This window comes from Acidithiobacillus ferrivorans (genome assembly GCF_016250455.1).
GTDB classification, from domain to species: domain Bacteria; phylum Pseudomonadota; class Gammaproteobacteria; order Acidithiobacillales; family Acidithiobacillaceae; genus Acidithiobacillus; species Acidithiobacillus ferrivorans.
This window is the reverse complement of the sequence record NZ_CP059488.1, coordinates 1,403,827-1,461,497: the sequence shown is the minus strand read 5'-3', so window position 1 is coordinate 1,461,497 and position 57,671 is coordinate 1,403,827. Positions and strand designations below refer to the sequence as shown.

Here is a 57,671-nt window from a genome sequence, read left to right as displayed (position 1 = left end):
CGATGCTTCTCAATCGCCTACGCGGCGATAAACGAAAATGAACTACCACTATATGTGGTACACCTCTTCTCAATCGCCTACGCGGCGATAAACTTCACATGCTGCATTGACGGCATGAACGCACTCTTCTCAATCGCCTACGCGGCGATAAACTGCAGCGGGCAAAAGCTCTGGAAGACCACCAGCTTCTCAATCGCCTACGCGGCGATAAACTTAATCGTTATCTTCGGTATTCTCTGCGGAATCTTCTCAATCGCCTACGCGGCGATAAACTAACTGACCCTCTTAGCGCCCTTGTTTCCGCTCTTCTCAATCGCCTACGCGGCGATAAACTTTTGTTGTCTTTGGTGGTCTTGTTGCTTGCTCTTCTCAATCGCCTACGCGGCGATAAACAGTTCGGAACAACCACCACATTAGGGGCATAACTTCTCAATCGCCTACGCGGCGATAAACATGTTGCTGCTTTGGAGACTCATAGACATTTACTTCTCAATCGCCTACGCGGCGATAAACGAATGACCGAGATCCGGACGATCAAGGTGAATCTTCTCAATCGCCTACGCGGCGATAAACGGGGTGCATGAAATCCACGGCGTGCGGATCTTCTTCTCAATCGCCTACGCGGCGATAAACCCTGCATCCCATTGTCAGTTGCTGGATGGTTTCTTCTCAATCGCCTACGCGGCGATAAACTTTTTCATAACGGGGTCAGTGCCCTTCACGTACTTCTCAATCGCCTACGCGGCGATAAACATCGCGGTCAGTCGGTCGCACTCCGCGTGAAGCTTCTCAATCGCCTACGCGGCGATAAACGGGTTGGTGACTTTCGACAAGAAAAAGGGGCTCTTCTCAATCGCCTACGCGGCGATAAACATACGCGATGGGGGATTCACCGGGCTGGGACTCTTCTCAATCGCCTACGCGGCGATAAACTGTACCTGCTTAATTAACTCTCGTGTGTTCATCTTCTCAATCGCCTACGCGGCGATAAACAAGAACCATCGGGAACAATAAAAGTACCAGAACTTCTCAATCGCCTACGCGGCGATAAACAAGTATCGGGGTTCGCGCTCGATGCCGGTAAACTTCTCAATCGCCTACGCGGCGATAAACGGTTAATTTTGTCCTTTTATAGGGGGCTTTATCTTCTCAATCGCCTACGCGGCGATAAACGGTGTCCATGACCGCAGCTCACCGTCGGCAACCTTCTCAATCGCCTACGCGGCGATAAACGTGCCTACCAGCACTATCCAGGCGGCGATTGTCTTCTCAATCGCCTACGCGGCGATAAACGCACGAATCCACCGCCAGCGCCCCATGAACATCTTCTCAATCGCCTACGCGGCGATAAACCGGTCCATTGTTCGCCTTTTTGGTTATCAAAACTTCTCAATCGCCTACGCGGCGATAAACTTTTGTTGGCTTTGGTGGTCTTGTTGCTTGCTCTTCTCAATCGCCTACGCGGCGATAAACGCAGTTGCTGCGGGAACGTATCAGGCCGCGACCTTCTCAATCGCCTACGCGGCGATAAACTCGCACCACCCTCCCCACGCGCTCCACGATATCTTCTCAATCGCCTACGCGGCGATAAACTACCAGCAAGCGAACCACCAGCAGGCCCGGAACTTCTCAATCGCCTACGCGGCGATAAACGCGAAAAGGGGCACGGCGACCCCTTTTCTACACTTCTCAATCGCCTACGCGGCGATAAACTGGTGAGTGCTGTTGTTCATGCGGTTGCTTATCTTCTCAATCGCCTACGCGGCGATAAACTAAAAGCAATCCAAAAGCCAATAAAGAACCAACTTCTCAATCGCCTACGCGGCGATAAACGGGGTCGCCGACTTGGTCGGATGTACTCCCAACTTCTCAATCGCCTACGCGGCGATAAACTTTCACTTGCTTATTTACTTGATTCTCTTGGTCTTCTCAATCGCCTACGCGGCGATAAACTAGACTTTCAAAGTGCAAAGTCTATAATAATCATATCATTGGTTGTCTTTTTGACGTAAACACATCGAATTCCGCGATAAATCATAACTTACTGATTTCATGTTACTTTATCTGGAAGACTAGAAATGAAGCCCATCACATCATCCAACACCTCATGCTTCAGGGCATGCTCGATTACTTCAGCTCTGAACCGGTTATTTTTTGCTTTTTCAGATGCACATCGAAACGCCAGCGGCATCACCAGCCAATCCTTGAAAAGATCTGCTACGTCGAACACCAATGCACCCCTTCTGGTCTTACCGTGAAGCACTGGCAGGAAATAGGGTACACCCATTCCATGCAACGCCACTGCGGCATATCCATAGGCGAGATAGTTGCCGTGATCCAGAAAGCTATTCACCCTCTGTTCAGGATTGTCTTTCTTCTTGGCTCCGGCATCTCTTATGAATTTCGGTATAGAATAGACAGACGCTAGAGCCGCGTATAGCGCCTTTGCGAACCTCCCCTCGGCCGCCAGCAAGTCCGTTATCGTTTCGCAGTGCGTAATATTCTCATCAAATGTATCGAAAATAAGTTCAGGAACTTCTATTTTCAGCTTCTTGTACATCCGCTTATCATAGGTAACACGGTATCTGAGGAATTCCCTGCCCATTTCTATGCGGGTGCGATCATTGGCCCATAAAGCAAACCACTTTTGCGCGTGTGATGTAGGCCTGTACTCATCCTGTGGCAGAAGAAAAGCAACATCTATTACACCAAATAAAGGTGATCCGCCAGATCCGCAAAAGCCCACAAGCACATTGGATTCAGCCAACTTGCGTGCGGCCGCATCGGTAATGGACGTGCCCTTACCCAAAAGAATGAAAGCCGTATTTTTATCCGGGATGGCCACAAACTGATCTATGCCATGATTGCCCTCGGTCAGATACACCACGCGCTCATCCTTTTGCATAAGCCTTACATGCTCCAGGTAAAATACGTTGACCCGCTTGGATATCATGACCGCCTGTGGTCGTCTTTCCTTGTACTCAGCCATCACACCACCGGAAGACCTACGATCTGGGTGGATCTGGACAGCCCATACCCGTTGGGGCGTCCTGATGCATCCCCATCAACCGCCACACGCTCCACCACTAGCTTGAATTGATTTCCAGTGGAAGAGCGCATCCAGACAAAGGGCAAACCCCGTTGTTCTGCCATGCGCCGCACGCGGGCATGCTCTTGAAGTTCTCTCGCGTGCTCAAGGGCTACGGTTTTCCGGTTCTTGGAAACCCCAGAAGGCAATCGCCGCATCAGGAAGGCTTCGCGCCAGACCACATCGCCCGGCACCCCATACACTATGGTTTCATCCGCAAGATCACGATGACCTGGGACACGCCCAATGGCATCGAGGATCTTTTCTGCGCTCGGTTTATCCTCTGCAAAAACCCGAATACGATTCCCCATGGTGAAGCCCTTGCTCATCCAGTCCGGAAAGGCGACTGCAAAAGGGGTTGCCACCCCTACCGCAGCCTTGTGAACATGAAGCCAGGCAGCCCCTAGGAGGACAGCTTGGGGCATATCCTGGGCATCTGGGTTTACGCTGACGTTAAAGTACGCCATATATGCAGTGGCCATATCTAAACCCCTTATTTCTTCTCGGAGAAAACGCCGCCACGGATCAGGATGGCGATAAGAAAGGCAGCACCCGGATTAAATGTCGTTTCAGGATGCATTTCGTCCATATTGCTCAGCAACGCGCTGGCATTCTGGTTGCCTTTGCGGAACACGGTGTTTGCATCAAGGCTGGCGCCGTTAGGTTCAACAGGGATGGGCGTTCCTGAAAAATCCAGGTACCAGGTATCGATAGTCCGAATGGCGTTCCCGATTTTCTGGTCGCGCAGAGCAGCCCGCCCCATATCAATCATGTCTGCGGCGAAGTCACCAGCACTTGCCTCGTTCTTGTTGGCGCTGCCCATGATGGAAATTAGATCCCGTCGGGAAATCATGTCCACTTTATAAAGAGACCGCGCGAAACCATCGGGCTTGTTGCCTACCATATTCTGTGAAGGGAAGACTTCCACTTCACCCGTGAAGCCAAACAGCACCCGGCCCTCTACCTTGATAGCCGGAGAAGCATTGTCTGAAGACAACAGGCCTGTAGCAATGGCGCGTGCCAATCCTTGCTCATCTTCCGTGTAGACATCAAAATCGCGCAACCGTGATCCATTGGAAAGGTATTTCTTGTCTCCGACGCTGGCGGTCACCTGGGTTTCACCCAGGATACGATTCCGCCACAGCCACCGCCCATTCAGGATGTTGCGGGCATAGCGATGGCATACTTCATCAAATTCTGGTACCCCGCGCACAAAAAAACGATCAATGAATCCGTCCGTGATACTGCGAAAGGTGGGGTCAGAACAGCCGAACATCAGGCTGCCAGCGGGGATGGTCTTGAAACTGAAAATTACAGAAAGACCGATAGATTCAGGGTGCGTTTTGGCAGTTTCTGTCCGCTGAATGTTGGAGACGTTGTCACCCTTCGGGTAACTGTTCGCACCCCGGATGCCGTGGCGAATTACTTTCACCGGAACGGTTTTATTTTCCCCATTTTTGTTCAGAATGATGCTGGACATCAAACCATCGGTGATAATGGTACCGCGCTGAAAAGAAAGAACGTCGGGTATTTTATGGCTCATTACGGTTACTCCTTTAAAAACTACTGGATAAAATAAGGAGAGAGTTCTACTCCGCTCCGGTTTGTCACAAGAAAATGGTCGCGGTCCCATCCATAGCGCCAAAGGTTCCCCCTGGTGATATGCGCACGCTGGATGCTGATTGGGGTGTATCGGACGAGGCCCATCAGATGCTCCGCAAAGGCGTGATCGCACCCGTCACGGGCGCCTCTCCTGGCTTCTGGAGCGGCGAACAGGACATAACCGAGATTCACCGGGATGGTCCATACAGCGTCCCTGGTCGCCCGCAACAATTTCTCAACAGGATTGACAGGTTCCTGCACAAAATCATCCTGCATCAAGGTATTCGTTACATCATCGACCCAAAATCCAGAGCGCAGGCTACGTATCGCGTCATCCATTTTTTCATGGATATGCACATGGGCACTGGTGATTTCGCCACCGGCAAAACGCATGCTGGATAGCATATTTTCGACTTGGGCCCGATCTCTTGGAGGGTGATCGCATTCGAGCAGCAAGGCCCATTCCAGATCGGCGAGTGCCATTGGTTGCATGGAGTTCTGTGTAGGATTTGCTTTGCTGCTGAATGGGTATGCCCCCCGCTTCTGCACTATCTCCTGGAGCAGATACCCCTTCATGGTTGGCATTTGCTCGATCCATGGTTTTGCGTCTTTATGGATAATGCCCACACCCTGTACAGATAAGGTACTCCCCAGTTTTTTGTCCAGGGCGTGCATGGCCATCACGGCTGCAAACACCGGAGCAGGTGAAATGACTGAGAGGCTTTGCAGCATGCTGGCTTTATGCACTTTCAAATCTATCGTCAGATATGTTTTCACAGGATGCCCTCCAGTATTTTTTTTGCAGCAACCGTTATTCGGTCACGATCCGTTTGATGCATGGGTCGCTTTTCCTTACCGATCAATACGGATGCGTACAGCCGCATGGCGATGGTCTCAGCCAAATTTTTGGCATAGCTCCGGTCAAAATGGCCGTGGACCACAGCAAGATCCAGAGAGGTCGGCGGATTTGCGCGTTTCTCGGACAGCAATGCCTCATCTATCGGACGCTTTTCATCGCCATCCGGGAATTCTATCTCCTGGATATGGACGGACAACTCCATCACTTGTTGATGCTGCCCGATAGCGATTTCCCTGATCGGTCCTGCACATTCAACCTTTATGGCGGTTGCAGCAGATGATTTTCGAATGCTATCAGGCAACCCCTCTATGTACCGAAGGAAGGAATCAATTTGATCCCGGTTGATAAATAACCTCAACGGCTTATACACAAAGGCCCATGCGCGCCGATCAGGGTGTCGGATGGGCACATCGAAAAAGATAGGACGCTGAATGACGCCTTTCGGATGAATGCTCACATTGCGGACAATGGCACCGCCAACAGGGAAGTTCAGCCGTGTGTAGAGGCGTCGTGAAGCAACCGGTTTTTTGCTGTCATCGTCCTCTTCGGTGCTGTTCGCCTCCTGCTCTACGGCATCTGTCGTTACCTGTTCAATATTGGCAATGGCGCGATCAAACAGCACGCAGATGCCACCGGACGCAAGGGGACTCACCGCGATGTAATGCTCTCCAGACGGCAACAGAATCTGGCGTAGCCGATGATCCACAACGGGCGTTTGTTTCCCCCCATGACTGGCAAAAGCGGCCTTGACACCCGCTTCCACAGTGGCCAAGATGGTGCCATCCACCTCGGCCTCATGAATGATGGGGTCTTTTTCCAGTACCTTGATGATGCGTTGATAAACTCCGGTATTGTCCAGTTTGGCTTGATCAAGCGGAACGCTATACCCGCCAGCGATGATGGTTCTGCTGGAAACGTGTGGCTGGCCATGATATCCGCCAGCGCAGACGGCAAATGCATCTGCGGCATCGGAGTTGATCATCTTGCCGGAGAAGTGGGTTCCACAATCAATGACTTTATCTCGAACGGCATCCTGAAATTGCTCCAGGTTCACTTGGGATGCGAGTTCTTTAACCGTTCCCAGGCACTTGTCGATATATTCCTGCGCATAGACCTCCGCATCCAAACCTGCATGAGGTAGCGGCAGTGACGTACTGAAAACCTCCTGCAAACCGAGTAGTTTGAGATAAAAGTCGATCCTTGGCTCATTGGTTACACAGGCCAGTATAAAGCCCTGCTCATCTTCCACCGTTTTGAGCTTGTCTTCGGAGATGGGTACATTCCTTGACGCGCCGCCTTTACAGAGCTTGAGCAGAGCGCTGTGCCTGGTTTTCAAGTCAGCAAGATCTTCCTTGTTCATTGATACCCCCTTTGGGTTAGCCTGACTCGACATTAGCCACATAAGCGAAGTATGTCAACAATATAAATATGTATCAAATAAATCATTATTTGAGGTTTATTGTGTAGTATGTACTTTTTTATCTGGTTCTTTTGTTGTAGTCTATTTACCATGCATACCGACATGGATCATCTGCTTTTTGTCTTGCGCCGCGCGTTGTGGATAGGCCAGTGCCGCCGAGCGGATGTGGATCGCGCTTTTGGTACGCGTAAGTCGCCCAACCGAGGCACGGCCATCCTTCATGCTGCATGCACCCAGTGGTTCCATCTCCTGTACAAAGATGGAAAAAAAGGCGTATTTCCACGTGTGGGAGTGACATATCCTCCTGAAGCCAGCGCGCAAGCACTGATGAAGCTGATTTCCGAGCGGGTCGGCCCCGACACAACGGGAATTTTTCCGGAGGAAAGCGTGCCATTCCTACTACCGCCCGATAAGGCCGCATCGACGATCAACCCCAACGCAATGGACGTCCTGTTTTCATCCACCATTCATCAGAATCCAATTCGGATACTGTATGTTGGTCTGCGACACGGAGAAAATGCGCGCTGGCGAAACGTGTGGCCCCGCGCCATGGAGTTTAATGGCCTGCAATGGCGGTTGCGCGCGCAGGATATGGATGCCGGGGAACAGCACTATCCCATTAAGGCGTATTCCGTACCGAGAATTTTCGATGCACAACCACTGGATACCCGGAGAAGCACTTCCAAAGACTTCCGGCCAAGAAATCTGGTTAAAACACAACGCGCCATGCGGGTTCACCTGTCAGAGTCATTGACGCGGGATCAGGTACGAGCGATCGAAAATGAGTGGGGAATCCGTGATGGCATCATGCTATTGCCGGATTATAGCTGGTTTGAATTTCGCAAACAGTTTGCCAGTGAACCAGTCAATCCGGATATTGTTTGGCCGGTGATCACCAGAATAGACCCGCTAGAGGAGAGATAGGCATGCACTGTGTAGTCATTTCCAATTGCGATCACAAGGCGCTACCCAGAGCCCGGGCAATCATAGACCGATATGCACAGAGAATTGGTGAACGCGCCTGGGCTACACGAATTACAGAGGACGCACTGGAAGAATTGCATTGCGCCCTGCGCAGACAAGCCACGCGACAAACTTCTGTGGCCTGTTATCGAAGTGATGCGACGTTCGGGTTGCGCTTGATTTGGGTGGTCGGCAACCAAAGCTCCTACGACAAACGGGGTTGGTTTGCAGTGGCTACAAGGCAAAGAAAGAGGCTATTTCCAATGGCCTTTCGGCATGCTGCGTTGATCGCGCATCTTGCCGGATACGCGCACGATCTCGGCAAGGCCAGCCGCCATTTTCAGGATAAACTGCGTCAGAGCGCCGCAGAATCACCCGGCAAAGATTCATCAAATCGGCATGGGGATTACATTCGGCATGAATGGTTGTCTGCCTGGCTGTTACACCACCTGGACGAAATCGGCGCCGATTTCTCCCTGGAGGGCTTGAATAACGCATGGACCGTCATGCAATGCAAGGAAGGGAAAGCCAGCGGACCTACTCTCCCCAACCATCTTTCCGTGGGTACCCTTGAGAGCGCCCTATCTGCCGTACTTTTCGGGGTCTGCACCCATCATGGCGCATTCGGCGGCGACTTTGGTGCCCTGAATGGAGACGCGCATATTGATGTCTATGGGCGGCGCAACTCCGACCGCAGCAAGACACCAGATTTGTTGGCGATTGCCACCAAAATAGATCCGTCAGGAGAAGACGGCAAACGCTGGCAACAGGTTATGCAGGGAATGGATCAACTCCGCAAAAGGGTTTCCTCTATCGAAAGGCCCAGGGCGTATTGGGAGGGCGTCATGCTGGTGGCGCGCGCCGCTCTCATCTTTGCCGACCACAAAATATCCTCACAGATTTTCCCTGGATCCCGCGAAGACGGAGTATTATTTGCTAACACTAAGAAGAACGTTATGGAAACAGGTATCCAATCAAAAAAGAGGAAGGCATCCAGAAAAAAGAAAGAACCAGAGCGATATCTCGATCAGCCGCTATCCTGGCATCTGTTGCAGGTAGGCGATCTGGCCGCGCAAAACGTCCGCATGTTCACCGGCGATGGCATGCCCACATTGAGTCCTGAAATCTGCGAACAACTGATGCATACCCGCGCCGCACCAGATTCCCGCTTTGCCTGGCAGGATAATGCTTCCGATGCGATGCGCGTGGAAGGTGGAAAGCTCGTTTTCAATGTGGCATCTACAGGCGCAGGAAAAACTCTGGCTAACCTCAAAATGGCAGTCGCCGCGCGCCATAGTCGTGATGTGCGTGTGGCTGTGGCATTCAATCTGCGTAGCCTCACCACACAAACGTTCTCAGCGTTTCAGGAACATATCGGTGCACTGGACACGGCACTGTTTCAGCGGGACTTTGCTTGCCTGATTGGAGACCGTGGTGCCTCCAGGGTGGACTTTTCACTAGAAGATGAGGATGACATAGACGAAGTTGCACCGATAGACCTTATAGGAGCCGATGCACTGGAGATACCAGAATGGTTAAATCACATCGCCGGAACAGGACCGGAAGATAAAAGCATGGTACACCTCTTGGCTTCTCCTGTTCTGGTCTCCACAATGGACTGGATTGTCGCCAGTGGGGAACCGGGACAACAGGACAGGCACGCCAAGGCCATGATTCGGGTATGCACCAGCGATCTCATTCTTGATGAGGTGGATTCTTACGATGTAAAAGCTGCTGTTGCAGTAATGCGGGTAGTGGAAACAGCGGCATCCTTTGGTCGCAATGTGATTGTATCTAGCGCCACGCTCAATCCTGCGCTTGCAGAAGGTATTGCCGCAGCCTTTGCTGCGGGGCGCAAAACCTATGAGGCGATGTTCGGGGTTGAGTCATGGGCCATACTAGTAGTCTCGGATTTACTGCCGCCCCAAAGCATTGCCGCACCGGGCAGGAAAAATGCGGCTCAATTTTATGGTGATACCTTGCGGGCCATGACCAAGGCAATAGCGCAGAAGCCCGTTACGAAACGTTACCAGATTGCTGAAATTCATGAAGAGGGTTTAGCGGAAGAACGGTTTTCCAACACCATCATTCAATCGGCCTGGTCTTTGCACCAGCAGCATGCAATGCATTATCCGGGGCTTCATCAAGACTGCCGGTTGTCCATAGGGCTGGTACGCGTAGCGAATGTTAAACCGTGCATGGATGTTTCCGATCTGCTTCAGAAAGATGGCCGATTTGTGGTCTCCGCGTATCACGCAAGGGATGTTATCGAGCGCAGGGCCTGGAAAGAAGCGCATCTGGACAGGGTGCTTTCCCGCAAGCCGGGTAACGACAAATGGCTGACTGCATTGCTGAACTTGGAACCGTGGCTCCGTGATGCAGCGGGTGATGTTTGCCTGGTCATGGTAGCCACACCCGTTGAGGAAGTTGGCAGGGATCACGACTTCGACTGGGCGATCATCGAGCCTTCCAGTATGCACTCCATCGTTCAGACTGCGGGGCGAGTCAACAGGCACCGACGAAATGCGTTGCCTGAAGGAAGGATCAATGTCGTTATTCTCGACCGGAACCTAAAATCCATACAAGATGACCAGAGAGAGGTTTTTGACCGCCCTGGGCTGGAATTCCGTGACGCTGCAGGCGGTGCCTTTACCCATCCGCACCACGACATGCAAAATCTGCTGACCCCAGAAGGGGGCGATCCACAGGATGTGCTGGATGCAGGAATGGTGTTTGACGTAGGATCCCGTAAGACTCTTTTCGCCTCTTGCGACGAGGACGCCGTTAAAATGAAGATAGAAACCATCCTGTCGTCCATTGAGCGGGATGCTGGCCATGAAACAGACTTCATGCTCAAGAAGTACGCTACAGATTATCCGCTCCGATCAGGCGATCAGGATAGGATCATTTCCATTGATCTGCACCAAAAAGCCTTCAGTTGGGATCCCGATAAAAATAAGGCCGGGAATTTTTATGCACTTAGCCGACCGGACAGAACTTGGGCGACCGTTGACCTTGAAGATATTCAATTTTTGAAAGACGATCCCATAGACTTGAGAGCTCCAATAGAATCTGGTGTAAGCCCTACTCAGGTTCACGCTTATTGGAACGGTTTGGTGTTTGATGAGAGGTAATAGTGACCCGCAAAAAAATCAGACATTCTGGACATGATTGTGGTTCCTCGTCATTTTAAGTGGGTTAGCCTGAGCTCCAGCTTGCCCGGAATGAGATAAGTCATGTTGGTTGCCAAGCCTTCCCGCCATTTGTCCTGGGCTCGCTCTTGGGAAAAGCCCCGGTAGTCGTGATTTCCCAGCACCGCCACGATGTATGGGTGCCCCCAAACTCAGCATTACTGCCCCCAGTTGGGTGGAGAGGGCCTCGCGATATCGATCATTACGTCATGCGGCCACCATGCGCACTAAGCACTTCGCACAACGGTAGTAAGGCTAGCCGTTCTTGGTAGAAAACTTGCCAGTAGGCTGTTTGCATTTCTTGCACTGCGGGCCTTCGGCTTCTGGCGTCGCCTTTGGGCGGTCGGCAAAGGGCTGGCCGGGGCGGCCAGAATTGCGCGGATCGTGTCGAATACCGCATTGACCACCACCAGGCCATCCCTGCCGGTCAGGTCCACGGCTTCCACGATGAGATAGGTTAAATCCTGTTTTGTGACGGCCATGTGTTCCTCGTTGAAATATCAGACGGCCAGACGATGAACGGCAACAGCGACATCATGAGGAAGCGCTATGGGGAGGAAGAGGGACACAGGAAACAGGTAGTCCTCGCCAGATTCATCAATGACACGAATCATGCCCATCTTTTGCGCTTCTGGATCCGGCATTCCCTCATAAACCTTGCGGGTCTCAAGGGAGACCTCATAATCGACATTGGAGACGCAGAGCCAGAATGCCAGATCATTCGTCATGGATATTGTGGAAATCGTCATACTGGACGCCAAAGCGTCCGGCGCTTGACCTGTACCGCAGCACGCGGCATAAGTTTCACCGCCATGCCATAGGGTAGCTCCCGAAAGGCCGGAACCTTCACCGGCTTGGGCATGGCACCTATTCCCGAAGGAAGCGCAAAGAAGGAGCGCATGATTATGGCCGTACAGTTACCGAAGCCGGATTATTACACCTTGGCGGAAGTGCTTAAGTGCGTATTCCGGGGCATCGTGGGCACCCATTCCGTTTGATCGTGGGCAGTGATTCTGATTGATGGTGGGCACCCGTTACGATTGATCGTGGGCACTTTTGTGGACTTTCCGGAATCGGTGCCCACGATGCCGGAACGGTGTCCCGGTTTCCCCTTGGCGAAAAGAAAACATTTTGGTCATTCATTGGCTTAAACAGCATCCTTGGCTCTTTTTACAGGAGATCCAGGATGCCCACACCGAGGATGACCATGAAGGCGATTCAAGAAGTAATCCGTTTACATGCTGCAGGCCTCAGCCAGCGGCAAATTGCGCAGGCCTGCCGTCTTTCTAAGGGAGCGGTTGGCAAATATTTGCAGAAGGCCGAACAGGCCAGTGTCTCTTGGCCTTTGCCCCCCGAAATGGACCCGGCAAAACTGGAAGCACTGCTTTTTCCCAGCCATCGGTCCGCCACCGTGACGGCGCCGGTGATGCCGGATTTTGCGACCATCCACACGGAAATGCGGCGCAAGGGCATGACTCTGCAACTTTTATGGGAAGAGTATATGGCCGCGCATGACGAACAGCGCGTCTATCAGTATTCCCAGTTCTGCACCCACTATCGGGCCTGGAAAGGCTGCCTCAAACGCAGCATGCGCCAGAACCATTTGGCCGGTGACAAACTCTTTATTGATTACGCCGGCCCCACGGTGCCGATCATTGACCCCGGCACCGGCGAGATTCGCCGGGCGCAGATCTTTGTAGCCGTGTTGGGGGCTTCCAGCTATACCTATTGCGAGGCCACCTGGAGCCAGAGCCTCAGCGACTTCCTGGGGTCCCATGTGCGTGCCCTGCGGTACTTTGGCGGAGTACCCGTCCTGCTGGTCCCCGACAACCTCAAGGCGGCGGTCACCAATGCCTCCCGATACGAACCCGAGATCAATCGCAGTTATCAGGATCTGGCCACCCATTACGGGGCCGTAGTGCTTCCGACACGCCCCTATAAACCCAAAGACAAGGCGAAGGTCGAGGTCGGCGTGCAAGTGGTGGAGCGCTGGATTCTGGCGCGTCTACGCCACTTCCAGTTCTTCTCGCTGATGGATCTCAACAGGGATATCCGCCGCCTGCTGGAGGATCTGAATCAGCGCCCCTTCAAGCAGCTACCCGGCAGCCGTAAAAGCACCTTCGAGGCTTTGGATCGGCCCGCCCTAAAACCCCTGCCGGCGCAGGATTATGTCTTTGCCGTCTGGAAAACCGCCAAGGTCAGCATCGACTACCACGTAGAGTATAACCGGCATCGTTACTCGGTCCCTTACCGTCTGGCCCATGAGCGGGTCGATCTGCTGGTCAGTGCCCGAACCGTAGAAATATTCCATCAGCAACAACGGGTGGCCAGCCACCTGCGCGAGGACAGTCAGGGCCGCTACAGCACGCTCACGGAGCACATGCCCAAGGCCCATCAGCGGCATAGCGAATGGACCCCTGGACGGCTGTTGAACTGGGCACTCTCCATCGGCCCTGCGACCCGGGATGTAGTGCGCTGGCAGCTGGAGAGCAAACCCCATCCCGAGCAGGGATATCGTTCCTGCCTGGGCTTGCTCAGTCTTTCCCGCAGCTATGACAAAACCCGCCTGAATGCGGCTTGTCTCCGGGCGATGAAGGTGGGGTCCCCCACCACCAACAGCGTCAAATCTATCCTGCAACAGCGACTGGACCAGATACCGGAGACACCTCAAAAGGCGGCTCCATTGCCCGCTCACGACAACATCCGCGGACCCCGCTACTACCATTGAACAGGAAGAAAAATAGCATGTTACAACAACCCACTCTGAACGCGCTGCGGCAACTCAATCTTCACGCCATGGCCGACGCGCTCGACGAACAATCCCGCCTCCCCCAGATCCAGGATCTCTCCTTCGAGGAGCGTCTGGGACTGCTCCTGGACCGAGAACTCTGTGCCCGGGATCAACGCCGTCTGACGCGCCTGCTGAAGCTCGCCCATCTCAAGCAGAATGCCTGTGTGGAGGATATCGACTATCGCGGCTCCCGTGGACTGGACCGATCCAAGGTGATGGCACTGATCCAGAACACCTGGATTCGGCAAGGCCATAATCTGCTGATTACTGGCGCCACCGGCACCGGCAAAACCTGGCTGGGCTGTGCCCTGGGTCATCAGGCCTGCCGTCAGGGATTGAGCGTGCGGTATCTGCGCTTGCCCGCCTGTTTGAAGAACTCCGCATTCGTCATGGTGACGGCAGCTTCGGGCGTTATCTGAATACGCTCGCCAAGGTGGATTTGATTATCTTAGACGACTGGGGGCTTGCCCCCATGAACGGGGAAGACGTTCGAGATTTATTGGAGATCATTGATGACCGGGTGAACCAACGAGCCACCCTGATTACCAGCCAACTCCCGGTGAATCATTGGCACGAATATCTGGGCGAGCCCACCGTGGCCGATGCGGTACTGGACCGGCTGCTGCAAAGTGCCCACCGATTGGACTTGAAGGGAGACTCCCTGCGTCGTCATCGTGACGCTCACGAAATACCAAAAGTTGACCCATCGTGACCACCTGAGCATAAAATGGCGGTGACCAGAATGTATGCTTTTCGGGGGTGCCCACGATCAGCGGAATCGCTGCCCACGATCGCCGGAATGCGCACTTAAGCGTTGGGGTATTTCCGAAGTAATTCTTTTTAGGCATGCCAGAGAGGGGAAGATAGGAATAGGTTTCGATCCTCCTTATCCATTGCCATTATCTGTTTTTGGAAGCTGGGTAGATGATGAGGGGGTTGGGCATGATGAAGAAATCCCGCCAGAATTGCTGTCAATGGAAACGCTTTACTAAGGGAGGCAAATTGGCTTTATCCGATTGATAGCTGCAAGATGCCAGCAGCTATCTTGCGGATCACATCGCGAACCGTGCACTGTTCACTTAGCCGCACGTCCACCAGTTCTCTAAAGGCAGATCGCAGAACAGACTAAAATCTTGAACATTTCTGGTAGCCAGTACTAAGCCATGCACTTGAGCAATAGCGGCGATTTGTCCATCGGCAAAGGCTGGTGTTTTTCCCATCTGTTCCAGTCGAGATCGTTCGGCCCCATGCTTGGCCGCTGCCACCTCGTCATAAGGGAGCACACTCATGCTGGAGGCCTCCAGACGAAGCAAGTACTCCTGAATGGCATCCTTTTTTCTGGATGGTGCCATACGGTGCATTCCGTACCAGAGCTCATGCCACACCACTGATGCTGTCGCAATCTCTGCGGAGTGGGTGCGTATCCGCTCTAAGACAGTCATCTGGGGGTTTTGCTTGAGCGGTTCAGATAACACATTGGTGTCGAGCAGATATTTTATTGCCACGCAGCATCTCGTCCTGTGCTGCGGTCCCTGAGGTCTTCAAGGTCGAAGTCCATAAATTCAGTCATATCGGCTTGATGTCTTTCTTGAAAAGATTGGATTACCTCCCACACTCCGGGGCGTAATCCATCTGCCAAGTGGTTATATGCCTCTCCAGAGAGAATCACCGCCACTGGCCGTCCGCGCCGGGTAATACGCACCACTTCACCCCGCTCTGCCATATGAACAAGGGCCGGCAAGCGGTTCTTGGCGTCTGCTATTGAATATTCTGTGGTCATCTGCGTTTCCATGATGTGGCCATTTATATAGCCATCATAAAGGAGACTGATTGATCTGGCAATTGCGGCTTCTTGCTACCAATTCCGCTACCGGAGTAGACGGCATTATCCATAAACGATATTTAAAGCCCGTCCAAGGTGCTCCCCCCGGAACCCAGCGATAGAGGGTCGGCAAGGGGTTGGCACCCGGCAAGGAGACACCAAGATGGTCCAACGTCAGCCATTCACGCAACTCGTTGATACCAGATAGTTGCGGTATTGGTTAGAGCTTTTGGCAGAAAATCGGCATCACCCCTGTAATACACCCACAGGAGATTGCTCATCATGGATTTGACCCGAACCGGATACCGACCCAGCCCTGAAACCATCCAGGCGTTAAAATCTTTGATGGCACAGAAGAGCAGTGGGGGTTGCACCCCGGCAGAGGGTTGCACCTCGGCAGGGGCGCGGGCGCTGTTGGTAACAGGGGAGGCGGGTACAGGCAAGACGGCACTCGCGGAAGCCATTGCCGACGCGCTGGAGGCCCGCGATCGCTATTACTACGTTCAGTTGCACTCGTGGACGGGCGGCAAGCGATTCTTCGACTACCAGACCGGCCCCGCGCAGAGCGAGGAAAAAGGCTTTTTGACCAAGGTGGCCGAAGCCAGCCAAACCGAGGGATGGACGGTGGTTTGTCTCGATGAAATGGATAAAGCCCCGGAGTCCTTCGAGGCACTTTTCCAGGATTGGCTCCAGACAGGCCGGGTTCCCGGCAAACCCGGAGAACACCTGTACACCAATCTCGACCGATTGCTGGTGCTGGTGACCAGTAACGGGATGCGCGAGTCTGGTCTGGCTGTTCCGGTGTCACAGCAGCAGGGCGCCGGTGAGTAAGCCATGGATAATTGAACAGAGGCCAAAAGTTACCAAGACGAAAACAGGCGCTTAGCAATATTCGCTAAGCGCCTGTTTTATTTGGTTGGTTGTGAGGGGATCGAACCCACGACCCGCTGATTCTACGTCAGTGGGTCCAACCGCCATATCTGAGGTCCGGCGGAACGGACTGCCGTCGCAGCTTGTTTTAGTAAATGGAAGCATATATGCTGTCATCCATGGTTCGACTCGTCATTGACACGAATGTTTTTGTTGCCGCCATGCGGTCGGAAGGGGGCGCCTCTCGCGCTGTCTTGAAACACGCATTGACTGGGCGTTACACCCCTTTGTTCGGGAATGCGCTGTGGCTGGAATACGAGGCTATGCTGGGTAGGCCAATATGGACCGGGGAGACCACAGGCGACGAGCGTAAAACCGTCATGGCCGCACTGGCGAAGCAGGGGAAGTGGATCTCTATCTACTACGGGTGGCGTCCAAATCTCCCCGATGAAGGGGACAACCACCTGGTCGAATTAGCCGTGGCGGGAAACGCTGAAGCCATCATCACGCACAACATCTCGGATTTGAAGGGCGGGGAACTGGCCTGGCCGGGGTTGCGCATCCTTAAACCATCGGAATGCCTGGAGGTGTTCAAATGAGTACATTGACGATTCGACTCCCAGACGACAAGGCGGACAAAATCCGGGATATGGCCCGCATGAAGGGGATCAGCGTAAATAAGCTCTTTGACGAGTGGACGGCGCAAATGCTCACTGAAATGGATGTCGAACGCAGGTTCCGCGTGATGGCTGCTCAGGGAGACCCGCAAGCAGCGTTACGCATTCTGGAAAAAATTGACCAAACGCATTAACACCACGCTGTAACCTGTTACGCAGTAACGAGGCGGAACCTAATCTGGCGTTCCCTCTTATCAGATAGATATAAAATAGAAATATAGCTTTTCATGGTTTGTATGGCCGTACTTGCCGGACCCGGATCGGCACCGTCGCCACCCGAATAAGCCCCTGGAACCGATCCTACCGGCGCGGTGGTAAGGGTACACCCATCTGCCGCAAAGGACCTTGTAGGGCGAATATGGGCGTTCTTCTTTGCCACCCTGCCCGACGGCGGCATGGGCGATCAACAGGCTTCCCTTATCAGGCCGCCGAGATGCTGTCACAGGTGCGTCACAGGCTAGGCTGTGTTGCTTGTGACACTGCATCTGTATGATTACAAAACTAAAAAGCAGATTGTCCCAGGTGTCACTGGTATCACAGGAAAAATATGTTTATATAACATTATGTTAAGGTGTCACAGGCAGATTTTTTTGCCTGTGACGCACCTGGGCAACACTAGGAGCATCGGCATGCTCTGCTGCAGCGACGTGAACGGCGCGGGGCACCCATTGCGACCATCGCCACCCTACTAAGCGGGGGTGGTGATATGGACAGGATACGCGGGCAGTTCGTGGCATGTGTGGACAACCATGCGATAAAAATAAATGGATATTATGACTTATAACTGAGCAGCCCGGCATGTCCGGGCTTTCTTGCGTATGGACAGGGAAGAGGCGACCTTGGGGAGGCCAAAAGTTACCCAGACGAAAAAAGGAGCTTAGCAATATTCGCTAAGTGCCTGTTTTATTTGGTGGGTTGTGAGGGGATCGAACCCACGACCCGCTGATTAAGAGTCAGCTGCTCTACCAACTGAGCTAACAACCCGAAGGATCCGTATTATAGGAATTTTTGCCAAGAAGGCAAGAGCGGGCCGGTGGTTTAGTGGGTCGCGCGTTGTCGCAGCCGGATCACCACCTCGACTCTTTCCACTTCAGTCTCCAGCGGCAGGTCGGGGAGCGTGTTGATTTGCAGGGCAGACGCAGGAATATCCAGCAACTCTCCCGAATCTACATAATAAAAATGATGATGAAGAGAAACATTCGGGTCATAGAACACCTTGCCGGGCTCCACAATCACTTCGCGCACCAATGAATGGTCGGCGAACAGGCCAAGAGTGTTATAGACCGTTGCCTTAGACACCACGGGATAATCTGCATTGACGCGCTGCATGATCTCTTCCGCGGAAAGATGCGCGCAAGAGGAGAAGAGTGCGTAGCCAATCTCTACCCTTTGACTGGTGGGATTTACCCCCGCGTCGCGAAGTACTTCCAACACACGTTGTTTGTTCCAGTCGTTATTTCCCACGGGCGGTCTCGCTTTAATTTTAAACTCGTTATAATTGTAGCGCCAATGCACAGCCAGGAAAAGGCCTTACTGTGCCGGCCTCGGTGTCAGAACTGCATAAGGGTCAATATCCAACGGCGGTGGCGTCTTCATTAATAAGGATACCAGGATGTCGGCAGTCGCGGGCGCGTTGGTAAGTCCGTAGCGGAAATGCCCAGCGGCGACAAAGAGCCCCTCCCAGCCGGGAACAGGACCAATATACGGAATACTATCCTGGCTTCCCGGGCGCAATCCAGACCATTGCTTGAGGATCGGTACCCGCTCCAGATCTGGATAGACCTGAGTGGCAAAGTCCAAAAGTTCGTTTCGTGCTTCATCCGTGGTCGATTTGTCAAACCCCGCAAGCTCGCTCGTGCTGCCCGCCAGAATCAGACCATCCCGTCGCGGTATCAGATAATGATTGTCGCGCATCAATATTGTATCGAGGGTTCCGGGTTTGCTCTGAAGCAGGAGCATTTGACCTCGTACCGGAATGACATCCAGGTGACTGCCTGTTTCGTCGAGTAATTTTCTGCTCCAGGCTCCAGCGGTTACGATGACCAGCTCTGCGGGGATAAAGCCGGTGGTGGTCTCTACACCTTGCAGTCGTTCGTCCCGTTTACGAAAACCGGTGACCGCAGTGTTTTCATGCAAAACGATGTCCAGTTGACGACAGCGTGCGGCCATTGCCGCCAGCAAGCGGGGGTTCCGTACTTGTGCGACTTCCGGGCACCAGAGTGTTTGAGCCCCTTCTGAATGTCCCAGGCGCCAATTCAGTCCCCACGCTACTCCCCAAGCCAACACATCATACGGGATTTTCTCCTGCTCACCCTCCATAATAAGCAAGCCGGAGGGTATCCACTCAGGATCAATGCCAGTTTGCTCCAGCAATGTGGCAGTCAGGGAAAAATATCGCTGCATACTGTACAGCGCTAGGCGCAACAGGGCAGGGGGGTAATGCCACGGATACAATGGGCTCAAGATGCCGCCACCGGCCCATGATGCCTCCTGACCGATATGACCTTGATCGAGCACAGTAACCCGCAGACCAGCCTCCGCAAGCTTAATCGCACTGAGTAAGCCGATCGCGCCACCGCCAATCAGGAGCACATCTGTTTGCGCCGAGGTTTCACCAGGCATCTAGGTCACCACTATCTTAAAAATCAATTCGGTAAAATATATTGGCACCATTCTGGGTACCGCTCTCCGTCTGTAGTTCGATATGGCGGGAAAGCCGGTAGCGCAGGCGTGCCACGGTACCGCTGCCCAGCACGGATTGTCCGACACTGAGATAAAGATTGGGGGTAAGATAATGGCCCAGGGTGACCATAGCACCCGCCAAGCCTGTCGCACTACCGTTCGAGCTTACGCCAACATCAATACCGCTGCTACTCAGGCTGTCGCCGAAGACGGCGGCGCGACTGGCAGAAAAGAGCGTACTGGCGGCGGCGGAAAGCAGTGCATCCTGACTGGTGAGACCGCTACTCGGGGTGCCCAGCACGAGATAGGAGAGAATATCAGTCTGCGACATGGCTGGCTTGGAGTAGAGCGCTACTTGCGGCACTTGCAGTGTACCAGTGACTTGTACGCCAGCCTCCACGGGTGTGTTGTCCACGGCGAAGCTAGAGGAGCTTTTGATGGTGCGTACCGCCAGCACGTCCAGGTTGGCTTGGTTTGCGGCACCATGAAAAAGGATGGAACCACGCTGGAAGTTGAGAGTGTGCCCATAAATCGCATAATGGCCATCCACCATGTGCAGCGTACCGTCCACTTGTGGACTTTGGCCATCGCGCATTTCTATTGCGAGGTCACCTACCAGCCGGGCACGCAGCCCGCTGATGACGGCGCGCGCATCGTCCCCGAGGGTTACATGCACATTTACACCCAGGGCAGGGCCACTGCTTTTGTGCACATTCTTCACAAAAACGACATCGCCAGAGGGCTTTGGTCCGCTGAAGTCCGTACCCAGTATCCGCAGGCGATCTGTGTGTATATTGCCCTGCACATCGATTTTCTTCAGATTACCGGAAATGCTCAGGTCGGGGCTGACCGCAGCCTGCACCTGCGGCAGATTGAGCGCTGTGAAGTTCCTCCCGGTGACATGGAGCGTAAAGTCATTCGCCTGCTGCAGTTGGACGATGCCAGTCCCGGATATTTGGCCCGCGCCGGAGCTGGCTTGCAGTTGACTGATTCGCAACTCTTTTCCATCTCCCACGAGTTGGGCACCGACATCACGAATATCCAAACCCGCCTGCGGGACAAAAAAGCCCAGACCCTGGAGTTGTGCCGTACCCGTCCACTGCGGATGCGCCCAGGTACCCAGAATCTGAGCGTCTATAGTCCCTTGACCTTGCGACCGAATCCGCAACCCCCCGACGGGGAGGGCGGCAAAAAGTGGTGCGCCTAAATGCGCCTTTATAACCCCTTGTAGCGGGGCATTGGCATCCCAGTGCCAGGGCAGGGCGAGTGTCGCTGGGCTGTGGATGGTCACCTGGGCATTACCCCAGTCATTGGCAAGACTAAGGTCAGCAGCAAGCGAGAGGTCTTTTGGCAACCAACGGAGTTGACCGGTAAACCGCTGCAGAGAGAGCATATGCGGCGTGCCCGCCTGCCGCCATTGCAATTCGGTTTTCTGAAAATCCCAATGCCCTTCCGCTTGGCAAACTCCGTGGCACTGCGCTTGCAGATGCGCATTCAAAAAACCATGAAGCGATGCATCCTGCGCCTGCGCGAAAAAATCCAGAGGTAAGGATTGCAAATCAAGTCCCAAATCGGCCTGTTTGGTGGCGGGACTGTAGCGACCTTGCGCGCTAATCCGGGCCGCATGCGCATCGGCAAATGCCATTTTGCCAAGCGAGGCAGCCCCGTTGGCCCATTGCAGGGCGGCAGGGTGGAGTAACCGCCAGTTTCCCAGAGAGATGCTGGTCAGTGTGGCCTTCTCCAATTGCAGCCCCCACGCATCAACCCGATGAGACACCAGACCGGCGACGGACAGACGGCTTTGCGGCCATTGTGCATCCAGTCCCAGCGTAAAACGTGTTAATGGTCCTTGCGCATGGGCCTGCAGATCAATGCTGTGGCCAGCGTATGCCAGTCCCTTTACCTTGATCGTAGCCTGCAAGGCATTCGTGGCGCGAAGTTCTGCCTGTGTTTGCAGCGCTTTGATCTGTACACCATGATAGGCAAGCCCTTGTCCGGTGCCCTGGATTTTTCCAGTCCACTGCGCCTGGGGCCGCGCTACCCAACCCTGGATCGTACTCGTACCCTTGGCACCGGGGACTAAACCTCGCCACTGTGCTACTTCGATGGCAAAATGAAGCCGTTGTTGTAAATTACCCTGAGCCTTCAGACTGACACCGGGCCCAAGAAACCGGGCCTTTTGCAGATCCCACGCACGCCCAGCGAAATGCACCAACGCCTCGCCCTGCAAGGTTTGGCGGTATAGCTGGCTAGGCAGCAATTGCAGTCGCACGTCGCCAGCGATCACTTTGGAATTTTGGCTGGCGTTGACGGTCAGATCCCCGGAAAAAGTGCCCGGTACCTGGGCCATAATACGCTGTGTTTGCAGGCCCCTGACCCGAACTTGTCCGGTGACGGTGAGTTGCGGACGCCACCGGACGGCCAACACTGAAGGCAGCAGATCGGCGCCCAGCAGCTTGCCTGCATAATGGTATTGCAGATTTTGGCGATTGCCGTTCACGTTGCCTTGAATCCCGCCAAATTCAGGATCACCGTGCAGCGCCAGCCGTCCTTGATAGTGCTGGGTGTTCCCCTGCAAATTCAAACTGATGGCCAACGCGCCCACCGGTAACGTGCTGGGTAGCGCTTTAGCCAGGACCTGCTCGAAGCCGCCACTAATCTGGTAATTGCCTGCGGTATTGCGGGGCAAATCAAAGCGCCAATGCCCTTGTGCGGGTTTTTTAAGCGCAGGATTGGTGAGTTGTAGTGACTGGAGCAAAATCTGCTGTGGGGAGATCTGCGTCATACCGCTCAAAGTCGTCAGTTGCTTGTTTTCTTCTATCTGAATGTTCAGGGGGCCGCCAAAAGTCTGGGCCGAAATGCCGTGCCAGTGTGTTTCCCATTTTACTGTCAACGGGATGGTGGCGCTGTCTTGTCTCCATACACCCAGGCTTTGCAGCCCGCGCGTCCCCATTTGCAGGTCTGCCGTAAGCTGGAGTCTGCCCTGGGGCATCAGCGCCGACAGGTTTTTGATGCGCAGATTGCCACGCTGCCAGGCCAGATCGGAAAATGTCGCCTGGGAGAGGACGAAGGATTCCTGCGTTCCTTGCCATATACGCAGGTCCGCACAAGTAACCGAGCTCAGTTTCAGGTCGATGAGACGGGTCCACAGAGGCAATGCGGGCCAGCGCAAATGAATAGGACTAGGTTTATCAGAGGGCACCGGCAGGTGCAAATCGGCCTGGTGAAGCCGGAGATCGGCAATGTCGATTTCTCCCCAGAGCAAATGGGCAGGATACAAATGCCACTGCAAAGATTGCGCGCGAAAGTGTATGTCCGCACTATGCCAAGAAATGCCGGAAAGCCGCATCTTGCCAGTAAGCGAGCCTTTTACCTCTTTGACCTGTAAGTTTGGGACTTGCGCTAACACCCACTGTGCACCGTGGCTGGTAGTGAGCAGCCAGACCAGGACGGTGGCCAGCGTGACCAGGACCAGCAGCACGCCGGCAATAATGCCGTGGCGAATACGGATCACAGGCTAAAACCTACCGAGAAGGCGATGCGGACTGCGGGCGTTTGTGGGGCAACCAAGGGATGCGCCAAGTCAAAACGTATGGGTCCGACGGGGGAATACCAGCGCACGCCTAGCCCAACATCTTGAAGCACATGGAAACTGGACCAACTGTTGAAAGCATTACCCACATCATAAAATGCGACGACAGCCCAGTCTTGAGTGACAAAGCGCTGAATATCGAAGCCACCAACGGCGAGGAGACGCCCCCCTTCCACTGCACCATCCACAGCCAATGGTCCCTGCGATTGATAGGCATAACCGGGCAGGCTATTTTGACCACCCGCGAAAAATCGCAGATTCGGTGGCAATTCGCTGATGGGTCCGGTTAACCACATTGCCCCCAGCTTGGCACGGGTGCCAAGGACCCAGTTCCGACTCAAGCGCTTACGCCATTCTCCCTGAGCACTAAAGCGGATGAAATTCGCGTTGCTACCCCATACCTTGCTGGCACCCTCAACCCTGGCAGTCAGGCTGTAGCCGGCTATGGGGCGCAAAACATTGCGAAAATCCTGTACGCTGTATTGTACGGAAGGATATATATAAAAGCTGTTATTAAATTGTCCAGCCACATTATAGTTAGCTTTCTCAGAATTAATCAATGCTTCTACCGTTGCATTTTTACTACGACTATTTTCGCTGCTCAATGACCACTGCCGACCAGCACTGGCGAGGATTTCGTTACTGTTATAGGCGGTCAGATTTTGATTTTGATAACTGGCTTGGGCAATATATTCAGATCCCAGGTGCGCACCAACCGGCCAGCTGTATGTGACACCGGCATTGCGATTCAGCTGCGCCGCCAAAATGGAAACACGAACATGCTGCGCTTGATCAAAAGCATTATAATTATCATATATAAGTGCCGCATTTGGCCCAATATTGGTACTGTAACCTGCGCCTATTTTAAAATGCTGTGCCGACATGCTTTTCAAGTCGACGGTAACGGGTATGGCGTCGTTTTTTGCTTTATCCAGATCGCTAGTTACCGAGATATCGGAGAATCGATCGGCATTGTGCAAATTACTCTGCGTGATTGCCATGGCCTTAGGCGAATACCAGTCTCCAGCCTTGAAAGAAAGATATCGCTGAATGAACCAACGCGGATAGTGTTCTGCGCCGGTTATTTTAATATCCCCAAAGCGGAAGCGGGTGCCGGTATTGAGCCACAAGTAAATATCAGCCCAAAATTGATCGCGATCCATACGAATTTCGTGACGCGAATAATCGGCGCGTGCGTAGCCGCGCGCATTGAGGAACGATAGGACTCTGCCTTTCCATTCCTCATAGGCAATCTGATCAAGAATATCTTTTTTATGTAGCGGGAATTGGGTAAATAGCTTTTGTAAAGCGGGCAGATCGTGGCCTGCGCCCACTGCTTTCAGGTCGATTTGGCGAACCAGAATGGGCCGCCCGAGCGTCACGGAGAAAATGATGAGATATTTCCCCTGCGCGCCCTTTTCACTGTGCTCCGTCCAACGCGCGCTATAGTAGCCGTAGGCTTCGAGCGCATTCTTGAGGCGCAAACTCGCTGACATCTCCGCTTCTTCCAAACGGTCGGTCTGCGACCCGATGACCACGGAGGGGAGGGCATGGGCGAGCTTCTCAGCCAAAGGCCCCGAAACGCCATCCACAATGAAGTGCACATCGTTAGCGCTTACCGTCCCGCAGTACAGTAGCGATGCGCCCAGGCCAGCCAGCCATAAGCTACGGCGCAAGTTGCTCAGGCGATGTTGCCTCGCCTTACCATCCTGATTGACTGTGCCCAGAAGACCTCCTGCCTTAGCTGCCGACCACTTATGGCTCTCACGTCACAAGGATGCCGTCGAAGCAAGGCAAACAGGACCACTCATAGCGTGATAGTTTGCTGAGTTTAGCATGGTTCCGAGAAAGGCAGGCGCCAAGTGAGGAATGCGCGGCATGGCATATCAACCAATTGATAAATATCAGGAAGCGTTTTTGACGGATTGTAAGCTAATCAACGGCGGGTGTTGTCAAAAGGCGGACGCGGGGGATGGATTTCCCGGTAGTCAGTAACCACGATATCCGTATGCATCCCTTTGCGCATTTTTCGCCGCTGCCACCAGAGGAAAAGCATCCCGCTGGCGCCGATGAGGGCAACCGCGATGACCGCAAAAATAGCGAAGAAGAACAGGCCAACCAGCAGGATCATGCTTACCATCACCGCGAGCAGTCGCACCCACCAAGGACCTCGACTACTGAAGGATTGAAAGTAGCTCATTCTGCCTCCTTTGAAATTACTTCATGTCTGTTCGATACCATTGCGCATGTTGCCGCGCTGCGGAAAAGTACGTAGGCTGCTCTCACAGTAAGTAGCTGACGACATTAGGATTATAAATCCTACTCCACTCAGTCGAAGGCGTCCAGCGAGGAGAGACGACCCTTGCGGCCGCATGCTGGCGGGCGGCGAATTCTTTTGCCTCGGCAAGTACTGCCTTGCGCTGTCTGCTGCCTTCCTTACCGAATTGCTTGATGCGGATAGGGGCGTTGCGATCTTTCATTTTTACGAACCAAGTATAAAACTTTACATAATAAGTATTATGCGAACCAATGAGCGCGCATCTCTCAATGGAGCTACAGGTCCGCAGAGTCCAGAGCTGGTATCGATTTCTGATGATCTTTAAACAGGACTATGGGCATACGCAGCGCTAACCACAAACTGGGTAGTGCCGCAGCAAATGCCAGTAGAAAAAATTCTACAAATCCTACCCGTGCCGCAAGAAAGCCGCTAAACCCACCGACGACGGTGGCTGCCACAGACATCAGGGCGGAGCCAATAGCGAAGTGCATCGCCTGATAGCTGCCCTGGCAGCGCTGCATGAGAAAGACCATCAAAACGGCAGTGCCAAGACCCGCTGCCAACTGCTCAAAGGCCACCGTAATGCCGACCCACCAAACAGAAGGCGTTGCCCAAGCTAGCCACGCATAGGCGAGTATTGCCAGAGACTGTATAAACGTCAGCGGAAACAGTGCATTGTGCAACCCCCTGCGAGATATAATGAAGCCCCCCAGCAATGCACCCCCAATACCTGTCACAGTGCCTACCGTGCCGGTGAGAATGCCGCGCGTCACCAGGCCATAGCCCAGGTGGCTAAGGAATGGTGTCACCATCGCAAACATCATGGCGTCACCGGCACGAAAAAGCAGGATAAAGGCCAAGGCCCACACTATTCCCGGTTGCTGTATGTATGTCGAGAAGGCTTCGCGCACCGCACGCCATCGTTGCCCTTGATGACTCGTGGCTGCGGGCGGTGCGGGAAGTATGTGCTTATGAAAAGCTGCCAACCCCCACATCATCGCCGCTGCCGTTAAAAAACAAGCCGTCCAAGACGCCCATCCAGCAAGAATAACGAGGGCACCATTCCCCACCAGCATGGCCACCCGATAGGCGGCGACCCGCATTCCGGAAAATGCTGCCTGATCAGACGGGTTAAGTATCTGAATATAATAGCCATCTACAGACATGTCATGGGTGGCAGACATGAAGGCCATTAACACGAATATTTTAGTGGCGAGATCCAGATTCAGATGCTGCGCGGGCCAGACCAGCAAGGCTGTTACAGCACCCAGAATAATTTCCATCACTATCAGCCAACGCTTTTTATTGGCAAAAAGATCGATTAACGGACTCCAGAATAATTTGAGGTTCCAGGGCAGACCGAAAAAAGAGAGCAGTCCAATAATCTGCAAACTGGCTCCGGCAGAGGTAAAAAACTGCACAGATACCTGCTGCACCAGCGAATAAGGCAGCCCTTCTGCGTAATAGGTGCTGACAATCCAGCTGAATGTTTTGAACTTTTTTCGCAAGACTCATCCGGATCGGCGTATGATGCGGCCATTGTAGCACGCGCCTCTGCCCACCACCCGGGGCATGCGGGCCTGCCAGGACTGACCCTGCAGGAGCGCGCCCATGCTGCTCTTGGCACAGCTATAAAAACCCCCCGCATGCGGGGGGTTTTTAACCTGGCTCAAAACGTAGCCGCCCAAGCAAAAAGCAGGACGAACCACTTTGGCAACGACTTAATGGCAGGCAGAACAGCCCTTGACCTTTGCCAGGGACTTCGCTTTGGCCATCATCACTCTGGGTATATATCCAGAGCCCTAGTCACTGCGCATAGCCGAACCATCACTCGGCGCGGTTTAGCCCGCAGAAGAAGAATCGCTGCTGGTGGTGGCACTCGCGTCAGGTGCCGCAGATTCCATCGGCATAGTAGCACTGCCGCTGTCCGTGGTGGTGGTCGCCGGGGCAGCAGATTCGGTGGTGGTGGTGGCACTGCTGTCAGAAGCAGCGGTGGTGTCTTCCTTTTTGGCACACGCCGAGGCAAGCGCGATGGCACTGGCGACAAGGATGATCCGGGCAACAGGCTTAATCTTAGCAATATCCAACATGTTTTAAACTCTCCTTACGTAGGTTACACGAGATGACAGCGTCAGTAGCTAAATGGTATAGCGCAAATGACCTCAGCATGGTAGCACTAATTTCTCCTGTGCCAAATACCGTCGATCGCAGCATAAGCAAACGCTCGCAGACCAAATGTGCTACAACCGCCACGTGATCAGCGTTGTGAACCCATCTGATATCCGACTGCAGTAGAGCAAAATAATCCGAACCAGCCCTTGCGTTCAGCGGGGCGACCCCTTGTCCGTCGCGGTGTGCGGCAACCCACGGTACGGGGCGAGCGATGGCGTAGCCCTCTGCACCGCTGTACTTTCAATGTCCGCTTCACCAGCAAGATAGGCAGGTCTTTCACACCCCCTCCCCCTTCCACCATTAGATAGATTCAAGGCTCGCAGGCTTCTAGTAGCCACATTATATACGATCGCAGATCATGTGCTTGCACCCCGCGCGTGGCCAGGGGGCTACCTGACTACTTAATACCTATTAAGATCCTGTCGCAACTGGCCGAACAGCACCTTACGTCGGCACTTTGGGATTATATTCGCCCCCAAAACTTACCCTTATCCTCCAAGGCGACACAAATACCGAGGTCACGAATAAACTGGAGGATATTTACGGTACTACTGGCCGAACTGCCGCTGCAAAATCATCTCGGTTGCATCACGCAGAGAACCGTTTTCTGCGGCACATAATTCATGTAGCACGTGGAACGGGATTCCCGCATCCCAGAGGGAGAACGCACAAGCCATAATACAGGCCCCTGTCCTGCTGCCGACCAGTCCCCATTCATCGACATCAAATTCGCGAAGCGCGGTGATTGCGGTCTGGTCCAGCCCGTATCCAGGCTTGTCTACGATCAGGGAATGTCCCACATCGATGATCGCTCCGCCGTCATGGCCATCCCCCAACCGGAGCCGAAAGAGGCTGTCGGGCAGGCTGCAAAACCGGGTGGCTACAACGACTGCATAATCCCGTGCGACATCCCGAATACTTTCAACAAGGTCGGTATCGGGAGAAAACCCAAATTGAAGATCAATGACCACTAATCCATTACGTTGTGACATAAATAAGCCCTTATGAAAGCGATTTGGAAATCAAGCGATGATGTTCTGCGACGGCTCATTGACGATTATACAATGACAGATAGGCCGCCAGTACTCCTAACATTAGACCGGCCAGCACATCCACCGCCACATGCTGGCGTAAGGCCAGGGTGGAATATGCGATACCGATACACCATACCCAATTGAAGAGGAGGATCCACAGCGGTGCCCCAAAGCGGCGTAGCAAGTGGTGTAACCAGATGCCCGAAAAAGTGGCGGTGGCGACATGCAGTGAGGGGCAGGCATTGCCAGAGGCATCCATGCTTTTAAGGAAATCCACGTCGGGATAATGGGCCCAGTCGATATGGGCTGCGGGCACTGCTGTAGGCCAGAGGTAGAAGATGATCAGCCCAACAAGGCACGTCCCAGCCATGGCCATGCCATAGCCATACAGCTCGCGCCGCGTCGCCAGCAACGCCGGGGGAAGAGAGACATAGACCCACAGTGAAATGTATATAGGCAACGCCAGAGGCTGAAAGCCAATCAGATGATCCAGAAACGTCCTTGGCATCACCGTTGGCGGATAGGCCGGGTCTTTGAGCAAATAAAAGTAAGCACCGAAAAATAGGCTAATAAAAAGCGTTGTGCCGATACTTTTGAGATACACATGCCTGGGTATTATCGCAGCCGCCTGACGGTACCAAGGCGGCGGCTGGCTATTATTTTCATTGAAGTAGCGAAGACCACCCTGCAGCAGTAGTGAATCCTGTTCGGCTCGGCGCTTGAGGTCCTCGATCTGTTTCTGCATCGCAGTAATGATTTGCCCTTTCTCCACGCTCATGAGTTTTTGTTCGTCCTCAGCTTCGTGCTTTTCCATGACGGCGTCCTTATTCATTGTCACGAGATCAGTCGCTCTCACCCCGGGTTCAAGTGTAATCATGTGCAGCGGTGGAAAGCTTATTAACCACTTTATAGGACTAGCTATCGAGATAGGTTGTTCAGTCTTTTCTGACGCGCAGTAGAGCCAGTGTCCCGACCACCATCATCCCTGCGGCCAAGGCAAAACCCAGCACGGGTGAAACAGTCGTCCACACAACGCCAACGATTGCGCTGGATATGAACTGCGTAGCGCCATTTACGGTGCCCAGCGCGCCATAGCTTATCGTCAAGGTCTCCGGTTGCACCATTTCCGCCGTTTCCGTCGCCTCCAGCGCCTCTTGCACCGCCACATAAAGCCCGACGATAAAGAAGATATCTGCCAGCAACGCAAAATATTGTCAATACCGAACCAGAATGCCAGCGCCGTGAGAACAGCCGTCAATGCACCCAATACATAACCGGCAATCAGTATGCTCAGATGGCCTATACGATCAGCCACCACCCCGACAGGATATGACACCGCAACCTGAACCAGGTTACGCCAGACGTAGAGTAATCCGGCGACTTGCGCAGCATGTACGATGCCCATCGAAGTGGTCAGCAAGGTGGTGGCCGCGAGAATCAGCAGGCTGTGCGAAAAATCACCGATACTGAAGATGCCGACTGCTCCCAGGTAGCGCTTGAAGCGTGCCGGTAATCCGCGCAGGGAGCTGAAAAACTTCAGCGCCGGATTGGGCGAGTGTTGTGGGTCTTTGACCAGCGTCAGAAAAGCCAGCACCGCGAGTGCGCCCGGAATGACCGAAAGCCATAGAACGAAGCGAAATGGCCCGACGGCATCGTCCCAATGCCAGCCATGCGCCCCAACAACAGCAAAGGCCAGCCTGCAGACAGGGCGATCAACACTTGCCCGACTGGCGTCAGCCCATATCCAATCAAAACCAAGGTCTTGCGATGACCCAACTTGTCGGCTATATAACCTGAAATCATTTTGGTGAAGCTGGCTACGGCGTCAGCAATTCCCTCTATGAGGCCAAGTGCCGCCGCTGGAAGACCAAGCACAGCTAGGAAACCGGGCAGGATGACCGTAGTGGTTTCGTAGCAGAAATCCCCCAGTGCACTGGTGATGCCGGCACCTGCTACGGTGCGGTTGAGCCAGCCCTTCGCTTTGTCTGATTCGATGCTCTCAGTAGATTCGTTTAATATTTTTACTTTTAGCCACCATGAAAATGCAAGAACACATTTGATTTGATGCCTCCACGCGGGGCCCATTAGCATTAATAATTAAGTACTTTATCAGACATTGGAACTTTCGTTAAGGATTTCTTGAATGTAACCGTCTAAGCAACAAAAGGCTGATGGTCGCCGCGAGCGTGGACGGTAAGAACTGCGGCAGGAACTTAGCCAACAACAAATAAAGCCCCTAAATATCAGGGGCTTTATGACGGTCATTGGTGGAGGCGGCGGGAATTGAACCCGCGTCCGCAGTACCTAGACCACCGGATCTACATGCGTAGTTTGTCTATTGGCTTTAACCGCGCCATCCTCCGACAAACAGGATGATGCTACGGCGATTCTGCTTTAATTTAGCACACATCCCACAGACTAGAATATGCACGATTCCGTGTTTTATGACCCTCCGCGCGCCTTTCGGCTCCGGATCCACAGACAAATCCGGGCAGAGGGCTCACTGCTTAAGCAGCGAGGGCGTAATTGCTGTCGTTGGCAATTATGAATCTGCGACCAGTTTTAAGAGCGAACCGCAGCTCTGCATGCACCGAAGGCTTCGCGACCTGCGTCGAAGCCGGTCGCCCCCTACTTACTTCTGTAAGACAAGAAGACGGCCCAAAAGTTGCTCAAGCCATTTCTCCTACTGGTCGATAGTACAGGAGAATCGTCCGCCTGACTATGCCACAAGCCACTAGTGCAGGGGGTTGCCCGACGCAAACAGCAGTGCGATATCCGTATCCGCAAAACGATACACGTCGTGACAGTACTCACAGGTGACGATGACTGCACCTTCTACGGCCAACGTCTCTTCCGCTTCTGCTTGCCCCAGTGACGCCAACATGCGCTCTACCCTCTTACGGGAACAGGAACAGGAAAAGGTTAAAGGCTGCTCGGTATGCAAACGCACCGCCTTCTCCGGGAAAATCTCCGGAAGAAACTGCTCAGGCTGCGCCTTCAGCAGAGACTGATCCGAGCCGATGGCGATAAACTGGGTAGCCACCTGCCAATCCTCGGTACGGAGTACGCCGGGCAGCCGCTGCAAGAAATAGCCTCCGGCCTGTTGCGCCGCCACGTCTACCGCCAGCCGGAAATAGGCGGGCGATTGCACCGACTCGGTAAAATAGGCATTCAGGGATGCCGCCAGCGTTTCCCGCAAGGCCACCAGACCCTGATAGCGATCCCGATCCATCCCTATATCCACGGTGATAGCGAGTAGCGCACCGGGCAGATTCGAGAAATCAACCCTAACCCCCTCCTCCCAGCGACCGTAAGCCCGCATGCCACCCGTCGCCGTCATCTCCGCCACCAGCAGTTTCAACGGTCCCTTGCTCTGCGCCTGCATGATCAAGCGTTCATAGTTTTTCTGGGTGGTGGCCAACAACGCCAGGCCCACCAGCACCTCGCCCAGAAGTTTAGCCATGTCCTCCGGTCCGGAAAAATCCCGCAGCACCCGGGCGTAGATGCCGTCCAGGCGACAGCGTGCACCCCGCAAGGGCAGCGTCTCCCAATAAAAACTCTGCGAAAAATCAGTCATGCATTTCCTCAAATTCCAGGCCTTCCAGTCCCTGCCCCATCAGCGGCAGCAAAGCACGCTGGAGTTGTTTAAACAAACGGGGATCGTATGCTTCCTGTGCGGCAAGAAGTTCTTTCATGTGCTGGCGCTCGGTGGGCATTCCAAAACACGCCGGACAATTTTCGTGAATCACTGGCAGGGCTTGCTCCGTGGCAAACTGGCGCGTTTGCCTTTCCCGACAGTACACCAGGGGGCGGATCACCCGCAAATCGCCTTCCCGCACTCGGTAATGGGCCTTCATGGTGCGCAACTCACCATTATAAAACATAGACATGAAGAAACTTTCCGCGAAATCGTCGAGATGCTGACCAAGCGCCAGGACCTGATAACCTTCGCGTCGAGCACAGCGATATAACACCCCCCGCCGCATTCGCGCACAAAAACTGCAATAAGAGGGCCGTAGCAGGTGTTTGTGTGCCCGCTCGTAAATATTCTGTCGCTCCAGAAAATATGGGATACCCAGCTCCCGCAGATAAGGTACCAGCGGCTGTGGGTCATAATCCGGGCTCATGGGGTCGACGGTGGCCACGCCCAATTCAAAGGGCACCGGGGATTGCCGCTGCATGGCCCGCAGCAGGTGCAGCAGGGTCAGCGAATCTTTTCCACCGGACAGGCCGAGCAGGATGCGATCCCCCGGCTGAATCATGCGGAAATCGGCAATCGCCCGACCGATCCGGCGTTGTAAAAGCTTCGGCACGGGCAGCCGGGGCAGTGCCCTCACCATCTCAGCCTTCACGCATGGATTCCGTCGCGGCCAATTCTTCCAGCGTCACGACTGCCGCCCCCAGTTTGCCCACGACAATACCTGCTGCGCGGTTGGCCAACTCCACAGCGCGGTCCATCGCCCAGCCCGCCGCGAGTGCCGTCGCCAGGGTTGCGATGACCGTGTCTCCGGCACCGGTCACATCAAAGACTTCCCGGGCCTGAGCCGGGTGGTGATAGATGGCATCCTGCATAAAAAGGGTCATCCCTTCTTCGCCGCGTGTCACCAGCAGCGCTTCCAATTGCAGGGACTCCCGCCACTGTTCGCCCAGTGCGCGGAATTGCGCCTCATTCGCCCAGGTGCCCGCCACTGCCTGAAACTCGCTGAGATTGGGGGTAATAATGGTCGCACCCCGGTAGGGGCGATAATCCCTGCCCTTGGGATCAATCAGTACTGGAATACCCAGACTGCGCCCCAATGCCACCAGATGCTCCACTTCCCGCAAGGCGCCCTTGCCGTAATCGGACAGCAGCAGTGACTTGGCATTGATCAACAAGGCCGGTGCCTGCTGACGCAAGGCATCACTGTGGGCTTGACTGGGCTGTGCTTCAAAATCCATGCGCAGGAGCTGTTGTTGGTGACCGATGACGCGCAACTTCACCGTCGTTGGACAGGCCTTATCAGGAATCAGCACAGCCTTGACCCCGGCCTCCGTCAGCAGTATACCCAAACGCTCACCCGCTCCGTCATCCCCGACCGGGGCCAGCAAACGCGCGTGCGCACCCAAGGCCAATACATTCAGGGCGACGTTGGCGGCACCACCGGGACGCTCTTCTTCCCGCCGCACCTGCACCACCGGCACCGGTGCTTCCGGGGAGATACGTTCGACTTTGCCAAACCAGTAACGGTCAAGCATCACATCGCCGACAATGGCCACCTGCGCCTGCGCCAGGCTGTGCAAGTCCGTGCTCATATCATGGGCGTCCAATAGCATGGTAAGTAAAACCTTCGGCACGCACAGTCGCCAAGTCATAAATATTGCGCCCGTCGACAATCAGGGGCTGGCGGAGGAGGCTGCGCATCCGTGCAAAATCGGGGCTGCGGAATTGCTGCCACTCGGTACAGATCACCAGCGCATCTGCATTTTCACAGGCCGTATAAGGGTCCAGGCAAAGCTGTAACGCGCACGGCTCAGCATAAAGCCGCCGTGCCTCATCCATGGCCGCAGGATCAAATGCCTGCACCCGGGCACCGCGCCGCCATAAGGCTTCCATGAGCACCCGGCTGGGAGCCTCGCGCATATCATCGGTATTGGGTTTGAAGGCCAGGCCCCAAACGGCAATGGTCTTACCCGTAAGATCCGCACCTAAAGCCTGCACGACTTTCTGCTCCAGGAGCCGCTTCTGGCGATTATTCACCTTCTCCACTGCAGCCAGAAGGGGCGCATCAAAATCATGTTGCCGTGCACTATACTCCAGTGCCCGCACATCCTTCGGGAAGCAAGATCCGCCATAGCCGCAACCTGGATAAATAAAGGCGTGGCCGATGCGGGGGTCAGCGCCGATGCCGCGGCGCACCTGTTCAATATCCGCTCCCATCCGCTCCGCCAAACCCGCCAGTTCATTCATCAGCGAAATTCTGGTGGCGAGCATGACATTGGCCGCATATTTGGTGAGCTCCGCTGAGGGTGGGTCCATAACGATAAAACGGTCATGATTGCGGTTGAACGGCGCATAGAGGGTGCGCATCTGCTCCGCTGCCGCCCCGTTATCCGTGCCGATGATAATTCGGTCCGGCTTCATGAAGTCTGCCACGGCAGCGCCTTCTTTCAGGAACTCGGGATTGGCAATCACATCGAAGGCGATATCCGCCGTCCGCTCCTGCAAAGCCAGGGCAATGCGCGTACGGACTTTTTGCGCCGTGCCTACCGGCACCGTGGATTTATTGATAACGATGACCGGACGTTGCAAATATTTGCCAATATCGCCAGCCACTGCCAGCACATGGCGCAAGTTGGCAGAGCCATCTGCATCGGGCGGCGTTCCCACGGCAATAAAGAGGAAATCCCCATGAATCACCCCCTCCGCAATGTCCGTCGTGAAGCACAAGCGCCCGCTGGCAAGGCCGCCCTGCACGATGGCGGGCAAATCAGGCTCGTGGATGGGCAGATCGCCGGCCCGCAGTCGCACGACCTTGTCGGCATCCACATCCACACACAGCACCTGATTACCCATCTGCGCCAAGCAGGCACCGGTGACCAGCCCCACATATCCGGTCCCAACCACGGTCACTTTCATCGCCTAGCCCCCCTGTTCCAGCACCACGACCGCCATGGCATAGCGGCGTTCATCGCTGATGGACAGCCAACTGCGCACGCCATCGCCGAGCCCCTGTAAGAGCTGTTGCGCGCGGCCGCCCAAGACCAGTTGCGGACGCCCGGCCGGGTCGTGACCCACCTGCACATCCATCCAGCGCATGCCATCACTCATGCCACTACCCAGCGCCTTAAACGTCGCCTCCTTAGCCGCAAAACGCCGCGCCAGGAAGGCCGCACTGGCAGCAGCCTCCTTCGGCATTTCCGCGGCTTCCAAGGGACCCAGCAGACGCTCAGCTAGACGTTCCCCGAAGCGGGCATAGAGACGGGCCATCCGCTCTACAGCGACAATATCCGTCCCCATCCCTACAATCATCCACGCGCCTCAAGCATAAGCCGTTTCATATCCGTCACCGCCACCGCCATACCGACAAACAGCGCGTGGGCGATAATAGCATGGCCGATATTCAACTCCCGGATATTGGGGATCGCCGCTACCGCCTGCACATTGTGGTAATTCAGACCATGTCCAGCGTTCACTTGTAGACCGAGGCTATCGGCAAAGCTTACCGCACTGACGATCAAGCCCAGCTCTTCTGCACGGGCCGCCGCATCAGCAGCATTGGCATAACGGCCCGTATGCAGTTCGACCACGGGCGCTCCGGTTTCCATCGCCGCCTCTAGCTGAAAGGGATCGGGGTCAATGAACAACGACACTCTGACCTTGGCAGCGGCCAGACGCTGACAGGCCTCTTTAATACGCGGCAACTGCCCGGCGACGTCCAGTCCGCCTTCGGTGGTCAGCTCCGCCCGGCGTTCCGGCACCAGACAGCAATCACTGGGGGCCAGGCGCTCTGCCACGCGTAAAACGCCTTCTTCTACCGCCATTTCCAGGTTGAGGCGAGTACGCAGTGTCTGACTGAGAATTTCCACATCGCGTTCCAGAATATGCCGACGATCCTCGCGCAGGTGCGTGGTAATGGCATCCGCGCCAGCACGTTCCGCTACAAAAGCCGCCTCCACCGGGTCTGGATAACGGGTACCGCGCGCCTGCCGCAACGTGGCCACGTGATCTATATTCACCCCCAAAGCAATCATTCGCTGTGTTCCTCTCTCCGTGTCGTCGACGTGGGCCGTGTTCTGCGCAAGTATGCCGCAAGGAGGCGGCGGCTCTCCAGCGGGCGCCCACCCAGATGGACTTGCAACTCCTGCTCCAGGCAGTGCCGCAAAGAGGGGCCCCAGCCTCCCGCAATTCGTGTCTGCATCGCCCCCTGCAACCAAAGCAAAGCGGCCACCTCCAAGGTCACCACCGCGGCATCGGGCGCATCATGTGCCGGACAGAGTACCCCACGTGCTGCCTGGTAAAACCAGTGCTCTGAAAGCGTAGGATCGAGAGATCGACCACACTCCGCGCAGCGTTCCAGGTCGGGTGCCCAACCCAGGTTTTCCAGCAGGCGCCGCTCGAAGCGCCGCAAATACCAACCCGCACCGGGTTCACCGCGTAACACGCGGATGGTTTCTTCATACACCAGAAAGAGCGCAGGAAAGGGATCCCCACGCTGGGTGAGTCTTAACAGCAACTCGTTGATGTAAAAGAGGCTGAGGTTTTGCAGGGTGTCGAGTGGCAGCGCTGGCCCCAGCTCTTCCGCCTGCGCCAGCACCGGTAACTCACCCCGCCCCAGCCAACGTACCCATAAGGGGCGCCCCGCCTCAATCCGCGCCAGCGGAGAGCGCGCGCGCCGGGCACCTTTGGCCAATACCCCCAGCCGACCCTGTGTCTGGGTAAACAGTTCGACTATTAGACTGGTATCCCCATAAGGATGGCGATGCAAGACCCAGGCACGCTCCCCGGCCTCAGTCGTCATACCCCAGCTCGCGCAGAATATTGCGGTCTTCCGACCACTGTTCCTTTTGTTTGACCCACAAGCCCAGCCAGACCCGCGCCTCGGTCAATTGCTGCAGCGCCTCCCTCGCCCGGCTGCCAATCACCCGCAACCGGCTGCCGCCGTCACCTAAAATAATAGCTTTCTGCCCCGGCCGTCGACAATAAATAGTCGCCTCAATGCGCTGCTGGCCGTCTTCCACTTGATAGCTTTCGATCGCAACTGCGGTATCGTAGGGTAGCTCAGCACCCAGTTGCCGGAATATTTGCTCGCGGATGATCTCTGCCGCCATAAACCGGAGGTTGCGATCGGTGACCTGATCCTCCGGGAAAGATGCCTGTGCCGGTGGTAACAGGGGCACCAGCACATCGGCCAGACGCTCCACATCAGCCGCCTTGCGCGCCGACAGCGGTATGACCGCCGCGAAATCTCCACGCCCCGCCAATATCTGCAAATAGGGAAACAGACGCGCCTTGGCCGTCACCCGATCCACTTTGTTCACTACGGCCACCAGCGGAATGCCAGCCCGCTGTAACCAACACAAGGCCTCCGCATCATCATGGGTCCAGAGCAGCGCCTCTACCACTAGCACGCCCAGATCCGCTGACTCCAGCGCCCCCCGGGTGGCCCGCAGCAGATGTCGGTTAAGACTGCGATAACCACTATGCACACCCGGCGTATCCAGAAACAACAGTTGTCCGTCGGGGCGAGTCAGTATCCCGAGAATCTGATCTCGCGTTGTCTGCGGACGCGGTGCGGTGATACTGATTTTTTGCCCAACCAGATGGTTCAGCAGGGTAGATTTACCAACGTTAGGACGCCCGAGCAGCGCCACATACCCGCTGCGATATCCTTCGTCAGCAGGAACGATATCCGTAACATCATTCACGCGCGGTCACCTGCAGTTGCGCTAACATCAGTGCCGCGGCTTGTTGTTCTGCTTTCCGCCGACTGCCATCCTCAGCTTCGGTAGCCTCGGTGCCCGGCACATTACAACGCGCCACAAAACGTCGTTCATGGGCCTGCCCTTTTTCCGCCACCAAAGCATATATAGGAAGAGGCCGTCCCTGTCCTTGCAAGAATTCCTGCAGGCGCGTTTTGGGGTCACGCAACTCTTCACCGCTCAGATGATCGGTCATCAGGGGTTCAACCAGTTGCGCGACAATATCTTCTGCCGCCGCAAAACCGCCATCAAGAAAGGCCGCGCCAATTACCGCCTCCAGGGCGTCGGCACGAATGGAGTCGCGCCGCGCGCCACCACTGCGTATTTCTCCGGATCCAAGGATCAGAAAATCGGCCAGGGCGATCTTTCCGGCAATCTCCGCCAAGGTTTCTTCACGAACCAGCCGCGCCCGCATTCGCGACAGGTCCCCCTCGCTCACCTTGGGAAAGCGGGCATAAAGCTTCGCCGCCACCACGAAATTCAACGCGGCATCACCCAGAAATTCCAGCCGTTCATTGTGCTGAGCACCAGCACTCCGATGTGTCAGCGCTTGCGAAAGCAAGGATTGCTCACGAAAATGATAACCGACCGATTTTTGCAGCCCTTCTAAGACACCCATAAACGCAGACTCAGTAATCCAAACATGCGAAGAAAGAACCATATCATACACGGAAAAGCCCTTTTTAATGCCCTATGGCTTTAAAATGCAGCAGCAGACTGATATTGGCTATCAAGGGCACAATCTTGTCATAACTGACGGTGATCAACGCTGAGCCCGTACCACTTCTCTCGATATGAATGTCTTTCTGCGGGATATTGATCATGGCAACCCCCAGGCGATCGTTCAGGTCATGGCGAATTTGTGATGGGGACGCTCCCGGCCCAGACTGCTGCGCCTGATGGCTGACAATGTTCTTCAAGGACCAGTAATCGTAGTAGGACGGCATCACCTTCACTACAAAGGCGACCGCAAATACCAGGATCAGCAGCCAGAAAATCACACCGATCAGTGAGACGCCTGCCTCCCTGGAATACTGTGGTGTTACAGATCGTGCACCCTGGGCAGGCTGGTCAATGGCTTTCTTCATGAACGGGGCATCTATAATCGATTTGCGCATTCCGAACCCTCCGGGAGCCGATGGATCCATCCATGACCTATTATTACTTAGTCCCGAATCACGATTTTGCAAGTGCAATCCTCACCCTCAGGAAACCCCGTCCAGCGAACGACCAATCTGCTTCCAGCGGATAGTCCAGTCCTCGGCATTCCAGGAGAACCACACAAACATCGCCTTTCCGACGATATTACGCTCTGGCACCACACCCCAGAAACGGCTGTCATTACTATTATCCCGATCATCGCCCATCATGAAATAGGAATGGGGCGGCACCTTGTAAGGGCCAAAATTCATCTGGGCTTCGGGTGTATCAAATTCGATGATGTGGAACTTGTGGCCCCCAAGTTCCTGCTCATATTCTTGGGTGGGAATCACCATGCCTTCGGCACCCTGCCCTTCCGGTCGATAATTAAAGGTCCGGATAAACTTTTGTGGCACCAGTTTGTTGTTGATGTAGAGGGCGTTTCCCTTCACCTCAATCGTGTCGCCCGGCAGACCGATAACCCGCTTGATGTAGTCGACACGCGGATTTTTGGGATACCGAAACACCATGACATCACCCGCCTCTACCGGGCTGCCTCGGGTGATGGGTGTGTGAATCAAGGGTAGCCGCAACCCCCACTGGAATTTGTTGACCAACACAAAGTCCCCCACCCGCAAGGTCGGGATCATGGAGCCGGAGGGTATCTGAAAAGGCTCAAACAGAAAGGCACGGATCAGGAAAACAATAAGCAATACTGGAAAAAAACTCCGGGCATACTCGACAACAATGGACTCTCTGGCTTCCGCAGGCCGCTTCTTTCGCAAAAACAAGAGATCCACCAGCCAGATCAGGCCAGAAAGCACAACCGCCAGAAACAACCCAAGGGTAAAATCCATTCAGTACCTATCCTTCACTCTGTGCATTACCACAATCAGCCTCCGCATTCATTTCACGGAGCGCGTTTTATCTCTTGTCACTTTTCAGCACCGCCAGAAAAGCCTCTTGAGGAATCTCCACATGACCAATCTGCTTCATGCGTTTTTTACCCTCTTTTTGCTTCTCCAGCAATTTACGTTTACGGGAAATATCACCGCCATAACACTTGGCCAGCACATTCTTGCGCATGGCTTTGACCGACTCCCGGGCAATCACCCGAGCGCCGATTGCTGCCTGTATCGCCACCTCAAACATCTGCCGGGGGATCAGCTCACGCAATCTACTGACCAATTCCCGTCCGCGCCGCTCGGACAGATCGCGATGGACAATCCAGGACAGTGCATCCAGCTTTTCGCCGTTGATCAAAATGTCCATTTTCACCAGCGGTCCGCTTTCAAAGCGCGCGAACTCATAATCCATGGAGGCATAGCCGCGACTCACCGATTTGAGACGGTCAAAAAAATCCAAAACCACCTCATTGTGGGGCAGCTCATAACGCAGCATAACCTGCCCGCCCGTAAACTGCATATTTTTCTGCCGCCCGCGCCGCTCTTCGCAGAGCGCGATCACCGGTCCGAGATAAGCTTCCGGCACCAAAATATTTGCCGTAATGACCGGTTCCTGAATATCCGCGATCTGCTGTATGGGCGGCAAATCGGCAGGATTAGATATCTTCAGCACCTGTCCGTCCGTGGTAATCACCTGATAGATGACGGTCGGCGCGGTGCTGATCAGCTCCAGCTGATATTCCCGCTCCAGGCGTTCCTGCACAATTTCCATGTGCAACAGTCCCAAAAATCCGCAACGGAAACCAAAGCCCAAGGCTTGTGAAGTCTCCGGCTCAAACTGCAACGCCGCATCATTCAGCCGCAACTTCTGCAGTGCCTCGCGAAAATTTTCATAGTCCGCCGAGTCCACGGGATAAAGCCCGGTGAACACCTGCGGCTGCACCTCGCGAAAACCCGGCAGCGGCGCGCTTGCGGGGCGGTCCTGCTCCGTCAGCGTGTCCCCCACCCGGGCGCCTTCGATGGTCCGCACGCCCGCAATAACAAAGCCTACCGCACCAGTCTCCAGAACTGGTACTGTCAGGGATTTTGGGGTAAAAACACCGACCTTTTCGACCACATAAGATTTCTGACCCACCATTGTCAGAATACGTTGGCCCGGTCGGATAGAACCATTCATCACCCGCACCAAAACCACAGTCCCCAGGTAGTTATCGAACCACGAGTCGATGATGAGGGCTTGTAGCGGCGCATCCGGATCGCCTTGGGGCGGCGGGATACGCTCCACCACCCACTCCAGAATCTCCCGAATACCGATGCCTTCTTTAGCACTGGCCTCCACGGCATCGTCAGCGGGCAGCCCGACAATTTCTTCAATCTCCTTGCGCACCCGCTCCGGATCGGCAGATGGCAAATCAATCTTGTTCAGGATAGGCAGAATCTCCAGATCATGTTCGAGCGCCGTATAACAATTGGCCACACTTTGCGCTTCCACACCCTGCGAAGCATCCACGACCAGCAGAGCCCCTTCACAGGCGGCCAGCGAACGGCTGACCTCGTAAGAAAAATCCACATGGCCCGGCGTATCAATGAGATTGAATTGGTACTCCTGCCCATCTGCGGCGCGAAACTGCAAGCGCACACTCTGTGCCTTGATGGTGATTCCGCGTTCCCGTTCGATGTCCATGGTATCCAGCACCTGACTGGACATTTCCCGCTCGGTCAGCGCCCCGCAAAGACGGATAAACTGATCCGCGAGCGTGGATTTGCCGTGATCCACATGGGCGATAATAGAAAAATTTCGAATATGTTGCTGTTCAGTCATATGACCTGTCAATCCATGGGCGTCCGGCGGTCAGTACCGCCGCGCCGGACACCATAACAAAAAGGGCTGGTATAAACACCCAGCCCTTCGCGGCTACTGCCTGCATCAACGCGGCAGCGAAAGTACCAGATAAAAACTCCCCTCACCGCGCCGCACCAGCACCGGTATTGGCTGGCCTGCCGGCAACACCGCCACCAGCTTCTGCAAGTCGGCAGCATTGGTAATCTGCTGTTGTGCTACCTGCAGAATCACATCACCGGGACGAATGCCCGCTTCCGCTGCCGGACCCACACCAACACCGAGGACGAGAACGCCGGTATTCACATTCAGTTGCTTACGTGCTTCCGCCGTCAGCGGACCCACCTGCACGTTCAGTCGTTTGACTTCGCCCTTTTGCGCCGGGCTGCCGGGCGTGGTGGATTGCGCCGCATTCTCCAGATTACCGGGCAGACTCTCTACCACGATGTTGAGGATCATGGGTTTACCATCACGGATGACGCCCAACTTCGCCTTGAAGCCGGCCGGCAATGCACCCACCAGCGGCGGCAACTGACCTGAGTTATAGATGGATTGGCCATCAAAGGAAACAATGACATCCCCTGGACGCAGCCCCGCTTTGGCGGCCGGACCATCAGGTACCACCTGTGACACCAGCGCACCTACCGGCTCTTTCATGTGGAAGGACTTGGCGAGATCCATGCTGACGTCCTGAATCATGACCCCGAGCCAGCCAAAATGCACTTTCTGATGTAACTTTAACTGCTTGACAGCATCCATAGCGACATTGATAGGGATGGAGAAGGACAACCCCATGTAGCCGCCACTACTGGTATAAATCTGGTCGTTGATACCGATCACCTGACCACGCATGTTGAAGAGCGGGCCACCGGAGTTGCCGGGGTTTATCGGCACATCCGTTTGAATAAACGGGATATAGGGATCATCCGGCAAAGGCCGCGAAGTCGCACTGACCACACCCTGGGTCACGCTGTTCTCAAAGCCAAAGGGCGATCCTACTGCCAGTACCCATTGCCCGACCTCCAGCTTGCCGGAATCACCAATTTGTACCGTTGGCAGATTCTTTGCGTCAATTTTGAGCAATGCAACGTCCATACGCGTCGATAACCCCACCAAGTGGGCCGTATATTGATGATGATTGGTGAGACTGACAATGATCTTCTGGGCACCCTTCACCACATGCGCCGCCGTCACAATATAACCATCGGGACTGACGATAAATCCAGAGCCCAGAGACTGCACCTGGTATTTCTGACCGGCTCCGGGCGCTCCCTGAGGGCCACCCGGCTGCCCCGGCGCGCCAAAGAAGGGAGCGAAAAACTGATTCAGGGGAGAGTTCGGTGGGAATGGCGAGCCCGTGTCGCGCGCCACCTTGGTCTCCGTCGTGCTGATGTTCACCACAGCAGGTCCATACTGTTTGACGATGGGCGTAAAATCAGGCAAGCCCACCAATGCCTGACCGCTGGCAGCCGCCCAAGTAGGTGCCACCATCCCTATGCTCAGGCCCAAACCTACACAAAGCGCCACTGCAAGGCGCTGTCTACCCAGCACGCGATTTTTCAAGAAATCCCCTCCCAACCATCCGATTTATTACTTAATCTTAAGACCGTGTCTATCATCTCGGTATCTGCTGTACTTAGCAACAGGCACGGCCCCTCCAGCCTATGCGCACCGAGGTGCATTTTAAACGCTGATTCTAGGGATTACCTGTAGGAAAAGCCATGGAAGCTGCGCTGATACCCGCTGCAGGCGTATAGCCCGTACTCTCCAGACCAGTCTGACCTGAGTCATAGGCAGCAAAAATTTGTGAAGGGACCAGGTAATTACCACCGCCAGGCACCCAGAGCCGTTGTATATCTCTCTGGATAAGTATATCTGTACCGGGGTGCTGCGGCGTAAAGCCGGCTACGGGACGCAGATGAAATTCGTCACTGCGGGACGAAAAGCCCCTCAGCATGGCAGTCGTAGCGTAGTGACCGGACCCGCTGTCAGCAACGGATTGATCTGACGCGATGTTATGCGGCAAGACGCCGACCAGAGTCACTGACACCACCAACACCGCAGCAACGGAACCTGCCTTAATCCAGAAACTCCCGGAAATACCTCGCCGTCGCCCGGTTTGCGGGGCCAGGATACTGGGCTCGCTCACAATCGCCCAGGCAACCCGGTCTGCGAAGTCGGCCGATGCTAACCGGACCCTATTCCGGTCATTTTGGAGAAGAAAAGAGACACAGTACTGAGACTCCCAAGCCTCTCGCAATCCGCGCTCACTTTGCAAACGCGCGGCCAAGCGGTTGGCGCGCAGACCGGTCAACTCGCCCTCCATGAACGCCATCAGTTCTTTTTGCGTTTCATCGTTCATGACTTTTCCTGCTCTAACAACGGGGCCAAAACCTTGGCAATTGATTCACGCGCTCGAAAAATCCGGGACCTTACCGTCCCCACCGGGCACTCCATGACCTGAGCAATTTCGTCGTAACTCAAGCCTTCAAATTCCCGCAAGGTCACCGCCGTGCGCAAATCCTCCGGCAACGCTGCCAATGCAGTATCGATATGCTCTGCCAATTCCTTACTAAGCAGCAACCCTTCTGGGGTATCATATTCCCTTAGTCCATCGGCACTGGCAAATTGTTCCGCATCTTCGGTTTCTGCATCCACAATAGAAACCTGGCGGCTCTGGGCGACAAGGTGATTTTTTGCCGTGTTCACGGCGATACGGTACAACCAGGTATAAAAAGCGCTGTCGCCGCGAAAATTCGCGAGCGCACGATAGGCTTTGACAAAAGCTTCCTGGGCCACATCTTCAGCCTCCTCGGAGGTGCGCACGAAACGCCCGACCAAGGCAATCACCTTGTGCTGGTATTTGCGCACCAGGAGATCAAAGGCTCCTTTTTCTCCCTTTTGCACGCGCTGGACGAGGAGCAGGTCACTGGGTGCGCCATGTTCCTGACCATCCGCAGTGCGGCGTCCCGTAATCTTACCCATTCGGACTTTCCCTTTGTTCTTAGGTGCCGTTCTTCACCTTATCAGCTGGTCATCGTATCATGACCCCTGCTAATTCTCGCAACACTTGTGCCCAGCCCCTCTCCCAGGACAGCAAATGCCTTTTTTCGACTTTCTCATTATCGGCTCCGGCGCCGCCGGACTCGGCACGGCCCTGGGGCTCAGCCGCCTCGGCCGGGTAGGCATCGTGAGCAAAGGACGGGCCGGCGATTCCGCCAGCGACTGGGCACAGGGTGGCATCGCCGCCGTTATGGATATGGACCACGACAGCATTGCCCTGCACATCGAGGATACGCTGGGGGCCGGTGCAGGATTATGTCACCCGAAGGCAGTCCGGCAAATTGTTGGCCGCGGCCCTGAGGCGGTGCGTCAGTTAATCGACTGGGGGGTGCCCTTTGATCGCCAGACAGACGGAAACTGGCATCTTACCCGTGAGGGCGGACACCGGGCGCGCCGGGTACTGCACAGCGCCGACACCACGGGCCACGCTATTGAGAGTACCCTGCTGCGAAGAGCGCTGGCCGAGCCTGCCGTACAGATCGCTGAGGAACACTACGCCAGCGATCTTTGGCTCAACGCGGGCCGTTGCGCGGGCGCCTGGGTGCTCGCTCCGGGAGGTGACCATCCGGAGCTGTGGACGGCACGGGTGGTAATTCTCGCCAGTGGCGGGGCGGGTCAATTGTATCTGCACACCAGTAACCCGCTGGTGGCCACCGGGGACGGCATCGCACTCGCCTATCGGGCGGGTGCGGAAATCGCCAATCTGGAGTTTATCCAGTTTCATCCCACTACGCTCTACAGGCCAGGTAGCGCACCCTTTTTGCTTTCTGAGGCTTTACGCGGTGAGGGAGCGCTCTTACGCCTGCCAGACGGCAGTGCTTTTCTGGAGCATTATGACCCCCGCGCCGAGCTGGCACCGCGGGATATTGTCGCGCGCGCGATTGATGCGGAGATGAAGCAGCATCACCTCGACCATGTCACTCTGGACATCAGCGCGCAGCCCGGCACTCTGGTGCAGCAGCATTTTCCAGCGATTTCTGCGTACTGCCGGGCACAGGGCTATGATCTGACGCGGGAACCGATTCCGGTAGTCCCTGCCGCCCACTATACCTGCGGCGGTGTGGTCGTAGATGCGGCGGGACGCAGCACTATCCCAGGACTCTATGCGGTGGGCGAAGTCAGTTCCACCGGACTGCACGGAGCCAATCGTCTCGCCAGCAATTCATTGCTGGAATGTATGGTGGGTGCGGCAGCGATCGTCGCTGACCTGGAAGGACAGTCGCACCTGCCCGATTGCCCGCGCCAAATGCCCGGGCAGTTGACGGAGCAATCGGCAACAACCGCGCCAGAGATAGACATCGCGGTCTTGCGGCAGGCATTGCAGGCGGGCATGTGGCAAGCAGCAGGTATTATCCGCAACGATGAAGGCCTGCGGTCCGCCAGCGCACACTGGCATGAACTAACCGCGCGCATTGGCGATAGCCTGTACGGGCCGCGGTCTTATCAGGAGCTGCGCAATCTGCGCCAGTGCGCGGAAATCCTCACCCGTTCCGCGCTGTTACGCGAAGAATCCCGTGGCTGTCATTTCAACAGTGACCACCCGCAACTCCGGAGTGTGGCCGCGGATAGCATCAGTCAGCGGGATCAGCAGGGTCCGGTGCTGCGTCCCATTCCTGACGCAATCTGAGCCGCCAGCGCCGCCACAGATCATCGCCTGCCGTGAAGAGACCGATCAGCACATGGCGGCGACCATTGCCACCCTGTAGGGGAATCACCCCCAGACGCGGGTGCAGAAACGGGCGGGCGCGATGTTGAACCGGCACCACGCTACCATCCTCCATTTGTACCCGCAGATCGCTCTCTATACTGAGCAGAATCGCCTCCGGCACGGCCTGGCCGACACGCTGACGCAGAGGGCAGTGCCAGACGGACCATGCCAGCAGCACGGCGAGCAGTGCCAAACCCCAGCGCCAGTCGTGGCCCATCGTAAAAGCCGCGCAGAGCAAAGCCAGTGCACAGGGAATACTCTGTAGCCAGCGCTGTCGCCGGGCACTGCCAAAGGAAAGAATCGGCAGGACTTTGTCGCTGTCATCCATAAGGGTATGATCGGGGCCATGCTGTTTCAGCAACCGGGAGTCCAATCGTATGTCTTCAGCCGTCATTACCTTTACCCCCCTGCGTACGGAACTGGGTTTGATTCATGCCTACGGTGTGGATGCCGAAAAGTTTTTACAAGGGCAATTCTCTAATGATCTGCATGCCCTGGCCAGTGGTCACGGCCAGTGGAGCAGCTACAGTACGGCTAAAGGACGCATGATCGCCAATTTTTACGTGCAGCGCGACGGCGATGGCTTTTGGCTGAGTCTGGCCGCCGATATGGCCGACATAGTCATCGCGCGCCTGCGTAAGTTCCGGATGATGGCCAAGCTGGAGATTGCGCGGGGGGAACCAGAATCCGCCTTATTCGCTGTCTCGGGTAGAGGTGCTGGTGATCTGCTTGGCCATGCCCTCGGGCTTGCGGCGCCGGAAACCGGCAACAGCGGATTGGTCCACGACGACAGGATCATCACCCGTCTGCCATGGGTGGATGCGGAAGCCTTCCTGATCATTTTGCCCGCATCCCGTGCGGAAGCGCTCAGCGCCGGACTAACAGCGGCTGGTGCGCGGGCCGGATCTGCGGAGGATTGGCGACTACAAGCCATTCATGCCGGCGTCGGCATGATCAGCAGCGCCACCACAGAAAAAGTTATTCCCCAGGAACTGAATCTGGAGGTATTGGGCGGTATCAATTTCAAGAAGGGCTGCTATCCGGGGCAGGAGATTGTCGCGCGTTCCCACTATCTCGGCAAACTCAAGAACCAGACCTACCGAATCTCGGCCCGGGCGCCACTGCGAGCGGGTGAAGAGATTTTTAGTGCCAACATGGGGGAACAGAGTATTGGCGTCGTTATCAATGCGGCAGCGGATCCTCAGGATGGCTTTGCCGCACTGGCGGTTTTACGCGCCGCTAACACCGGGGAGGCTCTGATGGCTGGGACGCCGGATGGTACACCTTTGAGCTTGGGGAAGCTTCCCTATACCCTGCCCCTGGACGTCGCCAAAGAGGGATAGTCCATGTGGGGTCTGGTGGCAGGCGTTGTCAGTTATCCGGCATTTGCTTGGTATGGCAAGCGTTACCTGGATGGGCAGGGACTGGAACGCGGTTTTACCCGCACGGTACTGGTGCTTCTGATGGCGACCATACTCTCTTCGGCGCTCGGTTATGGAGTTGCGTGGATGGCCAGTACCCCGCAGAGCCGCAACAGCCAGGCTCAGTTGCAAAAAAAAGGCACCGCGAGTTGGCTGACGAGTTAAAATGCGCGCGCGACCCTGCCAGCGCGCTTTGCCAGTCCACTGCGGAGCAGGCCAACGCTCTGGAGCAAAAACTCCTGTCCGGCCTCGCCGGTAACTATCAAAATCAGTGAGCGATCGCAAAGCCGACAGCGCCTCACCATGCCTGTAGATCAGCTATTGACTCAGGAGACTGGCGCATCCAGAAACAGGGTCAGCACTCCCGTATAACCATATATTTTGTCATGTGAAATTTCGCCATTGGCAAAAAATCCGACCAGAGGGAAGTCGCCCAGGCGCTCCTGGATGATCCGCAATTCCATAGAATCGGGTCCGAACAGACCCTCACCGCGCCCAAGACAGGAGAAATAGAGGCCACCGCGAATCCTTCGCCCCCCCACCAGACGGGTAATTTCTGTGAGCATCCGCTCCATATCTTCGCGCGCCGAGCTGCCATCCCGCTTGCAGAACATCAGGGACTGACCGGTCTCTACATATTCCCCGATTGCCAGCAGCTTGCGCTCGATATCAATACCAAGCAGATTACGCACCATATAGTCGCCACGATCATCGTTTTTGACCGGCAACGCCACAAAAATAAAACCCGCCGCCCGCTGCAAATCCCGGGAGAGGATGTCACCGATCTCTTCATAAAACACGTCGAGCGCCGGACGATCATCCAGACGGGCGATCACATTGCTCTTGGCCTCGGCGATTTGATGGATTGGACCGATGGGGCTACAGCCCTGAGTCAGGCGGGTAACGATGGCGATCTTCTCGCTGAACGTCACGCCACTCAATCCGTCATGCACGACCGTATCGGCAAGTTGCGCACCGTTGGCGCGACTACTGCTGATCCCCCCGGTGATGAAACCGCTACGCATCTTTCCGGCAAAATCCCGGACCAGATCAGGCAGGTCCGGTGTCCGGGAGTCACCGTGGACGATGGCGAAATAAGGCGGATGATCCGCCTCTCCCATGGTCAGCTCCTTACCGGGTTGGTAAGGCTCCAGCCCTGCAAACAAATGGAACGCCGTCTCCGGGAAATCGGTCACCATCAAGGCCAGTGCCGGTTCATCCAGGTATTCCTGAGCAGTCGCACAGATGCCAATCCCCACACAGCCTGTCCAATGCGGCACGCCGGTTTCTTCTCGCAGGGCGCTCAGAATTTCCGGCAGATCAGACTCGAAGCTGTCGCTGACGTAGAGGAACCCCAGCGTACCACCCCGCACCCACGGACCCGCCATCTCTAAAGTGGAGGACAAAGCCATACGCCAATCCGCATCACGGGCATGGCCGTAGGGAAAAAGCCGTTCATTGTGCAAAAAAGAACCTCATGAGCATTTCTTGTAAAAACTGCAAGACGGGGGCGGATACAGAAGGCTGCCATAGCCGGACGGTATCTGTCGAAAACAAATGATACGGCGACTGTTTAGATTGTCGAGGAGAAAAAAGGCCGAATAGCCTTTTAATTTGGTGGAGCCAAGCGGGATCGAACCGCTGACCTCTTGAATGCCATTCAAGCGCTCTCCCAGCTGAGCTATGGCCCCGATGCGGCGTAATATATGGATTCATACAGGCGATGTCAAACATTTTTTGCATGCACCCGGCCATCAGCAGCCTGCGCTCAAAGGTCCACGACCATACCGTCATAGGCGGGAATGACCGTTTCCGGCAACTCCGCAGCCAACGTCGCATAATCGACATCATGGGTCATGTGGGTAAAAATGGTCCGCTCTGCGTCAATGCGCCGCGCCCAGTACAAAGCCTCTTCCACATTAAGATGGGTGGGGTGCTCTGCATAATGCAGGCAGTCAAGAATCAGGACTTTCAGCCCTTGCAACAACATCAGGCTGCTATCCGGGATGGTTTTTAGATCTGTAAGATACGCCACATCATTAAAGCGGTACCCGAGAATAGGCAGTTGACCATGCAGCACGGGTATCGGTGTCACCTCAACCCCACCAAAGGTCTGCGGCGATGCTATCCGGTGCATGGCGAGCGAAGGCTTCGCCCAAGTGATGTCCGGCGGCAGAAAACAATAGCGAAATCGGGTTTCCAATTCTATCGCCGTGCGCTCATCCGCATGGCAAGGGATCACGATCTTCTGCGCAAAATTGAAGGCGCGCAGGTCATCGACACCATTGATATGATCAGCATGAAAATGGGTATACAACACGGCACTCAGCGCCTGCACACCGGCGCGCAACATCTGCTGGCGCAGGTCCGGACCGGTATCCACCAGCAGATTAGTACCCCCATCCTGCACCAGAATACTGGCCCGTAGACGGTGGTTGCGTGGATCAGCGCTGCAACAAACCGGACAATGGCAGGCAATCGCCGGTGTTCCAGCACTGGACCCCGTACCGAGGAATATAATCTTCATGTCGCTACCGCGTGTTTAAACAGTGCGTGGAAATTCGCCGTGGTCTGCACGGCGATATCCTCCTGCGTCTCGCCCCGCAACGCCCCGAGAAAGGCCGCGACATGAGCGACAAAAGCAGGTTCGTTGCGCTTGCCGCGTTGCGGCACGGGGGCCAGATAGGGCGCGTCCGTCTCCACCAGCAGACGATCCGCCGGCATTTTCTTGGCCACCGCCTGCAATTCAACGGACTTTTTGAAAGTCACGATGCCGGAAAAGGATATATAAAAGCCCATATCCATAGCGGCCTTCGCAAAATCCCAGTTTTCGGTGAAGCAATGAATGACACCACCGGCCGCCGCCTCTTCACTGCGCAGCATGGCGATGGTGTCTGCCGCTGCCGCACGGGTGTGGACGATCAGCGGCTTTCCCGTGGCCTTGGAAGCGGCTATATGCCGGGCAAAGCGCTCCCGTTGCCAGGACAGGTCTCCTTCACTACGGAAATAATCGAGGCCGGTCTCGCCGACGGCCACCACCTTGTCGACCGCCAGAGCGGCGAGCAGATGCTCCCATTCCGGGGTCTCTGCTGCGGGTTCGTTGGGATGCACGCCCGCTGCCGCCCACACGCCGGGGTACTCGGCAGTCAGGGCCTGTACCCGCGGCCAGTGCGCCTCGACAACCGCCGCAATCAGCATTTCTTGCACCCCGGCCGCATGCGCGCGCGCCAGAATGCCCGCCCGATCGGCATCAAAATCTTCGAAATCCAGATGACAGTGAGAATCTACCAGCATGCGTTTATGACCCTCTGGCGTATTCAGGCCAATTTTTCCTGCCCGACATGCTGGGCGGGGGATAGACTTCGCCTCTGCCGTGCCGCCTCAAAGAGGCAAACCCCGGTGGCGACGGACACATTCAGACTTTCGATAGATCCCATCATGGGAATATGCGCCAGATAATCGCAGTGCTCGCGGGTAAGGCGGCGCAAACCTTTTTCCTCCCCCCCCATCACCATCACCAGCGGCATCTTCAGATCGAGCGTATAAAGGCTCTGGGCGCCCTCCCCCGCCATCCCGACCAGCCAGAAACCCGTCTCTTGCAAAACAGACAGGGTTCGCGACAGATTGGTCACCGTACAGACCGGAACGCGTGATGCCGATCCGGCAGACGCCTTACGCACGGTGGCATTGACCGGGCAGGCATTATCCTTGGGCAGAATCACCGCATCGACCCCTGCCGCTTCCGCACTGCGCAAACAGGCACCGAGATTGTGAGGATCAAGCACACCATCCAGCACCAGCAGGAAGGCACGGCCTGCCAATTGCGCCAGAATGGTCTCGAAGTCCTGCTCGGAAAAATCGCGCAGCAAGCCGCCCACGCCTTGATGCTTGTCAGTATTCAGTCGCCGGCCCAATGCCGTGCTCCGCCATTCATGCACTGGCAGATGCTGCTCCATGGCTTTTTGCAGTAAGGGCACGACACGGCCATCGCTCCTCCGCTCAGTCGCCACCCAGAGCTCCAGTAATTCTTTTGAATCCAGCGCGGCGCCAACTGCGTGGATACCGTAGAGGGATTCTTTAGTCATCCGGCGCCCCCGCCAACATCGTGAACACTTCAGGATTACGCTGGGAGGGCGGCACACAAGGCAGACCAACCCGCGCAAAGGCCGCCGCTTCGTCAGCTGCCGGGGCCAGATCCCAGCCCGGCAAGCGGCGACACACCGCGACAAACTCGGCTGGCCCCGTATGGGCAATCTGCGCAAAACCCAGGGTCTCGCTTGGTGCCTGATAAAATTTTACCCCGATACCTTCCCGACTCCGTGCCTCCCGCTGACTGGAAACCAATTCCATAAACAGGGAACAGGCGGCAAGTGCAGCATCCCACTCGCCGGGCGTTAACACGCCCTCGCGGAGAAACTCCAGGCGCGGTAACGGCCATTCACCCCGCCGCAAAGGGCCGGTACGCTGCAACTGCCATCCCTGCCCTGCAGCCCAGACAAAAACGCGCGACTCCAGATCCAGATACGCCGACAACGGTAACGTCATGAGCTGAACGCCACCCGCAAGGAACCGTCAAAATGCGCGATCATCATATAGACTCAGAAGCTGTCGAAAATATCGTCAACGATATTATCCGCCACCGCAAATCCCGCACCCAGACCCAGACCAGTCACGACATTACCCAGGAAACCGCTGCCCATACCCGGCTGTCCCTGCATGGGTGCATTCCAGGGACGTTGCTGTCCCATATTGGGGTTCATACCACCCTGCTGCCCCATCCCTTGCATCTGCATCTCCAACTGCTGGATACGCTGCGCCATCTGCTGCAGCATCATCCCCACGTTCTGCTGCTGTTGTTGCAGGTTCATGGCCAGGCTGCGCAAATCCATACTGATCTCGCGTCCGGTCATATTATCCGGTGCCATGGCGTTCACCCGTCCAGCGACCTGCTGCAAGGCCTGCAGGTTGTTCTGGGTCTGCTGCTGCAACTGATTGTATTGTTGATCCAACATTGAGTAGTCCATAGTGTCCTCCTGATTTCACAAAGATAAAATATGCATTTGTTAGATCGGCGGGAAGCCTGTGCAGTTCCACAACCGCAGTGATCGACGCAATTACTCCTGTAAACGAATGCGCCGCTCCCAGGCGCGCCATACCCCACGCGCCAGCAGCACCAGGATAGGTCCGATAATCAGACCAATCAAGCCGAAGGCTTCCGCACCACCGAGAATACTAAAGAACACCAGAAAGAAGGGGGCCTGCGTCTGCGATCCGGTGAGTAGTGGGCGCACCACCAGATCCGCCACGGTAATAACGATAAGCCCCCAGGCGAGCACGAGCAGACCAGCGATCCAATGCCCCGTAAAAGTGAGCCAGAGGGTGGCTGCGCCGACTACGGCCGTGGCACCAAAGGGAATCGGCGATATCAGTGCGGTAGCGACCAACCAAAGGGGCCACATGCTTAGTCCCGCAACAGCGTAAGCGATACCGATAAACATGCCCTCTACCACACCCACACCAATGAGGCCGATCAGCACCGAACGCGCCGCATCCCGGCAGGCGGCCAAATACCGATCGCCGCGATCACGGCCCCAGAGTTGTGTAGCCCCCAGGTGCAGTGCCTCCGTGAGACGCTCACCGTGCAGAGCCAATGCAAACACGGTCAGTGCGGCAAAAAACGTATGCAACGTGAATATCCAGAGCTGACCCAAAGAATCGGTGATGAGGCTGGAATGCGCACTGAGCAGCGCGGAGAGATAAGCACCGTTCAGCCCATGCAAATGGCTGAGCAACCAGTGACCGGCATAGGGAATCTTCAACACCTCCGGCGGCACCTCGACGAGCGGACCACCTGACTGCCAGCGGAAGATGAGCAGTGCTACCTGGGGCAGCACAGAATCAACGATAATGACCGCAGGAATAATGATGATCGCGACCCACGCCAGAGCGTGTATAAGCGAACCCAGCCAGCGTGGGAGATGAAAGCCCCGCTCCAGGCGCAACTGCCAAGGCCAGCCCACTGTTGTCAGCACCGCCCCCATCAGCAGGGGGCCGGCGAATGGACTGAGGGTGTATGCGACGCCAGCATAAACCAGCAGCAACACGAACATGCCCCAATTAGCATAGCCTGATGGCTCTTGGCTTTTTTGCACTCCTGTTCCCCTAATGTGCACTCCACGATGGAGTGCAAAACTACCATAGTGCCACGCCAATGAAAATGCGCATAAACGTCAGAAAAATCGGCAAGATTGATCGGTCAGTGAAGGTGAATACCAGCACGGTCCCAGACCGGTTCGACACCGTCGGGCAACGGTGGCAGATGGCCGATGGCCGCATGACCAACATCCGGGCCATGAAAGTCAGAGCCGACCGAACCCACCATGCCCAGTTGTCTGGCGAGACGTCCCAGATGCTCGCGATCTCCGGCCGCCTGACTGCCGGAGCAGACCTCAAGGCCGATGCCCCCAGCATCCTGGAACTCGGTGAGCAAAGCACGCAGTCGAGTACCGCTGAGCTTGTAGCGACCGGGGTGGGCCAGAACGGCGGATCCACCTGCCGCGTTGATCCAGCCAACGGCTTCGGTCATGGGAATCCAGTCGCTGGGCACGTAGGCCTTACAACCGCGCCCAAGATATTTGCCGAAGGCCTCATTCCCATCTGCACAGTATCCCTCACGCACCAGCCAGCGCGAAAAATGGCTACGCCCCACCATGCGGCTACCCGCCATCGCTCGCGCTCCGGCTTCTGCGTCAGGAATACCGGCACCTTCTAATAAACGTCCGATTTCCAAGGCGCGCCAATCGCGGAAGGCCATAATCCGACTCAAACCACCCTGTAAAATGTTATTCGCTGGATCTATAAAAAGGCCGACAATATGGATGCCCTGGGTGCTCCATTCGCTGGAGACCTCAACGCCGGGGACCAGTTGAATATCCAGTGCCGCCGCCTGCACACGGGCCTCCGCAAGCCCTACGGTGTTGTCATGGTCAGTCAGTGCCATGACGCGCACCCCAGCCGCATGCACCCGCTGCACCAGATCGGTGGGCGTCATGGTGCCATCGGAGGCCAGCGAGTGCATGTGCAAATCAATAGGAGAAACGGGGTTCGGGTGCGACATAAGAAGATTCCTGAATTAAAAAAGAGGATGCCGCTTGCTGCGGAATCCGACACCATTCTGTGCTAGCATAACACGCTCAAGTTCATCGGGCATATCGGAGGCAGCAGTGGCTCTCATCCTGGACATCCCCGGCGCACATAAGCGCTTTGAACAATATGCCACCCCCATCCTCAGTGCCTTTGCCGAGAGCGGCATTGCCACCGGAGAGCAGATCACCCCACCGATGATTGTGGACGCCCTGCGCCAGCTTTTCGCAGTGCTGACAACGGATGTTGCGTCCTGGGACCCCGCACTGCCCGACGACGAGCCGGAGCGTATCAGCGATCTGACCATCGGCCTGCTGATGGATCTCGCTACCTGGGCTGAGCGCCTGGGTGAGCCTCAGGCGAAGACCGCCCTGGAAATGATCACCGTCGGTATCGCTGCATGGGTATGTAATCAACACGGCGCCATCCACACGCTGGAGCCTATCGTCAACGGTCTGGCCATTCTGGCCAATAGTCGCGCGGAAACCGACGAACTGCGTTCCCTGGCCCAATTGATGGGCCAGGTGAAAGAAGCCGCATCCGCAGACTATGCCACCGACCTGGATGGCGCTGACCCGCACCGTCCCTGGCGTATTCTGCTGATGAACTGGGGCATCACAGCAACCCGAGCCCAGGACCCTGCAGAAATGCGCAGCGCGTTTGCGGCAATCCTCCGCCATTTGCCCGCTGATGCGGCACTTTTCTTTCAGGAAGGACGCCAGCAGGTGGCTCAGGGTGATTTTCCGGATGAGGTAAGGGCCGTCATGGAAGAAGCGGCAGAAGGTGCCGGACGTAGTCTGCACTAAGTCATCATAAAAATGGCCAGGACGTCAATCCCGGCCATTTTATCGATTCACCCACGCAGGCTCCTACGATGGGCACACAGGACAACCTGTGTTCAGAGTTCTTTGCCGTGATGCGCCAGAAAGTCGGCAACTCCCTCACTGGTTGGCTTCATGCCGGCTTTACCCTTCTCCCACTGTGCCGGGCAAACTTCTCCGTGTTCTTCAGAGAATTGCAATGCGTCCACCATACGGAGCATTTCGTCAATGTTGCGACCCAAGGGCAAATCGTTGATTACTTCGTGGCGCACCACGCCTTCGCGGTCGATCAGGAAAGAGCCGCGCAGCGCCACCTCATCATTGAGCAGGACGTCATAATTGCGTGCGATGCTCTTGGAGAGATCCGCCACCATAGGGAGCTTGATGTGGCCAATGCCGCCCTTCTCTTCCGGCGTGTTCTTCCAGGCCAGATGAGTGAACTGAGAGTCCACGCTACAGGCAATGACTTCAGTATTGCGGGACTTGAAATCATTCAGGCGATGGTTAAAGGCGAGAATTTCAGACGGACATACGAAGGTGAAATCGAGCGGGTAAAAGAACAGAACCGCATATTTCCCTTTAATATGCTGAGAAAATTGAAACTTCTCGTTGATACTATTATCAGCCATGACGGCGGGGGCCACGAAATCGGGAGCAGCTTTGCCTACTAATACAGCCATCGTAATTCTCCTCTGTTGCGCTAACGGGATGAAGTCCAGATTTTTACTATAGCGAACTTTTCCTGATTTCGCCAAATTTCTGATCGCTCTGGATGCAGGCAAGCCCCCTGTGGGCAGCACGCCCGCCTTAGGCTAGAATAGGCCCCCAGCCCGCCGGATGATTCCGGCCGTAACCCCGTAACCCTTTGACTAAAACGTGAGGAGTCCGGCCCCCATGACATACGTGGTGACTGAATCTTGTATTAAGTGCAAATACACAGACTGTGTAGATGTCTGCCCAGTGGACTGTTTCCGCGAAGGGCCTAATTTTCTGGTCATTGACCCGGATGAGTGCATAGACTGCACGCTCTGCGAGCCAGAATGCCCTGCCGGTGCCATTTTCCGCGATGATGACCTGCCCGAAGGTCAGGAAGAATTTGAGGAAATCAACGCCCGCCTCGCCAAGATCTG

58 protein-coding genes, 2 tRNA genes, 1 other RNA gene, 1 pseudogene and 1 CRISPR repeat array (2 of these 63 only partly in view) are annotated in these 57,671 nt (G+C 55.4%); of the genes and pseudogenes, 13 read left to right on the top strand and 49 right to left on the bottom strand.

Translation table 11 applies throughout. The annotated features are described in order from the left end of the window. Positions 1-1,953: a CRISPR direct-repeat array (repeat unit 28 nt; unit sequence CTTCTCAATCGCCTACGCGGCGATAAAC); it reaches 715 nt to the left of the window's first position. A gap of 97 nt (positions 1,954-2,050) precedes the next feature. Genes cas1f through H2515_RS07220 form a run of 5 tightly spaced genes read right to left on the bottom strand, consistent with a single transcriptional unit; the run spans position 2,051 to position 6,909 of the window. Next, positions 2,051-2,989 (bottom strand): type I-F CRISPR-associated endonuclease Cas1f, encoded by a 939-nt coding sequence (cas1f, locus tag H2515_RS07240; protein WP_198661295.1) that lies wholly within the window; start codon positions 2,987-2,989, stop codon positions 2,051-2,053. Next, the gene (cas6f, locus tag H2515_RS07235; protein WP_198661294.1) at positions 2,989-3,570 is read right to left on the bottom strand and encodes a type I-F CRISPR-associated endoribonuclease Cas6/Csy4; all 582 of its coding nucleotides are present in this window, start codon (positions 3,568-3,570) and stop codon (positions 2,989-2,991) included. The genes cas1f and cas6f overlap by 1 nt, the downstream gene beginning before the upstream one ends. Before the next feature lie 11 nt (positions 3,571-3,581). After that, a complete protein-coding gene (gene csy3, locus H2515_RS07230) occupies positions 3,582-4,733 on the bottom strand; it encodes a type I-F CRISPR-associated protein Csy3 (protein ID WP_232821610.1) in 1,152 nt (383 codons plus the stop codon). Continuing rightward, the gene (locus H2515_RS07225) at positions 4,652-5,467 is read right to left on the bottom strand and encodes a hypothetical protein (RefSeq protein ID WP_232821609.1); all 816 of its coding nucleotides are present in this window, start codon (positions 5,465-5,467) and stop codon (positions 4,652-4,654) included. The genes csy3 and H2515_RS07225 overlap by 82 nt, the downstream gene beginning before the upstream one ends. Beyond that, positions 5,464-6,909, bottom strand: coding sequence for a ubiquitin family protein (locus H2515_RS07220; protein WP_198661291.1), 1,446 nt, complete (start codon positions 6,907-6,909; stop codon positions 5,464-5,466). Before H2515_RS07220 ends, H2515_RS07225 begins: the two co-directional genes overlap by 4 nt. A 225-nt stretch (positions 6,910-7,134) precedes the next feature. Between H2515_RS07220 and H2515_RS07215 the strand changes: the two genes are divergently transcribed. Together H2515_RS07215 and H2515_RS07210 are read left to right on the top strand one after the other, a co-directional pair. Beyond that, positions 7,135-7,893 carry a hypothetical protein gene (locus H2515_RS07215; RefSeq protein ID WP_198661290.1) on the top strand — a complete coding sequence of 253 codons (759 nt, stop codon included), beginning with the start codon at positions 7,135-7,137 and terminating at the stop codon, positions 7,891-7,893. 2 nt (positions 7,894-7,895) lie between these two features. Next, positions 7,896-11,066 carry a CRISPR-associated endonuclease Cas3'' gene (locus H2515_RS07210; protein ID WP_332873302.1) on the top strand — a complete coding sequence of 1,057 codons (3,171 nt, stop codon included), beginning with the start codon at positions 7,896-7,898 and terminating at the stop codon, positions 11,064-11,066. Between the two features lie 284 nt (positions 11,067-11,350). Here H2515_RS07210 and H2515_RS07205 read toward each other — a convergent pair whose 3' ends face one another. Beyond that, positions 11,351-11,605 (bottom strand): HU family DNA-binding protein, encoded by a 255-nt coding sequence (locus tag H2515_RS07205; protein WP_198661288.1) that lies wholly within the window; start codon positions 11,603-11,605, stop codon positions 11,351-11,353. Between the two features lie 18 nt (positions 11,606-11,623). After that, positions 11,624-11,872: a hypothetical protein gene (locus H2515_RS07200; protein WP_232821608.1), complete on the bottom strand. Its 249-nt coding sequence runs from the start codon at positions 11,870-11,872 to the stop codon at positions 11,624-11,626. A gap of 458 nt (positions 11,873-12,330) precedes the next feature. On the opposite strand from H2515_RS07200, the gene istA reads away from it, so the two are divergent. After that, entirely contained in the window at positions 12,331-13,851 is a 1,521-nt protein-coding gene (istA, locus tag H2515_RS07195; protein ID WP_198661388.1) for an IS21 family transposase, read from the top strand. A 17-nt stretch (positions 13,852-13,868) separates the two neighbouring features. Then, a pseudogene (istB, locus tag H2515_RS07190) lies at positions 13,869-14,626 on the top strand (IS21-like element helper ATPase IstB). Positions 14,627-14,993: 367 nt separating this feature from the next. On the opposite strand, the gene H2515_RS07185 reads toward istB, so the two are convergent. Further along, positions 14,994-15,419: a type II toxin-antitoxin system VapC family toxin gene (locus H2515_RS07185; RefSeq protein ID WP_198661287.1), complete on the bottom strand. Its 426-nt coding sequence runs from the start codon at positions 15,417-15,419 to the stop codon at positions 14,994-14,996. Continuing rightward, a complete protein-coding gene (locus H2515_RS07180; RefSeq protein WP_065412434.1) occupies positions 15,410-15,694 on the bottom strand; it encodes a type II toxin-antitoxin system Phd/YefM family antitoxin in 285 nt (94 codons plus the stop codon). The genes H2515_RS07185 and H2515_RS07180 overlap by 10 nt, the downstream gene beginning before the upstream one ends. A gap of 324 nt (positions 15,695-16,018) precedes the next feature. Between H2515_RS07180 and H2515_RS07175 the strand changes: the two genes are divergently transcribed. The 3 genes from H2515_RS07175 to H2515_RS07165 all read left to right on the top strand — a co-directional run bounded on the left by H2515_RS07175 (position 16,019) and on the right by H2515_RS07165 (position 17,417). After that, positions 16,019-16,567 carry an AAA family ATPase gene (locus tag H2515_RS07175; protein WP_198661285.1) on the top strand — a complete coding sequence of 183 codons (549 nt, stop codon included), beginning with the start codon at positions 16,019-16,021 and terminating at the stop codon, positions 16,565-16,567. A 206-nt stretch (positions 16,568-16,773) separates the two neighbouring features. Continuing rightward, complete coding sequence (locus H2515_RS07170; RefSeq protein WP_198661284.1) at positions 16,774-17,205, top strand: putative toxin-antitoxin system toxin component, PIN family; 432 nt, start codon at positions 16,774-16,776, stop codon at positions 17,203-17,205. Next, a complete protein-coding gene (locus H2515_RS07165; protein WP_065413069.1) occupies positions 17,202-17,417 on the top strand; it encodes a CopG family transcriptional regulator in 216 nt (71 codons plus the stop codon). The genes H2515_RS07170 and H2515_RS07165 overlap by 4 nt, the downstream gene beginning before the upstream one ends. A gap of 774 nt (positions 17,418-18,191) precedes the next feature. On the opposite strand, the gene H2515_RS07160 is transcribed toward H2515_RS07165, so the two are convergent. The 29 genes from H2515_RS07160 to rpoE all read right to left on the bottom strand — a co-directional run bounded on the left by H2515_RS07160 (position 18,192) and on the right by rpoE (position 45,370). Then, positions 18,192-18,267, bottom strand: a tRNA-Lys gene (locus tag H2515_RS07160). 54 nt (positions 18,268-18,321) lie between these two features. After that, positions 18,322-18,747: a Fur family transcriptional regulator gene (locus H2515_RS07155; protein ID WP_014029125.1), complete on the bottom strand. Its 426-nt coding sequence runs from the start codon at positions 18,745-18,747 to the stop codon at positions 18,322-18,324. A 66-nt stretch (positions 18,748-18,813) separates the two neighbouring features. Next, complete coding sequence (locus tag H2515_RS07150; protein ID WP_198661283.1) at positions 18,814-19,905, bottom strand: NAD(P)/FAD-dependent oxidoreductase; 1,092 nt, start codon at positions 19,903-19,905, stop codon at positions 18,814-18,816. A 16-nt stretch (positions 19,906-19,921) separates the two neighbouring features. Next, complete coding sequence (locus tag H2515_RS07145; protein WP_198661282.1) at positions 19,922-23,479, bottom strand: translocation/assembly module TamB domain-containing protein; 3,558 nt, start codon at positions 23,477-23,479, stop codon at positions 19,922-19,924. Then, positions 23,476-25,068 (bottom strand): autotransporter assembly complex protein TamA, encoded by a 1,593-nt coding sequence (locus H2515_RS07140; RefSeq protein ID WP_232821607.1) that lies wholly within the window; start codon positions 25,066-25,068, stop codon positions 23,476-23,478. The genes H2515_RS07145 and H2515_RS07140 overlap by 4 nt, the downstream gene beginning before the upstream one ends. A gap of 425 nt (positions 25,069-25,493) precedes the next feature. After that, the gene (locus H2515_RS07135; protein ID WP_065413074.1) at positions 25,494-25,757 is read right to left on the bottom strand and encodes a hypothetical protein; all 264 of its coding nucleotides are present in this window, start codon (positions 25,755-25,757) and stop codon (positions 25,494-25,496) included. A gap of 82 nt (positions 25,758-25,839) precedes the next feature. Next, positions 25,840-26,037: a hypothetical protein gene (locus tag H2515_RS07130; RefSeq protein WP_157111309.1), complete on the bottom strand. Its 198-nt coding sequence runs from the start codon at positions 26,035-26,037 to the stop codon at positions 25,840-25,842. A gap of 73 nt (positions 26,038-26,110) precedes the next feature. After that, positions 26,111-27,343 carry an MFS transporter gene (locus H2515_RS07125; protein ID WP_198661281.1) on the bottom strand — a complete coding sequence of 411 codons (1,233 nt, stop codon included), beginning with the start codon at positions 27,341-27,343 and terminating at the stop codon, positions 26,111-26,113. A 333-nt stretch (positions 27,344-27,676) separates the two neighbouring features. Continuing rightward, positions 27,677-27,925: a hypothetical protein gene (locus H2515_RS07120; protein WP_035192888.1), complete on the bottom strand. Its 249-nt coding sequence runs from the start codon at positions 27,923-27,925 to the stop codon at positions 27,677-27,679. A gap of 630 nt (positions 27,926-28,555) precedes the next feature. After that, the gene (locus H2515_RS07115) at positions 28,556-28,999 is read right to left on the bottom strand and encodes a cysteine hydrolase family protein (RefSeq protein WP_035192890.1); all 444 of its coding nucleotides are present in this window, start codon (positions 28,997-28,999) and stop codon (positions 28,556-28,558) included. 55 nt (positions 29,000-29,054) lie between these two features. Further along, a complete protein-coding gene (locus H2515_RS07110) occupies positions 29,055-29,855 on the bottom strand; it encodes a phosphatase PAP2 family protein (protein ID WP_035192892.1) in 801 nt (266 codons plus the stop codon). Between the two features lie 121 nt (positions 29,856-29,976). Continuing rightward, entirely contained in the window at positions 29,977-30,243 is a 267-nt protein-coding gene (locus H2515_RS07105) for an MFS transporter (RefSeq protein ID WP_198661280.1), read from the bottom strand. 376 nt (positions 30,244-30,619) lie between these two features. Continuing rightward, the gene (locus H2515_RS07100; RefSeq protein WP_197052758.1) at positions 30,620-31,126 is read right to left on the bottom strand and encodes an MFS transporter; all 507 of its coding nucleotides are present in this window, start codon (positions 31,124-31,126) and stop codon (positions 30,620-30,622) included. 180 nt (positions 31,127-31,306) lie between these two features. Then, positions 31,307-31,670: a transfer-messenger RNA gene (gene ssrA, locus H2515_RS07095) on the bottom strand. 105 nt (positions 31,671-31,775) lie between these two features. After that, positions 31,776-32,618 (bottom strand): Hsp33 family molecular chaperone HslO, encoded by an 843-nt coding sequence (gene hslO, locus H2515_RS07090; protein WP_085537827.1) that lies wholly within the window; start codon positions 32,616-32,618, stop codon positions 31,776-31,778. Then, the gene (locus tag H2515_RS07085) at positions 32,611-33,393 is read right to left on the bottom strand and encodes an ATP-binding protein (protein WP_231951211.1); all 783 of its coding nucleotides are present in this window, start codon (positions 33,391-33,393) and stop codon (positions 32,611-32,613) included. The genes hslO and H2515_RS07085 overlap by 8 nt, the downstream gene beginning before the upstream one ends. Then, complete coding sequence (gene rfaE1 / locus H2515_RS07080; protein WP_065413079.1) at positions 33,383-34,354, bottom strand: D-glycero-beta-D-manno-heptose-7-phosphate kinase; 972 nt, start codon at positions 34,352-34,354, stop codon at positions 33,383-33,385. Before rfaE1 ends, H2515_RS07085 begins: the two co-directional genes overlap by 11 nt. Further along, on the bottom strand, positions 34,335-35,657 hold the full coding sequence (locus tag H2515_RS07075) for a UDP-glucose dehydrogenase family protein (RefSeq protein ID WP_198661279.1): 1,323 nt from the start codon (positions 35,655-35,657) through the stop codon (positions 34,335-34,337). The genes rfaE1 and H2515_RS07075 overlap by 20 nt, the downstream gene beginning before the upstream one ends. Positions 35,658-35,660: 3 nt before the next feature. Continuing rightward, complete coding sequence (acpS, locus tag H2515_RS07070; RefSeq protein WP_065413081.1) at positions 35,661-36,050, bottom strand: holo-ACP synthase; 390 nt, start codon at positions 36,048-36,050, stop codon at positions 35,661-35,663. Continuing rightward, a complete protein-coding gene (gene pdxJ, locus H2515_RS07065) occupies positions 36,047-36,772 on the bottom strand; it encodes a pyridoxine 5'-phosphate synthase (RefSeq protein WP_065413082.1) in 726 nt (241 codons plus the stop codon). The genes acpS and pdxJ overlap by 4 nt, the downstream gene beginning before the upstream one ends. Continuing rightward, entirely contained in the window at positions 36,769-37,539 is a 771-nt protein-coding gene (gene recO / locus H2515_RS07060; protein WP_035192899.1) for a DNA repair protein RecO, read from the bottom strand. Before recO ends, pdxJ begins: the two co-directional genes overlap by 4 nt. Next, the gene (gene era, locus H2515_RS07055) at positions 37,529-38,446 is read right to left on the bottom strand and encodes a GTPase Era (RefSeq protein ID WP_035192901.1); all 918 of its coding nucleotides are present in this window, start codon (positions 38,444-38,446) and stop codon (positions 37,529-37,531) included. The genes recO and era overlap by 11 nt, the downstream gene beginning before the upstream one ends. Beyond that, entirely contained in the window at positions 38,439-39,119 is a 681-nt protein-coding gene (gene rnc, locus H2515_RS07050) for a ribonuclease III (protein ID WP_198661278.1), read from the bottom strand. The genes era and rnc overlap by 8 nt, the downstream gene beginning before the upstream one ends. A 64-nt stretch (positions 39,120-39,183) precedes the next feature. Beyond that, on the bottom strand, positions 39,184-39,618 hold the full coding sequence (locus H2515_RS07045) for a DUF4845 domain-containing protein (RefSeq protein ID WP_198661277.1): 435 nt from the start codon (positions 39,616-39,618) through the stop codon (positions 39,184-39,186). Between the two features lie 87 nt (positions 39,619-39,705). Next, positions 39,706-40,497 (bottom strand): signal peptidase I, encoded by a 792-nt coding sequence (gene lepB, locus H2515_RS07040; protein WP_035192907.1) that lies wholly within the window; start codon positions 40,495-40,497, stop codon positions 39,706-39,708. A 67-nt stretch (positions 40,498-40,564) separates the two neighbouring features. Continuing rightward, a complete protein-coding gene (gene lepA, locus H2515_RS07035; RefSeq protein ID WP_198661276.1) occupies positions 40,565-42,367 on the bottom strand; it encodes a translation elongation factor 4 in 1,803 nt (600 codons plus the stop codon). A gap of 105 nt (positions 42,368-42,472) precedes the next feature. Further along, entirely contained in the window at positions 42,473-43,948 is a 1,476-nt protein-coding gene (locus H2515_RS07030) for a DegQ family serine endoprotease (RefSeq protein ID WP_198661275.1), read from the bottom strand. Positions 43,949-44,081: 133 nt separating this feature from the next. Next, positions 44,082-44,747, bottom strand: a complete 666-nt coding sequence (locus tag H2515_RS07025) for a sigma-E factor negative regulatory protein (RefSeq protein WP_035192911.1) — start codon at positions 44,745-44,747, stop codon at positions 44,082-44,084. Then, the gene (gene rpoE, locus H2515_RS07020) at positions 44,744-45,370 is read right to left on the bottom strand and encodes an RNA polymerase sigma factor RpoE (RefSeq protein WP_014029149.1); all 627 of its coding nucleotides are present in this window, start codon (positions 45,368-45,370) and stop codon (positions 44,744-44,746) included. The genes H2515_RS07025 and rpoE overlap by 4 nt, the downstream gene beginning before the upstream one ends. A 115-nt stretch (positions 45,371-45,485) precedes the next feature. Between rpoE and nadB the strand changes: the two genes are divergently transcribed. After that, positions 45,486-47,075 (top strand): L-aspartate oxidase, encoded by a 1,590-nt coding sequence (nadB, locus tag H2515_RS07015; protein WP_198661274.1) that lies wholly within the window; start codon positions 45,486-45,488, stop codon positions 47,073-47,075. Here the strand turns inward: nadB and H2515_RS07010 are convergent. Continuing rightward, complete coding sequence (locus H2515_RS07010; protein WP_143217843.1) at positions 47,020-47,550, bottom strand: hypothetical protein; 531 nt, start codon at positions 47,548-47,550, stop codon at positions 47,020-47,022. The two genes, nadB and H2515_RS07010, sit on opposite strands and share 56 nt — an antisense overlap. Here H2515_RS07010 and ygfZ point away from each other — a divergent pair. Genes ygfZ through H2515_RS16325 form a run of 3 tightly spaced genes read left to right on the top strand, consistent with a single transcriptional unit; the run spans position 47,534 to position 48,852 of the window. Next, positions 47,534-48,499 carry a CAF17-like 4Fe-4S cluster assembly/insertion protein YgfZ gene (gene ygfZ / locus H2515_RS07005; protein WP_198661273.1) on the top strand — a complete coding sequence of 322 codons (966 nt, stop codon included), beginning with the start codon at positions 47,534-47,536 and terminating at the stop codon, positions 48,497-48,499. The two genes, H2515_RS07010 and ygfZ, sit on opposite strands and share 17 nt — an antisense overlap. Before the next feature lie 3 nt (positions 48,500-48,502). After that, complete coding sequence (locus H2515_RS07000) at positions 48,503-48,742, top strand: hypothetical protein (RefSeq protein WP_232821606.1); 240 nt, start codon at positions 48,503-48,505, stop codon at positions 48,740-48,742. Continuing rightward, the gene (locus H2515_RS16325; protein WP_269802061.1) at positions 48,727-48,852 is read left to right on the top strand and encodes a hypothetical protein; all 126 of its coding nucleotides are present in this window, start codon (positions 48,727-48,729) and stop codon (positions 48,850-48,852) included. Before H2515_RS07000 ends, H2515_RS16325 begins: the two co-directional genes overlap by 16 nt. 51 nt (positions 48,853-48,903) lie before the next feature. On the opposite strand, the gene H2515_RS06995 is transcribed toward H2515_RS16325, so the two are convergent. From H2515_RS06995 to H2515_RS06955, 9 genes are all read right to left on the bottom strand, one after another. Further along, complete coding sequence (locus H2515_RS06995) at positions 48,904-50,043, bottom strand: FIST signal transduction protein (RefSeq protein WP_198661272.1); 1,140 nt, start codon at positions 50,041-50,043, stop codon at positions 48,904-48,906. A 149-nt stretch (positions 50,044-50,192) separates the two neighbouring features. After that, positions 50,193-50,268 (bottom strand) — tRNA-Ala (locus tag H2515_RS06990). 77 nt (positions 50,269-50,345) lie between these two features. Further along, positions 50,346-51,104, bottom strand: a complete 759-nt coding sequence (locus H2515_RS06985; protein ID WP_065413089.1) for an MBL fold metallo-hydrolase — start codon at positions 51,102-51,104, stop codon at positions 50,346-50,348. Next, positions 51,101-51,871 (bottom strand): TatD family hydrolase, encoded by a 771-nt coding sequence (locus tag H2515_RS06980; RefSeq protein WP_198661271.1) that lies wholly within the window; start codon positions 51,869-51,871, stop codon positions 51,101-51,103. Before H2515_RS06980 ends, H2515_RS06985 begins: the two co-directional genes overlap by 4 nt. Before the next feature lie 23 nt (positions 51,872-51,894). Continuing rightward, positions 51,895-52,662: a 23S rRNA (guanosine(2251)-2'-O)-methyltransferase RlmB gene (gene rlmB / locus H2515_RS06975; RefSeq protein ID WP_198661270.1), complete on the bottom strand. Its 768-nt coding sequence runs from the start codon at positions 52,660-52,662 to the stop codon at positions 51,895-51,897. After that, the gene (locus H2515_RS06970; RefSeq protein ID WP_065412619.1) at positions 52,655-53,122 is read right to left on the bottom strand and encodes a hypothetical protein; all 468 of its coding nucleotides are present in this window, start codon (positions 53,120-53,122) and stop codon (positions 52,655-52,657) included. The genes rlmB and H2515_RS06970 overlap by 8 nt, the downstream gene beginning before the upstream one ends. Positions 53,123-53,175: 53 nt before the next feature. Next, the gene (locus H2515_RS06965; RefSeq protein ID WP_172804411.1) at positions 53,176-53,601 is read right to left on the bottom strand and encodes a hypothetical protein; all 426 of its coding nucleotides are present in this window, start codon (positions 53,599-53,601) and stop codon (positions 53,176-53,178) included. Between the two features lie 90 nt (positions 53,602-53,691). Beyond that, positions 53,692-54,729, bottom strand: a complete 1,038-nt coding sequence (locus H2515_RS06960; RefSeq protein WP_232821605.1) for an AI-2E family transporter — start codon at positions 54,727-54,729, stop codon at positions 53,692-53,694. 104 nt (positions 54,730-54,833) lie between these two features. After that, positions 54,834-55,694 (bottom strand): PHP domain-containing protein, encoded by an 861-nt coding sequence (locus tag H2515_RS06955; RefSeq protein WP_065412618.1) that lies wholly within the window; start codon positions 55,692-55,694, stop codon positions 54,834-54,836. A 106-nt stretch (positions 55,695-55,800) separates the two neighbouring features. On the opposite strand from H2515_RS06955, the gene H2515_RS06950 reads away from it, so the two are divergent. Next, positions 55,801-56,526 (top strand): hypothetical protein, encoded by a 726-nt coding sequence (locus tag H2515_RS06950; protein WP_065412617.1) that lies wholly within the window; start codon positions 55,801-55,803, stop codon positions 56,524-56,526. Positions 56,527-56,618: 92 nt separating this feature from the next. On the opposite strand, the gene H2515_RS06945 is transcribed toward H2515_RS06950, so the two are convergent. Beyond that, positions 56,619-57,221 (bottom strand): peroxiredoxin, encoded by a 603-nt coding sequence (locus tag H2515_RS06945; RefSeq protein ID WP_035191654.1) that lies wholly within the window; start codon positions 57,219-57,221, stop codon positions 56,619-56,621. Positions 57,222-57,435: 214 nt separating this feature from the next. Here H2515_RS06945 and fdxA point away from each other — a divergent pair, with 214 nt between their 5' ends. Continuing rightward, a protein-coding gene (fdxA, locus tag H2515_RS06940) for a ferredoxin FdxA (protein ID WP_035191655.1) crosses the window boundary here: on the top strand, positions 57,436-57,671 show its 5' portion. Its footprint extends 88 nt past the window's final position; 236 of the gene's 324 nt are visible here — the first part of the coding sequence; it begins with the start codon at positions 57,436-57,438; its stop codon lies beyond the right edge, outside the window.

Coding starts and splice junctions, on each gene's coding strand:
- cas1f (WP_198661295.1), bottom strand. CDS start 2,989: ATGGCTGAGTACAAGGAAAGACGACCACAGGCGGTCATGATATCCAAG.
- cas6f (WP_198661294.1), bottom strand. CDS start 3,570: ATGGCCACTGCATATATGGCGTACTTTAACGTCAGCGTAAACCCAGAT.
- H2515_RS07220 (WP_198661291.1), bottom strand. CDS start 6,909: ATGAACAAGGAAGATCTTGCTGACTTGAAAACCAGGCACAGCGCTCTG.
- H2515_RS07210 (WP_332873302.1), top strand. CDS start 7,896: ATGCACTGTGTAGTCATTTCCAATTGCGATCACAAGGCGCTACCCAGA.
- H2515_RS07205 (WP_198661288.1), bottom strand. CDS start 11,605: ATGGCCGTCACAAAACAGGATTTAACCTATCTCATCGTGGAAGCCGTG.
- H2515_RS07200 (WP_232821608.1), bottom strand. CDS start 11,872: ATGACGATTTCCACAATATCCATGACGAATGATCTGGCATTCTGGCTC.
- istA (WP_198661388.1), top strand. CDS start 12,331: ATGAAGGCGATTCAAGAAGTAATCCGTTTACATGCTGCAGGCCTCAGC.
- H2515_RS07180 (WP_065412434.1), bottom strand. CDS start 15,694: ATGACCACAGAATATTCAATAGCAGACGCCAAGAACCGCTTGCCGGCC.
- H2515_RS07175 (WP_198661285.1), top strand. CDS start 16,019: ATGGATTTGACCCGAACCGGATACCGACCCAGCCCTGAAACCATCCAG.
- H2515_RS07170 (WP_198661284.1), top strand. CDS start 16,774: ATGCTGTCATCCATGGTTCGACTCGTCATTGACACGAATGTTTTTGTT.
- H2515_RS07165 (WP_065413069.1), top strand. CDS start 17,202: ATGAGTACATTGACGATTCGACTCCCAGACGACAAGGCGGACAAAATC.
- H2515_RS07150 (WP_198661283.1), bottom strand. CDS start 19,905: ATGCCTGGTGAAACCTCGGCGCAAACAGATGTGCTCCTGATTGGCGGT.
- H2515_RS07135 (WP_065413074.1), bottom strand. CDS start 25,757: ATGAGCTACTTTCAATCCTTCAGTAGTCGAGGTCCTTGGTGGGTGCGA.
- H2515_RS07130 (WP_157111309.1), bottom strand. CDS start 26,037: ATGAAAGATCGCAACGCCCCTATCCGCATCAAGCAATTCGGTAAGGAA.
- H2515_RS07120 (WP_035192888.1), bottom strand. CDS start 27,925: ATGTTGGATATTGCTAAGATTAAGCCTGTTGCCCGGATCATCCTTGTC.
- H2515_RS07115 (WP_035192890.1), bottom strand. CDS start 28,999: ATGTCACAACGTAATGGATTAGTGGTCATTGATCTTCAATTTGGGTTT.
- H2515_RS07110 (WP_035192892.1), bottom strand. CDS start 29,855: ATGGAAAAGCACGAAGCTGAGGACGAACAAAAACTCATGAGCGTGGAG.
- H2515_RS07100 (WP_197052758.1), bottom strand. CDS start 31,126: ATGGGCCCCGCGTGGAGGCATCAAATCAAATGTGTTCTTGCATTTTCA.
- hslO (WP_085537827.1), bottom strand. CDS start 32,618: ATGACTGATTTTTCGCAGAGTTTTTATTGGGAGACGCTGCCCTTGCGG.
- rfaE1 (WP_065413079.1), bottom strand. CDS start 34,354: ATGCTATTGGACGCCCATGATATGAGCACGGACTTGCACAGCCTGGCG.
- H2515_RS07075 (WP_198661279.1), bottom strand. CDS start 35,657: ATGAAAGTGACCGTGGTTGGGACCGGATATGTGGGGCTGGTCACCGGT.
- acpS (WP_065413081.1), bottom strand. CDS start 36,050: ATGATTGTAGGGATGGGGACGGATATTGTCGCTGTAGAGCGGATGGCC.
- pdxJ (WP_065413082.1), bottom strand. CDS start 36,772: ATGATTGCTTTGGGGGTGAATATAGATCACGTGGCCACGTTGCGGCAG.
- recO (WP_035192899.1), bottom strand. CDS start 37,539: ATGACGACTGAGGCCGGGGAGCGTGCCTGGGTCTTGCATCGCCATCCT.
- rnc (WP_198661278.1), bottom strand. CDS start 39,119: ATGGGTGTCTTAGAAGGGCTGCAAAAATCGGTCGGTTATCATTTTCGT.
- H2515_RS07045 (WP_198661277.1), bottom strand. CDS start 39,618: ATGCGCAAATCGATTATAGATGCCCCGTTCATGAAGAAAGCCATTGAC.
- lepB (WP_035192907.1), bottom strand. CDS start 40,497: ATGGATTTTACCCTTGGGTTGTTTCTGGCGGTTGTGCTTTCTGGCCTG.
- lepA (WP_198661276.1), bottom strand. CDS start 42,367: ATGACTGAACAGCAACATATTCGAAATTTTTCTATTATCGCCCATGTG.
- H2515_RS07025 (WP_035192911.1), bottom strand. CDS start 44,747: ATGAACGATGAAACGCAAAAAGAACTGATGGCGTTCATGGAGGGCGAG.
- rpoE (WP_014029149.1), bottom strand. CDS start 45,370: ATGGGTAAGATTACGGGACGCCGCACTGCGGATGGTCAGGAACATGGC.
- nadB (WP_198661274.1), top strand. CDS start 45,486: ATGCCTTTTTTCGACTTTCTCATTATCGGCTCCGGCGCCGCCGGACTC.
- ygfZ (WP_198661273.1), top strand. CDS start 47,534: ATGTCTTCAGCCGTCATTACCTTTACCCCCCTGCGTACGGAACTGGGT.
- H2515_RS07010 (WP_143217843.1), bottom strand. CDS start 47,550: ATGACGGCTGAAGACATACGATTGGACTCCCGGTTGCTGAAACAGCAT.
- H2515_RS07000 (WP_232821606.1), top strand. CDS start 48,503: ATGTGGGGTCTGGTGGCAGGCGTTGTCAGTTATCCGGCATTTGCTTGG.
- H2515_RS06985 (WP_065413089.1), bottom strand. CDS start 51,104: ATGAAGATTATATTCCTCGGTACGGGGTCCAGTGCTGGAACACCGGCG.
- H2515_RS06980 (WP_198661271.1), bottom strand. CDS start 51,871: ATGCTGGTAGATTCTCACTGTCATCTGGATTTCGAAGATTTTGATGCC.
- rlmB (WP_198661270.1), bottom strand. CDS start 52,662: ATGACTAAAGAATCCCTCTACGGTATCCACGCAGTTGGCGCCGCGCTG.
- H2515_RS06970 (WP_065412619.1), bottom strand. CDS start 53,122: ATGACGTTACCGTTGTCGGCGTATCTGGATCTGGAGTCGCGCGTTTTT.
- H2515_RS06965 (WP_172804411.1), bottom strand. CDS start 53,601: ATGGACTACTCAATGTTGGATCAACAATACAATCAGTTGCAGCAGCAG.
- H2515_RS06955 (WP_065412618.1), bottom strand. CDS start 55,694: ATGTCGCACCCGAACCCCGTTTCTCCTATTGATTTGCACATGCACTCG.
- H2515_RS06945 (WP_035191654.1), bottom strand. CDS start 57,221: ATGGCTGTATTAGTAGGCAAAGCTGCTCCCGATTTCGTGGCCCCCGCC.